This is a genomic window from Vibrio superstes (genome assembly GCF_003569005.1).
In the GTDB taxonomy this organism is placed as follows: domain Bacteria; phylum Pseudomonadota; class Gammaproteobacteria; order Enterobacterales; family Vibrionaceae; genus Vibrio; species Vibrio superstes.
Genome location: NZ_BCUR01000001.1, coordinates 1 through 57671 on the forward strand (window position 1 = coordinate 1; position 57671 = coordinate 57671).

Below are 57671 nucleotides of genomic sequence, written 5' to 3' on the forward strand. Positions count from 1 at the left end.
ACTTCTCTTTTAGGCCGTCTAGGCGCAGGATGTGATCACCAAGCAATTCTGTCGTACCTTAATTACCAAGCGACTTTGTCATTACATTAACTACCAAGGGATTTGGACGGAACTCATTTAGCATACCTTTTAAAGCAATCAATCGAGCTTTAGAAGGGGAAAAGGGTGAAATTGGATCTACTTTTTCTCATGCCAGCAGAGTGCTTATAAAGATCGACTTCCAACTGCGCTTTAACAACTATTTTTAATAGTTGGTGCTAGTCATATATCTAGGTTTACACGCAAAAGTCCCCAATTTTATTTTGATCCAGAATGGGTTGCCTTTCATTTCAGCAAAAGTGACTACAAATGAACCATGTGTTTGTTTTTAGTAGCAAAATACTAAATCTTGCCTTTGTGTAAACCGCCCACAAAAAGCGGTAATTTTACGGTATTAATTAGATAATGTTTAACCTATTGTTCCTCAAGTTAGTGTTAAATTTGTTACGTCCGGTTGTTAGGGTCTGTTGACCTTTTGCGATTAAATAACCTCAAAAGGTCAACAGACCCTAGTAATAGTCCTTTTTAATAACTAAGCGTTCATGCTCGAAGACAACACAAATTTGATGAATTCGTGTGTTCAAGTATTGTCTCGACCAATATGCAGTTCATCAGTCTTTACGCGTGAATTCCTATCATTACAACAGCACATAAACCAGTTAATAAAATTTCAATCCGTATATTCACTCAAAAAAATATAGTTGCGACGCGCAATTAAACAAAAGCTTAAGGTGTGTTTAAATTGACCTCCAAATCAACCGTTCGCAAAGACCTATTCAAAAGCAGTATGCTACTGACATTCTTGCTCATTGCGGTGATCGGTACTTTTGTGTCAAACGCGCTCTACGAGGTAGGTGTAAATAAAGCACACGAGGTTTTAAAACAACGAAATCTGGCTTTAAATTATCTTTTAGATGGACATTTTCGAGAAATAAGTAACTTTGTACTCGTGGTAGGACAAACCGAAGTTGTTGCTTCTGCTAGCGAATCTGGCTCCGAAAAGAATGCAGAACTACTTAGGTTTTACGCCGATGTTTCAAACGCCAATGAACGCATAAGTTACATTTACTCTGGGTATGAGAATGCCACAATGCTCATCAATGATTATGATCCCCCCGAAAACTATGATCCAACAAAACGGCCTTGGTATACCGCGGCAGTTGCATCTTATCCGCATATTTCAACAGGTCTGCCTTATCAAGAAGCAACTGACAACGAATGGTTAATAGCAACCAGTGTTGCATTCAAGGATGACAACGAAAATGTTATTGGGGTACTTTCAGTTGATAGTTCCGTTGCCAAAATACTCAACATACTGAAACAGCAAACAACCTCGTATCAATCGGATTATAGTTTCGTTGTAAATGGTGATGGAGATATCATCATTCATCCAGACTCAGACATGTTAACAAAGAATATTACTGACCTCGTAGGTCAAAAAATTAACCCCGATCAAGGGTATTTTGACTACGAACTGGGTAAGGCGACAACGATTGGTTATACAAGTACGCTGAATAAAACAGGCTGGAAATTGATCACGGTAGTGAACAAATTCGAAATAGTAAATCCGATTATCAACGACGTCGTTCAAAACAGTGCTATAGCCGCATTGTTTGCTATTGTTCTCGGTTTATTACAAAGCAATGCATTAAGTAAACGCTTTTCTCTACCTCTAACAGAACTACAAAAGCGGTTAACCTACATAGTAGAAGGGTGCCCTGAGTCTATAAGTGCTTATCGCTACCCAAACAATGAAGTTGGGACTATTGCTCAAGAAGTTGAGCAACTTACAACTCAAGAGTTTTATACTAAATCTGTTGAACTTAAACGCCTTAATGACAAAACCAATCAAGCCTACTTACTACTCGCACAAAAAAATGACGAGTTAAAAAGACTGTCATATACAGACCAACTCACAGCTTTGTCGAATCGTCACAAAATGGAGATTGAGTTGCAACGAGAGTACGAACGCTACCAGCGTTATTGTGACCCATTTTCACTCATTATGATCGACATTGATGCATTCAAGTCAGTTAATGATAGCTATGGCCATGACACTGGCGACGCCGTACTTCGTTCTATCGCTGAACGACTAAAAAACCATGTACGAGGCTTAGATATTGTCAGTCGGTGGGGCGGAGAAGAGTTTCTTATCCTTTGTCCTCAAACCAAATTGAACAACGCGCATCACTTAGCCAATAAACTTCGGCAGCAGGTTGAAGAGGTGCGATTTGACCATGTCGGTCGCATGACCCTAAGTGCTGGTGTCAGTCAAATACAACCAAGCGATAACCTAACTCACTTGTTAAAGCGAGCCGATAAAAATCTGTATCAAGCAAAGGATCAGGGGAAAAATAGGGTGGTCAGCAGCTAGACAAAAATCAGTGTCTGAAAGTAAATAGGCAAGCTATTTCTGTAGTGCGTTATGAAACAACTAGGCTTTAATAGAGGTAGAAGTGAGCGTACTGAACCCGTCAGCAGTAGGTTTTTATCAGCATATGGATTTTGGAACAGCATCATCAAGACATTGCACCAAGTTATGCAACTTTTCCATACCTGTAGTTATCTGCGAATCACTAATTTAGGAGAGTCACTGACAAATTTCTGTCCCTAGACTTCCTGCAGCTATTTTCGCTAGCAATGACAAGGCTTCACATTTTCCAGCTTAAAGAACGCAAAAGCGCTCTTTATCTTGTTAAGTGTCAGGCAGGTTGCTTGTCTCGGTAATAGAGAAATGCACTGACAACAAGAGATGCCACAGAAATGGCGAACACAGCATATATGCTTAAGATCCATGCGAGCGTGGCTGATAGAAAGGAAATGAATGAAAACATTCTGCTGAATGACATTACATGGCCTAGTTTTCTTCTTCTCATAACGCCTCCCAAAACTGAGTAGGTCGAGACAACATTGGTCTCGGATGACACACTCATCGTCTCAACTTCGTCACGTTTTTACCTAAATATGCAGCTAAATTTCTATCAAAAAAGATAGGAGTTTGAACCCGTAGACAGAATTTACCCTTAGCCGAACTAGGTATGAGATATAGGTAACTTAATTGTGTAGGGATAACTTCACAACTAAGCTAAGAGTATTTCGACAGCTCAAATCAAAGGCGACTAATGACCATAACAGCAAAACGCTGGATCACTCTTTCGTCAGCAATACTAACTTTTTCTGCATGCGCTAGTGATACAAATAACTACTCTGGTTCTGGCAGCATTTCCCAAGGCGCAGCTAAGACCATTGAAGCGAATATTTTCGAGTGTGAGAATAGCCGCAGTCGGGTTGCAGGTATTGGTGAGATCACTGATTCTGAGGGTAAGGTTTGGACGGTTCCAGCAGAAAACAATTTTGCTTCTGCCCCTAAGGCTGTCGATTTATATGAAGAGTGTGCAGGTATTACACCGAAAAGCATCGCCGAAGTCGATCAGGGTTCGGTGCCCGTGGTTGTTGTAGACCCAGATGGACAAGAAATCACGGGTTATATCTTTGCGGACAACTACTTTGAGCTGTATATCAACGGAGCACTTATCGCCGTTGATAGCGTTCCTTTTACGCCGTTTAACTCTAGCATTGTGAAGTTCAAGGTAAGTAAACCTTACACGATTGCGGTAAAGGTGATTGATTGGGAAGAAAACCTTGGATTAGGGTCTGAGGACAATAGAGGTAAGGCTTTTCATCCAGGGGATGGGGGTTTTATTGCCAGCTTTAGTGATGGCACAGTGACCAATGCAGACTGGCAAGCTCAAACCTTTTATACGTCACCAATTTATGAACCCTCATGTTTAAAGGAAGTGAACGATCAACGCTTGTCAGATGGGTGTACCACAGAGGGCACCAACAATGGACAAGATGCTTACGCTGTTCACTGGCAGATACCCAGTGATTGGATGGCTCAAGGGTTTGATTCGACCTCTTGGCCGAAGGCTAGTCTCTACACAGAAGATGAGATTGGTGTAAACAATAAGAAAGCCTATATGAACTTTATCGACAAGTTCAGCGGGGCAGGCGCTAGCTTTATCTGGTCAACCAATGTTGTTTTGGATAATGAAGTATTGTTGATATACGAAGTTAAATAGAACGAATTTAGTGACACCTTCATAGAAATAAGGCCTGAGAACAATAATGCTCTCAGGCCTTTTTGATTGCATCTAAACAGATTACAACTCTGAAACGGTTGCCCAAACAGCGGCTAGCATGTCGTGGCCAAAAGCAACACTGCGATCTGGAGACCAGCCGTACAGTTCATCGGCATGGCTGATATGATCTTTAAACGGCATCTCGACAGTGTAAGACAAGCATTTAAACTGCTCTGCTACCCAGTTTGAACCCACAGTAAGGTTAGCTTTACCTGGCTCATCTTTGTCGTAGCCTATTTCATCTTGGAATTCAGGAGTAATGGTGAGCAGTGCCTGTTTGAAGTGCTGCTCTAAACGCGCGATGCGTTCATTGTAAGAAGGGATGCCCTCACTACCTGCAACAAAGTTATAGGGAATCGCTTCGTCACCGTGAATATCCAAAAACATGTCCACGCCTGTTTCTAGCATGCGCTCTCTAACTAGGAATACCTCAGGGCTACGCTCCATTGAAGGCGTTTGCCATTCGCGGTTAAGGTTAACACCTATACCATTGGTACGAAGGTGACCGCGAATACTACCGTCTGGGTTCATGTTAGGAACAACACGAATCACAACACTATCGAGTAGAGAACGACCCACTGTATCGGTTTCATCAAGCAAGCGTTGTAAGAAGCCTTCGATAAACCACTCAGCCATAGTTTCACCTGGGTGCTGACGACCAATGACCCAAACGTTTTTCTTCTCAGGGCTTGGCTCACCAATAGTCAGTAGGCTGATGTCATTGTTGTCTAGCGTATGCCCAAGTGTCTCTAGCTTACACGCAGTGTGCGTTTGTGCGCTGTGCAAAAGGTCTTGATGGCGATCGTATGAGTAAGGCGCAAAATACGCAAAGTACATAGAGTCGTGCTCTGGAATGATATCAAACGTTAATTCGTTGCCATCAAACTGAGCAGGTATACGGAACCACTCCTCACGATCATAAGAGGCAACCACATCGTAGTCACTCCAGCCTTCAGGATATGCGGAAGTCGCTAATTCACTGATGGTAAAATGGTGTGCTAGTTGCGCTTCGCTTTCTAAGCGAAAGTGAAACCATTGTGAAATTTCGGTCTGGTTATCAGCAGGTATAGTGAGTTGAATGTCTTGTGGAGAATCTGCTGATACAACATTGATGTTGCCGCTTTCGAAGTTACTGAAAATTTTCATGATGACGAACTTTTCGTGATTGAGTTGCAATTAGACTATCACATTTTGTGTGGTAACGATTACTGACTCTGCTTTTCATCTGTACTGGCAAAAATGAATGATGCTGTGATGTATCATCGATACGCTTATGTTTCATTGACCAATACATTGCCGTTGGTGCTTATAATCCTTGTTTCAACGTTACTGAGCATTTCGACATTAATTTAACGAGAGTAGCTTGTTGTACTTATTTTTGGGATCAAGCTGTATGTTCGTTCATGTTCTAAATTCCGAGTACTCTATTCACCATGATTTTTGAGGAAATAGCTGAGTGATCGACATTTATTACTGAGTAATGAACGAAAACACGGCACCTATTTTAATAGGTGCCAAAGAACGTAAATTCTCTGTCTGAGATGCATCACGTACTTTCATTTTAACGTTGGACCATTTGTGAGCGTACAGAAGCGGCACCTAATCGCGTAATTCGATATGGGGTGCTTTGTTTTGAACTAATGAGTTTTTTCGTTTTTAGACGTTTAAATAACTCGATAGTGCAATCTGATAAAATATGACCCTCACGCGTGTAACACATAATTTCTTTTATCTTTTTGTTGTCGTACCTTAAATATTGTATTTCGCCGCCTAGTGCCAGGATATGTAAGACTCTTTGTTCATGTTTAGATATATTCATTTAACTCTCTTCCTATTTATTTTGCGTTTACTTGATTAAGGTTTGGAATGAAATCAAGCATGTTGAAAGGAAGGGCTACTGGTAACGTAACCCTAAACTTTATCAACTAAACTTGCTCACTCGGGTGTCCCCACATATTAGGTTCAGCATAGGGGCCTTTGACTGTTGACCTTGATGATCCAACATTCGCTAATGCGCCAGGCGTTAATTCGCGTGCAAACCAACATTCGAGTGGCGCTTTTGTTGCTACTGGCGGGCGAACCTGATGCGGTGTGTTGTAACGATTACCATAATGATGTGGTTCACCCATTACAAAAATCACGTCTGCCTCGAGTTGCTTTTCTGCCTCTTCCATTAATTGCGTTGCGTAACCTTGCCTCTGATATTCAGGCAGTACGGCTAATGGAGCTAAAACATAACACTTCAAATGTCTGGCTTCTTCTATGACAAGCGGTGTATAGCAAGCGTGCGCAACTCCCTTGTGTACGATAGAGAAACTGCCGTCTTCAATTAAGTCATTGGCAAATTGTGCATACAATTTGGCGTGTCTTTCATCGTAGAGGCCGCCAGCCTTTGCGAAGGATTCATACTGGATTTGATAAGGTGTTTTCATGGTATTCTCTCTGTTTCTATATCCACTGACTGAACGTGCAGTCAGTGGATCTGTTTAAAAAAAACATGCACTTTATAGTGCATGAGTTTTTGTCTTACTTATTGATATATTTTTTTGCAAATTCCCGCTTAACTTCTTCTATCGGGAATCCGTCGTTTAAAAGATAATTCATTGCAATGCCGTCGATTTCTGCGATAAACATTTTTGTTACGACTTCTGGATTTTCATAACCCAAAGCTCGAAATACTTCTTCTGTCGATGATTGCAAACCTAGATAACGCTCTTGAATTAAGTCTAAGAGCAATGCTCTAGTTTTGGGGTGAACCATTACACTAAAGTTAAACTGATATATTTTTCGATGCTCTGGTACTGTCATCCCATCAAAAATAGAATCAATCATGGCTTCTAGTTTGTTCTCTGTTTTTGTCACATGCTGATCATTTTTGTCTGCTTCTTCAATGATATGGGTGATGTAAACAAATACTTCTCTTAACAGTTCATTTTTATTTTTAAAGTGATATATTACGAGCCCTTTTGAAATTTCTGCTTGACCACAGATTGCTGAAATTGGAGTGCTTTCAAAACCATTTTCGGTAAACAGTTGTGTAGCCACTCTAATTATTTCATTTCGTTTATCCATTTTATCACTCTTTCACTTCCTGACCGGCCGTTCAGTTGGTGTATAGTAAATAGTCTGTTATCTGAAGTCAACAGTCTAAATTTGATATCGAACTTAAAAACCGATGTTGATTCTTTATCTAATCTCTCTGGATTGTTCGAGTATGTAAGTAAAGACAATACAATGTCCGTGTCTTACAAGAAAACACGCACATTTATGAATTAGCTCGAAATAGCGACCTTAGATGGTATTGCATCGCGGCGATTAATGACATGTCGAAGTCTTAATAGCATTAGTACGGCTGCCACAGTTAACCCCAAAAGTATCCCAACCCAAAACCCTTTTTCTCCCATAGACGGAACTATGTAGTCAGTTAATCCAAGAATAACGCCTAAAGGGAGAGCAAGACCCCAATAGGAAGCAATCGCTAATATCATCGGTACTTTTGTATCTTTGTATCCACGCAGTGCGCCATTGGCCGATGTTTGCAGGGCGTCACTAAACTGATAAATAGCGGTTAAGGTGAGCAGCGTAGCGGCAGTTGCACTAATTGCAGGGTCTGAGGTGTATAGCCTAATTAGAAATTCAGGAAACAAAAGCAGTGTTGTAACGGAGAGTAAGGATACCAATCCAGCGACCATAATACCTATTTTGCTACGACCAATGGCACTTGATTCGTCTTTTTGACCCAACGCATGGCCAACACGAATGGTGATGCCAAAAGAGATACTCATAGGGATAACGTAGGTCAAACTTGAAATGTTTAACGCAATTTGTGCTGCTGCGACATTCTCCGCACCAATACGTCCAATAAGAAGTGCAATGACCGCAAAAATGCTGCCACAAACCGCTATATTCATGCCAATAGGCAGGCCAAGTTTTAACAGGTGAATCATTTCGTTTAACTTGGGTTTTACGTCTGAAAAACGAATGATTTTTTTGTAGTGTTGATGACCTCTTATGTAGCAATACAATAGACCTGACATCAACCAATACACCAAACTCGTTGCCCAACCACAGCCGACAGCTCCAAGTTCAGGAAACCCAAGCTTGCCGTAAATCAAAACATAGTTAACAGGGATGTTAATTAGTAAACCTATTACGGAGACGATCATCGATACCTTGGTATTGTTCATTCCTTCGCAAAATCCATTAAGCGTATAAAACAGAGCGATACCAGGAACACCAAAAGCAAGAGCAAAGGCATAATCGCTAGCGATAGGAATGATTTCAGACGCTACGTCTATCCACTCTAATATTGGCTTGGCATTAGTTAGGTAAGTAATAAGAAATAGACTAGCGAGTGAAACTAGCCATATCATCTGAAAGAACTCTACCGATATTTTTCCAAAGTCCTTAGCACCTCGGTGGTAGGCAACAACGGGGGTCAAAGCCATGATGATTCCCCTAAGTAACAATAGTACAGGCACCCAGAGACTGGTACCCAGGGCAATAGCCGCGAGATCCGCGGGACTTACTTGTCCAGCCATTGTCGTATCAACAAATCCCATAGCTTGGGTTGCGATTTGAGTCAGAATGATAGGAATGGATAGGTGCATTAATGCACCCGATTCACGGGTAAAGAGACGAAAATTAGTTAGCATGGAAAGTCTAAACACCAATATAAATGCACCAGTGATGGCAGGATAGCGATGTGCATTTTAGGATGTGCCTGTTGGGTGGCGTCAATATAAACACCTTGTTTATTTGGGTCAAGTATTGCTGAGGTGGCTAAGTTCCATTTCCTTTCTAGGCTGTGACAAACTAGCATAAGGTGAAGTATTCTAGAGAGAACAACTCTTTGCTAAAATAGGCGCTTTTATATTGGAAAACTTAATGTCGAAAGAAGTACACCAGCAAATTGGAAGTATCGCATTAGTCGTTGAAAACTATGATGATGCGATTGAATTTTATACCCAAAAGCTTCAATTCAAGTTAATAGAAGACACCGACTTGGGCGATGGCAAACGCTGGGTTCAGGTTTCTCCACCAAACTCGAATGGTACTAATCTTCTTTTAGCTCAAGCCAGTAAAAAGGAACAACTCCAAGCGGTAGGTAACCAAACCGGTGGTCGAGTATTTCTGTTTTTACATACCAATGACTTCTGGCGAGATTATCAACTCATGAAGGACAGGGGAGTTACCTTCAATGAACAACCTCGCGAAGAGGTGTACGGAACAGTAGTGGTATTCCAGGATCTTTATGGAAATAAATGGGATCTACTGGAATTGAATAACGTTTAATTTTCATCGTAAATACAGCGGGTTAAGAACAAATCACTCTTATAATATTCCGAGTATTTATGCGTTTTTCATCGCAGCAGGTATGAATGTCGATGACAGTGGGGTATGTGAGTTCATCGCAGTTTAGTCGTGAATTTAAGCGTATGTACGGTAAATCCCCTAAGCAATGGAGACAACCTAAGGCGCTATTGGAAAGTATTGCCTAAAGGTAATTGACTGATTCATAAATTATTTCGCGAATTTGATCAAAATAAAGGCTATTAACACAAACTATGAGTTAAATACTGTGATTTAGTACAGTTATATTCATTTAGGATGTATACTGTTTATTTATCCAGTTTTAAAAGGCAATGATAGCGATTAGACAAGACGTTATTAATAGGGAGAGCCCTTAGGTCTTGATGATATAGCTGTCTTTGTAAATGTGATTACAGTGGCTAATTTCAATACACATCTTGGAACAGCCGCGCTGACGAGTAGTTTAGCGGCGACAGCCCTGCTATCGGCAGGGCACATTGTACCCATTACCGCACTTTGGTTGATATTACTAGGTACGATAGGTGGGTTGTTACCTGATATCGATTCCGATAACTCAACCTCAATGAGTACGCTCTTTCGCTTGTTTGGAGCGCTCACCACGTTCAGCTTCGTGGGTCATATTTACCTTACGGTATCCATGCTAGAACTGATTATTTATAGTTTATTTTGCTATTTATCCATTCGATACAACCTAAAAGCAATGCTTGAGAAACTCACTGTTCATCGGGGTTCTTGCCATTCATTGGCGTTCATTGCTATGTCAGGGTTGCTCATTGTCTGGTTGGTGTTTTTACTCGGCTATAGCGATGTAACTGCATGGCTTTCTGGTGCCTTCATATGTTTTGGTGGCGTAGTTCATCTTGTCCTAGATGAGTTGTATAGCGTAGATTTGGCCAATAGACGGATAAAGATGTCTTTTGGTACAGCCCTAAAAGTATTCTCGCCTAAAAACCCTTTCATTAGCGCTTGCCAGTGCCTGCTGATCGCGGTGTTATATGTGCATGGCCCTGCACTAGATAATACTTGGCATAAGGTGAGTAATTGGAGCGAGTTTCGTTTTAAACCGGATTGGTTAAACAAAGGGGAAGTGGTTCACTTCTTTGATGAAGTGATTACCTCTACGCGTAAAGCGATGAGCCAAAACACCATCTGACACGATACAGGTTTTCAGCCTTAATGACGTCTAATGGTAAGTATTATTGTCTGTGAATGATTAGTATTGTCGCCTATCAGCAAAGTGCTTTGGATGGAATCTAATAGTCTTAACTTGAAAAAGTGGATGCCTTTGCTCTCTAATGAAGAGGCAATACCATGTACGAACTTACACTCATCCTTAGCCTAATGATGGGCGGTGCACAAAGCACGGCAGAGCTTGATGTTAATACTCAATTTACGTCTTTTGAAGAATGCAATAAAGCCGGCGCTGCTATTGCGAGTAAGCTCAATAAAGAAGAAACCGAAGTGCTATATGTGCATTGTGAACTAGACTAATAAACAATAACAACGTCAATGGCTTATACCAATCGTAGTAAATAACTGCTCACCCTAGCTTGTTAAAACGCTATTTCTGACCACTTACTTACTGTGATTGGTATTAAACTAAAAGGACAAACCTCGGTTTGTTCTTTTTTATGTGCATTAGTTTACGTGTAATTATCCGTGTTGCGGCGCAATAGCAATGACAGGAATGGAGGTCATAGACTCTACATCAGCTTTGCTTCGTAGGGTGGTGTCGAACAACTCCAAAAGAACGGCAAGACCCACTCCTAACCCTAATCCACCAATTAATCCCAATATTACATAAAATATGGTCGGCCAGTTTGAGGGAGAGCTTGGTGTAAATGGCAAATCAATGATCTTTACTCGTTTGTTCTCTTCAAAGACACCCAAAGCGCCGGTTAGCTGTGCCATTTCATAACGCTGCACTAGTTCTTCGTACAACTGGCGCTTCATTTCTACATCTCGTTGTAGGCTAAAGATCTCTTTCACGTTATCACCGTAGCCTTGGGTTTTCTGTTCTAGCTCCGCAATCATAATGGTTAATCGGGCCGTCTCCTCGGTAAGTGCCTCAAAGCGACTTTGCACTTGTTGTAGACTTTGCAATTGACTCATCAACAATGGCTGAATACTAGTAAGGCTGTTGAGATTTTGACTACTTGCCATATTACGAAGTTGGTCGGTATTTAGTGTTGGTTGGTTTGAATTTAGCAGTACCTCACGCTCGTGCTCTAAACGTTTTAGCTCTCTTTTCTTTGCTTGTACCGAGCTGTGATTCTCCGTGTATCTTGCTTGTAGAAGCGTTAATTCGCTACGGATCTCAATAATCTTGTCCTCAATACGGCCCACAACAGGATTGGTGCTAGATAGCTGTTGATCTAGAGAGCCAAGGCTTCGTTCTACGCCAAACAGCTCTGCCTCTTTTTCAGCAAGACTTTGTTTTAACACCGCTATGCGTGCGTAGCTTTGTGAGCGGATCTCTGGGGTTAATGAGGAGTGGACATTGGTGTAGTCAGCAAGCTTTTGCTCAGCCATTTGCAAGTCTGAAAAGCGCTTTTCAATATGTTCGTTTAAAAAGGTACTTGAGTCGCGAATTGACGATCGCTCGGGAGCTAACAACTGTTCAATAAAATGACGACTCACAGACTCGAGTAGCTCTTTCATCCCATCAGGAGAAGGGGCTGAGTACTCGATCTTTAGAAGATCTTTTCCTTGCTGAACTACGTTAAGATTTGCTGCTATTTTTGCCATTACTTGGTCTTTTTCATAGTTAGAACTGTTTTCGTTAATAAGCCCAAGCTCAAGAGCAACGGTCGAAAGGACATGACGACTTTTAAGTAATGTTTTTACCGCATTCAAGCGGTCGTTAAGCATGGTAGATACGGCAAGATCTTGAAGAAATGGATTCATTTTAGCCGTTTCTTGGATGAGCATACTGGTATGCGCTTTGTAGTTTGTAGGGGCGAGTTTGGATACCCCAATAGCCAGTAAAGGGAGGATCAAAGCAGGCAGTAATATGACCCAACGACGGCGCCAGGTACTCACTATTAATCCAGCTATGCGCAGTTTAAGCTCAATCATAATAACTCCAATAACCAGTCTACAAACTGAGAGCGTTGCTGCCAACTTTCGTTCTCAACGCTACGACTCTGGCAAGGGGTGAGACTCTGATAGCAACTCAAGCAATCAATGAGTTGCCTGCTGTCATTGACCACATTAACTTGGTCTTCAAACGGCTTTAGGGCAGGGAAGCGTGTGGTGATAACAGGTGTTCCACATGCCACATATTCCATGAGCTTTAACGGACTGCAGGCTTTGATTTGCTCATTAAGAATAAAAGGCAAAAGGCTGACGTCCCAATGCTGGCAATAACTTGGAAGTTGGTGGTGAGGACGCGGACCAAGCAGGTGAATATTGTCGAGTTCCACAAATGGGTTATAGCCTAATTCGTTCTGGCCAATAAACACGAAATTCCAATCAGGCATCGCTTTGGCCGTTTGGTTAATTAGGTCGTAGTCTAGCCAGTTGGAAAGGCTGCCATAAAATCCTGCGATGGGTTTTCCTGTTGGAAGGTCATCGGCACGAGGAACTGGAGTAGAAAAGCGTTCGTAATCAACACCGTGTCGTAGTAACTGTGTCTTACATGCAGGGAAGCGTTGTTGCATCGCTTCGCTGGCCGTTAGAATAAGGTTGGCCTTATCGGTAAGCTTGTTCTCATGTTGGATCACCGTTTTATGGTCAACACCTGCCAGTGCGCCAAAGTCATCACCGCAATAATACACGACAGAAGACTCATTGATATGACCACATAAGTCAGCGGCTGTTGGCAATGAGGTCCACAAAATCGGATTGTTAAACTCGAGGCGTTCAAGCGTTGGCGCTAATTGAGACGCCATCCAGCTTTTTGCTAGCTTTCGCTCCCATGCAAACTTTGGTGCAGGTAAGGTTTTTAGGCTTATTACTTCCATATTGCTTGGGATACTATCTACTTTGGTTGCCATTGACCCTTTGTTCGTGTTTTTTGAAAACAGCTTGCTGTATGCGCGCTTCATATCGCTTGCGGATAAACGAGGTCTGCGCAAACCAATGGAATTAACCCAAAGAATCCGACGCTGCGGATTCAAGCGAGTAATTATGTGTTGGGTACTAGAAGGAAGACCGCCAAAGTCTTCACCAAATACGATGAGATCACGCATGCCCACTTCCTTGTTCACAATGTGTTTCTTGGGATATGTACTTAATCACCTTTGCCGGAACGCCCGCTGCGACAACAAATTGGGGAATGTCTTCTGTGACGACACTGCCTGAAGCAATAACCGCGCCTTGGCCAATAGTGACGCCTGATTTCACAATACAGCTAGTGCCTAACCAACAGTCTCGCTTTAATACAATGTCGCCGATCTGGCTAATGTCATCAGGTTCGCCTTTTGCTCTTCTTCTCGCATCCATTGGATGGCCAGAGTAGCCAAACAGGTTTGCCTTGCCGGCGATACGAACGTTGTCTTCAATGATCACTTTTGTACCAACAGCGATGGTGGTTTGCCATCCTATTCCGACGTTGGAGCCAATACTGAGAGAAGGGTTGACCGTGTGAGCGCTGGCGCTAAAGGTTGTTTGCCCAGAGATTCGGCAATGGTCACCAAGGGTGATAGCCAGTGGACCAGACACAAAAGGCACTCCGCCGTACAGGTAAAGTGCTTTACCTGAGCGTTGACAGCGACCTCGGAAAGCGGGTGTTTCAACAAGTACACGAAGGATGAAGTTAAAGCCGTTTCTAAAACCTACATACGATGTGTAGACAAGCCTATTTAGCACCATTGGATATCGGATATCGCAAACACGTACTGCTTTAACCAGTGAAAAGAGCTTCTTCCCTAGTGGGCTTTGGCTGGTTTTTAGTTTTTGTTTTAGCTGATTGGCATCTAATACGTTCATAGCAACGTTCCTTTGTGCATTTAGCGGAAAGGTTTTGCAAATGTGCATTACCGATATCGCTTTCCTATAGTGGTAATACACAGAACGTGCCAAAAATATAAGTCAATAAAAGCAATGGCTTAGGTAATGACTATTGCGGTTTCTCAATTTGAGAATCGTTTTGAACAATACTCGAGACACAGATAATCAGCGCAGCCAGTATGTAGATTGGCCATACGAAGGCCTGAGTAAGAAAGGTGCCCGATACGATAGTACCAATTAGTCCAGCGTAGACAGCGTTTGCCGAGCTTTCGAGATAGGGTGATGAGGTTACTAATGCTTTGATGCAATTAAGAGACTGCATAGCTGTGCGAAGCAAAGAGACAATCAAAGTGATAAATACAATGAGACCTAAGAACCCTGTTTCAGCCAAAACGCCAAACCATGTACTGTGTACAGCATGATTTAGCCCGTCCCAGTGAGAACTGTAAAAGTAGTAGTTGGAGTAAAAGTTATTGATTCCGACGCCAGTGAAAGGATTCTCAACAGCCATCTTCGCTGCTGCCTCCCATGCATATAAGCGTCCCATAGAGGAAGAATCTATCCCCGCTTCAGCCGCGCCACCAGAGGCACGTTCTGAAATCCCGGCAGCTAAGTAAAGTATGGTTAATCCGACAGTCCCAAGGCTCACAAGCAATATCTTAGAGCGAACTGCTTGGTTTATATACACAGCGTATACCGCTACCATGCCTAGCAGGCCACCACGACTTTGCGTCGCAATAATGGCCATCGAGAGTAGAGCGAGAACGGTGAACCCGATTAAGCGACTGATCCTTGATTGACGACTATTAAAGAAAAAACTCGCAGAAAATGCCAATGGAAACAACAGTACGAGTGCTAAGTCATTAGGATCGCCCAGCATAGAGCCAATTTGGCGTCCTATCGTTACTCGAGAGCCTTCAACTAATCCAATACCGTTCACTGAGTTAAATAAAGCGACACAGGCCACTAGGCCACCTGCGGCGACTATGGTCCAACAGATCTTTGATAGTTGTTCTTTGGTGTTGATGATCCAAATGATGGCCAAGGTCATCAACATGATTTTCCAGTAGATCCCTTTGAAGGTTGATAAGGCTTCACCGCGGTTAGTCGCGAACGCTAAACCAATGGCAACTAAAGCCCAAAACATCACTAACCATTTCATGGAAGGGTGCCAATAGACTTTAAGCTGCCTGCTTATCAATGAGTGCCAACATAAAGAGGCTAAGGCGCCAAGGGACAATAACAGTGGGATCTTAAATGGCATTAGCACTGGAATGACTTCGTGGATTCTGAAAAAAGAGAACACAACAAATAGGGTTACAAACCAAAACAAGTGTTTCACAACCACTAGCACTGCAATGGGCAGTAGACATAGGGCTAGGCCAACTGCTGGATGAGGAACCTTCCACCAAATCAAGGCGATGGTCAAGGTAATGGCGACTGTTGCAATAACACTAGGCGCAGTCATTGAGTTGGCTGAATGGTTAATTGAAGGTGTCATTACGCACCTATCTTTTTTGCTAGGGTATGCTGTGGTAGCACTATTGTGTAGGTCGCGATTAGCAGTAGGACTGAACAAACGAGCGAGGCAATACCTTGGATACTTGAGCCCAACTGGATAACAGATAATCCAGCAAGCGTAATCAACGGGTATAAGCCTAATCTCAAGCTACGAAATGGCAGAGCATGTTGGCGCTGTGAAAGCTTGTAAAGGATTAGCGCTCTCATTAATTGCGCGGCCCCGATACTCAACATGATTGACCAGATACCCCAATGATAGGTAAAGCCGCACCATATTAAGGTCAATACAGTGGTGCAAAGGTTAACCTTTAAGATGGTCTTGGTTTGTTTGTTTTGAAGTAGACCAAGGTTAACAAGTTCAGCGAGTTCTTTGCCCAATACCATGAGTAAAGCGCCAACCAATAGCTGCCCCGCAATTGCGTAGTCTTCAGTCAAGGCAAATGCCAACAACCAATGACCAAACAGCGCAATGAACAGCGCCAGCAGACACACATACATGATGCCAAGCTCAGTCGTTCTAGCCGCTTTTAAAGGATTGCTGTTTGCAACAACAAAGCGCTTTGGCATCCACCACATACCAAAAGGCTGGACAAGAACGCACATCGCTAGAGCAAACTTTGCAGCCACCGCATATTGGCCCACCATGGTGAGAGACTCACCCTCTAGCATCAACCAGCGCTCTGCGCCATTGAGCCCAAACGCAACTAAGCCCGACAGCATTAGAGGCAATGAGTAGCGCAGGGTAGTGTTGATAAACTGAGTGCTAGGAGGAGTAACGGTGAGTTTGCTTGCAAGGATAAGCAGTGAGAACTGTACTAAATGGGCAATGAAACCAGCGACAAGCACTCCAACGACGCCATAGCCTAATTGCAACGATGTTAAGACAAGCGCTACTTGAAGCAGGCTGGTGGTGATACAGATGCGGCAAAACGCTTTTACTTTATCGAGCATTCTTAGCCAAGCTAACGATATTGCAATTGCGCCTTCAATGGTCAGTGACACCCAGAGAACTAATACGGCATGCCTCGAAAGAACCCATGTTTCTCGCCACTCTAGTGACAGGGTCACTAACAATCCTATGCAAGCGAATGAAATTGAGATTAATAAGGTTAGGGTAAACAGATTACTTGCCGTTGTATGTTTCTGTTTTTTAGTTGTTTGTTCGGCGCAGTATCGGTACAAGGCTTCGTGCAGGCTAGCGGATAACAAAATACCAATGAAGGATGCAGTAACCGCGAGCAACTCCAACTCACCTATTTGAGCAGGCGTTAGAAAGCGAGTTGTGATTGGCAACATAATAAGGGACAACCCCTTCATGAAAAACAGAGCGAACGCATAGCCGAGCATTTGTTTCTGCACGTCCGATACAGTAGGGAGTCTCATTAATGCTCTCCCGATTTGATTTCAGATCCACTCACTAAAGTCTGATGATGAGAGCATTTTGTCTCTATTGCCCGCGCAATATCGCGGTAGGTGTTACTTGCTAGGTATTGTGTTGCGACCTTTTGTCCCTGTTTCGCAATGCTTTGGTATTGGTCCAGGTTTTTAGCAATGTGCGACATAGTTTGGCTTAGGCTTTGGGCGTCATTTGTGGTGTATTTGATGCAGTTTACGTTATGCTGTAACTTCTGATCCCAGAATGCATTATCTCTCGGAATGACCACGATAAGTCCCGCCGCTAGGGCTTCTAGGGTAGATAAACCAAAGGGTTCATTGGTACTGGTGGAAATATAAACGTCCGATTTTTTTCTGATTTCATCAAGGTTCTTAGGTTCTTTAAACCAACAAGAGTTAGGAATGCTGGTATCAACAAAGGACTGCTCCGCATTTGAGTTGTGAGGCTTGATATAACAGATATTGATTGTGATCTGTGATCTGGATTTTGCCAGTTCAATGGCGTGTTTAAGGATGTCCAACCCCTTCCATTTTAGAAGCGACGCTGCCCAGTAGAAGGTTGTAGTGCCATCGCTGACAAACGAATGAGTTGAAGGGTAATCATTTTCATCCAAACCATTGGTGAACGTATAGAAGCTAGTAGGAAGCGTGTCGCTATCCATACATAAAAGCAAACTTGGCTCAGCTGATTGCAAATAGAAAGTCGGATGCCCTTGGTTGAGACACCACTTTGCGGCGCTGCTTTTTCCCACAGGTCCGTGAATAAGCTGTAGTAGGGGAATTTGCATTAGCTTAGAGACAGCGTAACCCGCAAAATCCACGCCTGGGCCCGATGCCATAAGTAGCGTGTTTGGTCTTTTGATATGGGTAAGCACAAGCCATGCAGTAAACATGGTTAGATAAAAAGCTAGGTAAGCCTGCTTTGCCCAGTACCCTAAGCCTTGAGTTTGAATAGCAAGGCATTGAGGCAGAACTAAGGTAGTGACGCTGAGCTTATTGCTTTGGTCTTGATTCCAACTCATAGGTGAGGCGCTAAGCACGTGAAACACTGTCCCGTCATTAACTTGCTTAATGGCGAGCTGAGTAGCGATTTTCGACCCTCCATGATATGGAATAGGGTCAAATATGATGCAATGATTAGGCTTCATGTGCGCTCCTTACTGATTTACATTCGGCTAAGCATCGCGTTCTAAAGAAAGTAGTCAATGGGCGCAGTAGGGAGCTAAACCATGCCCACCAAGATTGTTTTACACCTTCTTCTAGTAGTTGGTTATAAATAGACTCCATCTGAGTGGTGTTTCCTTCCAGTGAAAAGCGGTCTTTAGCGACTTGTTTTCCTCTGTTTGTCAAAACTTCGCGAGTCTCTGGGCTTTGTATAAGCTGTTTTACTGCACCAACTATCGAATCTATTTCGTTGTCACCGTTTTCATATAACAGTCCGGTGGAGTTGTGTTCAATGACCTCACTTATGCCACCAACGTTTGGGGCAACAACAGCAAGTCCCGCTAGAGATGCCTCTACTAACACCAAGCCAAAGGCTTCGCTTCTAGCGCCGCTGACAAATAGGTCGCAACCACCTGCAAGCCAAGCACTGACGTTAGATTGCTCTCCAACGAGGTGAACTCTAGTGTTTAGATTCAGTGTATGGATCTGATTAATTAGATTCAGACGCTCGCTCCCTTCTCCAATAATGATGAGGTGATGCTGATCCTGGCTACTGTTTAAGCGAGCAAGGGCCTGAATGAGTTTATCGAAGCCTTTGCGTGTAATAAGAGAGCCGACACTGACAAGTACTCTTGCACTTGACGGAATATTTAGGCGGTCTCTTACATCTAGCGGTTGGCTTAGATCGATATTTGGGATGCCGTTATGAACAACGGTAAGGTGTTGTTTTGGGTAGCCTTCATCAAGCATTGGCTTAGCAACAGCATGGCTAACTGCCACTAAACGCTGGGCTGAATGAAGAGTAAGTGTGAAGCGGTCATGCAGGTTATAAGGACTGTGGAGTTGGCAGAGCATTGGAATGCGCTTTGCTTTTGCTGCCAAGGTCATCCACTGACAAGGTGCGCCGCTATTAACATGGATAAGGTTAATGTTGTGCTCGGAAATGATGGCTAACGCCGTTTTATACAGTGCTAGTGACGCTTTCACATTGAAGGCTGATTGCTGAAGGCTAATCAACTCAAAGCTTGCAGAATGTACAGTAACGCCCTTCGCTGTTAGTTCACGAACCAGTACTTTATTGTTAGTCCAAACCACAGGTTTGAAGTTAGTCGACAGTGAATCTAGAAGGTTCAAAAGACACGCTTCACTGCCTCTGATCCAATCATCTCCATAGTGAACAATAAGTAGGTTGGTGGTTGGGTGCATTCCTTTCTCCCTAACAGCATTAAAATGGTAACTGTTAGAGGTACTGCAATTAGGATGCCAATTTTAAGTAATTGTTTTTATTTGGATTTCATTAGCCAAGATGATCATTCCCAAATTGAGAATCAGAATGAATAGTTTTGAAATCGTTGCAAGTGGTGGTATTTAGCCTCTTTAAAACCATTTCAGTTTTTGTGTTGTGTTGTGTTGTTTCGTTCGTTTGATTTCTTGTGAGTGGATTTTGATAGTTCAAAAACTTTAATCATTGTTGCTAGGGTCTGTTGAGCTTTTGAGCGACATGTGTATGGGAGGCGTTGCACTAGTAAAAGTGATAACATGCAAAGTGAAAGTATCAAATTCTGCAACAAGGGAAATTAAGTTAGGTAGTTATATGAACGACAAAGTGTTTGAAATTTGGCAAAAAAAGCGAGAGCAGGGCTTCTTAAGTTGGCTGTTCAAAAGCACTCTTGGGGCTGTAGCTTTCTATCTGGTTTTTAGTATTGTCTTCCAATATTCTTCCATTAGTGAGCAAGGTGTTCCTGCATTTATCCAGAGTCAAGCTTCTAACTATGCGTTATTTACAATACTAATGCTTATAGGCAATGGTGTTCTTTGGCTTTATCGTGAAGCTAGCTATAAAAAAGAAGCTCGTCGTAGAAATATCCTTTAAAAATAAGTTAAGTAGACTGACAACGCTGGGCATTTTCATGTTGGTTTTACTTCAGTGAACGGGGTGTAATGATAGCGTTGTTAGCATTTAAGCAATGGTATGTCATGGCTTGTTGAATCTAGGTTATGTTCCTTAATCATTAGTCCGTACTCTGGTCATTCTCAAACTTAATCGTCGACCGACCGCAAAGCAAACGAAGAAAGAACTAGATGTTTAGAGTAAAGAGGAAGGATCTGAGGTACAACGGCTTCGGTGGAAAACTGTGACTCTATGGTCTCCTTGGCGTTTTCTGCCAATGTTTCTTTCTCGCTTTCGGTGCTGTTAAGCCATTCGTCTAGAAAAAGCGCCAGCTCTTCTGTGTTATCGGATAGCCATCCATTGTGGCCATGGTCTATTAATCTATCTAACGCGCCGATATTGAGCGTCAGCACAGGAATCCCCCTTGCCATCGCTTCTAACGCGGTCATAGGCAGTCCTTCATAGCGAGAAGATATCACCAATAAACCAATGTTTGCCCAACATTGGCTCATGTTAGCTTGAAAGCCTAAAAACTCTACGTTAGTTACTTTGCGATCCTGCAGCTCTTCTTTCAAAGGGCCGTCCCCATACAAATAGAAAGACTCATCAGGATGCTGCTCGGCGAGATCTAAGAAGCGGTCGGGTCCTTTCTCAACGCTTAAACGTCCCACAAAGGCAATCTGTTTACCCTCACTTTGTATAGAGCCCTCTGTCGAAACAAAATTGTTTAGAAATACACTTTTGACGGGGAGGCGGGCTTGTATTTCAGGGCTCACACAAAGGCTTTGATCGGATAGCAAAGCGCTGTAGCGATCTAGCCAGTCGTATAGGCGAATCTTTCCTTTGGGTACTTCACCTGCGTGGTAGGTGCTGATCTGCTTGGTTTGTTCTGTCGTGGTTTTTACTGCGAGTTTGCTGACAATACTGGCTTTATAGCCATGAGCGTGCACCGCAATGGGCTTAAATTGAGCAATGGCTTTTCGTAATTGAAGGGTTTGCTTAACTAACGAATGATGGTTTTCATCATCGAGCAACGTGTGCAGATAGCGGTAGGGTATATTGTGTTTCTCAAGCTTGGCGATGATAGTCGATGGGTCTTTAAAGCGAGTAAGTAGAACGACTCGTACGGGCACTTTGTAAAACGCGATACCTCGCGCCAGCTCCAATACATGGGTTTCAATGCCCCCAAAGGTAAGGCTGTCTAATAACAGCCATACCTCTTGTGGATTGATGGGATCACTCGCTGACTTGCAAGTCATCTTCGGCTTCCCACTGTTGTTTCTTTCTATAAACAGTCGATGGGCTGACCTCAAGCATGACAGCGGCGTTTAATACATTGCCGTCACACACCTTAATGGCGTTTTGGATTGTTTCTTTTTCCACTTGCCACATGGGTTTGACTGAAAATGTAGCCGATGACTCGTTGCTCACTGTTGTTGGGGCTGGTTGCGGTTCAGTAGGAGAGGCTATCTCTGTAACTACCGGTTGTACATTTGCTGGTGGTGGCGCTTGCTCAGCAACAGGTGTAGGCGTTGGAGTTGCTACCACTACCGGCTTAGCTGGGTTGACAGCGTTAAGCGGCGGTGGGAGTTGGTTTGCTTCAACCTTTGTGCCATCGTTGAGTACAACCACGTTTCGCATAATATTTTGCAGCTGCCTAACATTGCCAGGCCAAGGGTAAGCCTTGAGGATAGACTCCACCTCTGTGGACAAGCCTGTAAAGCCCTTGCCGTCTTGCTTTGAATACAGTTTTACAAAGTGCTTAGCGAGAGTGACGATATCTTTGTCTCGCTCGCGCAAAGCGGGCAGTTCAATAGGGATAACATGCACTCGATAATAGAGATCTTCACGGAAGCGTCCCGCCTCTATTTCTTTCAAAGGATCTTTATTGGTTGCGCAGATGATTCTCACGTCCGCTTTTAACTCTTTGCTGCCACCTAATGGTGTGACACTGCCGGTTTGTAAAAAGCGCAGTAGTTTTTTTTGCATCTCCAGTTCCATCTCACACAGTTCGTCGAGGAACAAGGTGCCGCCGTGGGCCTGCATAGCGGCACCTTTGCGGTCTGTCGTAGCGCCAGTAAATGCGCCTTTAACGTGACCGAAGATCTCACTTTCCATCAGATCTCTTGGAATAGCGCCACAGTTAAGGGCGACAAAGGGTTTGCCTGCGCGTTTACTCTGCTTGTGTAAGGCTTCAGCACATACTTCTTTACCGGTTCCACTCTCACCGTTGATAAATACGCTAGCGGTAGTAGGGGCGGCAGATTCAATGATCTTATAGACCGCCTGCATAGGTAAGCTAGACCCAATGAAACCGTGGAAATTCGGACGATCAAATTTAGTCTCTAGCTTGCTGACCAAATTTTCCAGTTTGGTTCGCTTAAGGTGCAAGGCTACCGATGTTTTTAACCTGTCTGCGGTAATCGGTTTTTCGAGGAAATCATCCGCGCCTTTTTGAATCAGGTTCACGGCAGTATTTACCGAACCGTGGGCAGTGGCGATGATCACAGAGGTAGGGATTTCATTTTCCTTGATCCAATCAAGGATTTCCTCTCCGGTAGTGTCGGGGAGTTTGAGATCAAGAATGACCAATTGGGGAGCGTGGTGCTCTATAAATAGTTTGGCATCCTTGCCTGTCTCTACATGAAAGAGATCATAGGGTTCGTCTTTTATATACTGCTTATAGAGTATGGCTAGTGAGTTGGAGTCCTCAACTAGTAGAACTTTGGGTTCCATGAAACGTCCTTTTAAACCAACGACTTACTAATTTATAGGCTTTCTTTTAAGCTTTGCAATGCTTGTTGTGATTGAATAGCTAAATCTTTGAGTAAGGCACCGTTTTTTAATGCCTCAGCATGATCTTGTTGCAAACAAGAATGTTCCACAGATTTAGCCATCTTTCCTAGTGCTGTAACGCCAATGGCAAGTGAAGTCCCTGCTAGGGTATGAGTTTCAAATTCTAACGTTTGGTAGTTTTCTTCACTTATTGCTTTGTTGATGATCTCTAAGCGTCCTTTCGATTCTTCCAAATAGCTGTCGATGAGTAATGGAAGAATGTCGATACTGGTGTCGCTAATGATCTGTTCAATAACTGCGTTGTCTATGAGTTGTTCTGATGGCACGACAATGACTTCCTTTTCTTGCTGTATCTGCTCTTTACTTTGCAAAGGACTCACGCTGTAAAGAGAATGTAAAAAGCGTCTTAACATTGAGTATTCCTTTTATCGCCCATTATTTCTAGTTTTTGTTTCACACTATCTGCGTGATTACACTGTGTGATTCAGTATTGGGGTGCTTTTAATGGCGTTTTGAAGTGTTCGTTTAATGAATCGCGGTATGAATTTACGCCGATTAAGGATGCTCAATAGCTGTTGGGATAGCGTCTGTTGGGAGTATTGATTGATAATGATGCCGCAGACGTTGGCATTGGCGTCACTCAGGTAGCTAAGGGCGTTTGAGAGTTCTTCTTTGCTAGTAGCCCCGCCAGTAATCGTCAAAATCGTGGCCTCGCAGGCATTAGCGATGACAGCACTAGGTAGCTCGGTTTGATGACTGTTAAGGGAGCCTGCATCGATTATGATTCGGTCGTACTCGGATAACCAATACTCCATCTTTTGATTTAGGGCCCTCGGATCACGAAAGGCGATTTGTTCCGACTGAGTCGTTGGAACCGAGCACCCCGTAAAGAGCTGCATAGTAGCTTTGTTAGAAACCCATTCTCCTTGGGTTTCACAAGACAATAACGCAGGTTCGAAAGCAGGGTTATCCAGATTAAGGTCCACCAGTAATGTTCTGTAACCGGCAAGCATGTAGTGCTCAGCTAGCGTTGAAGCAAATCGAGTGACACCACAACCAGGTTTGTCTCCAGTGATACAGATGCTGCTCGTTTTAGCCAACTCAAGCTTAAGGAACGTCTGCTCTAACTCTGGGTGTACACGATTAATGCTCATTACAACGCTCCTATCAATACTATGGTAGTGGCAATCTTCAGCACATCATCAAGCCCATTTCGCGCTTTCTCCATTAAGCTCTCTCTTTGATGAGGGATGTAAACAGTGTCACCCGCGCGAATTACAGGAAGCTTTCTGAAGTTGGCCGTTTTGCTGAAATCAACAAGGTCGAAGACTCTAGCTTGGCTCTGGCAGCAAGACATGTTTACTACACTGATTTTCTCAAGATACGCTTGCTCACTTGGACCGCCAGCTTCTGCAAGTAAATCTAGGATGGTCATGTTGTCGTCAAATACGTAGCGACCTGGGTTGTTTACCGCACCTAACACGCGAACAGTTGATTCTTTAGAGCGGTCTAGCCAGTTTTTGTCTTTCTCTGGGATATAGATGGTATCGCCAGTTCTTACTACAGGGAGCAAAGATTCATCGCCTGTTTCAAAGTAAAGAGATAGGTTGAGTTTGCTTACGCGAGAGTAGCTTTTGTCGCGATGAGTGATGCGAATGTTGTGAATGTCTGCATCTCCATTTGGGCCATCTGCGGCTGATAGAATGTCTAGGAAATGCATCTCTTTGGTAAAACGGTAGCGACCCGGTGCATTCACTTGACCAAACACGTAGATAGAGGCCTCAGATTTTTGACGAACCCACTGTGATTTGTTGTCTGATGGGTCTTGCGGTAAGTCATGAACTCGAACAATGGAACCCGCTGAGATATTTGGAAGCTGCGATCTTTTAGCACCATTGCGGATATAGGCATCTAAATCAAAGACTTGTACCTTGCGCTCACTGTCTACCACTTCAATGGTAGTGGTATCAGCGCGCAGCGTAGGGCCGCCTACATGAGCAAGCAGGTCCATCAAGTCCATTTCATCAGACCATTCGATGCGTCCAGGGCGAACTACCTCACCAATGATGTTTACCGCGCGATCTGGCGATACTTTCAGCCAAGACTTTTCATTCATGTCCGTTTTCTCTGGAACAAAGATAGCGTCGCCGTTTTCAATTGCAGGTGGGCGGACGCCGCCAATGCCTTCAGTAAATGCGGTTAGGTCAAATCTGATCACTCGACCATTGGCCTTGATTAGACGAATCTGACGAGACTCAGCAAAGCGAGTTGGTCCACCAGCATTGGCAAGGATATCCATAAAGGTAGCACCGGGCTTACCTTCAAATGCGCCTGGTGCTGCGACTTCGCCCATCACATAAACCATGTTGGCACCTGACTTGATCTCTTCTTCCATCTTAGGAACAAACACTATTGAACCAGGGTTTAGCTGAGGCAGCATAGAGTCGTCACCGCTGTCTAGGTAGTGTTTTAGGTTGAACGTAGTAGGGTTGTTGCCTGAGATTACGCGAATTTGTTCTACACTGGCGTAGCGAGTGACACCACCAGAGCGCATGATGATGTCGACAAGGTCTGTATCTGCCTTAAAGCTGAAAGAACCCGGTGCATTCACCTCACCAAAAACCTTAATCGCTTTACGTGAGCCTCCGCTGTCGCCAGCATTAGCGAGCTTAGCGGCGTCAAACTCCTGCTCAATGTTGCCTACCATAGGAGAGGCTGGCACAAAGATAGTGTCTAGAGATTTAAGCTTTGGCAAAGTGGAATCATCACCAGAATCTAGGAATTTTTTGTAGTTGAATTCTTTAGTTTCGCTACCACGCTTGATGTGAAGCTTGTTAAGTTGAGCGCCAGGACGGATGCCGCCTGCCGCGTACAGCGCCATTTGAACTGTTGATGACTCAGGAAGGGTGTATTCGCCTGGTGAGCGAACATAGCCTTGAATGGAAAGTAGGATTTGACGTTCTGCTACATAAATACTGGCGTTGGAAAGGTCGCGAAATACCTTGCTTAGGGCATCTTTGACCACTTTTTGCAGTTGGTCTTCCTTATAACCCGCGACATAGGTAGGTCCCACTTCTGGAAGTGAGATACGCCCCGATTTGTCCACTTGAAAGCCTTTATTGAGAGAGGCTTCGCCTGGCAGGTTGACCTGAACAAGGTCACCAATCTGAACGGGTTTCGCAAATACAGAGAAGCTTATGCTAACCAATAGGATAAGTAGAGCCTTAAAGATGTTCATAGCCGCCTCCTTGGGCATTAGTTGACACAATGTCTATGCTAACGCGACGGTTTGTTAGGCGAATTGCGGGTGTATCGCCATCGGTAAGGGGTAGGGTTTCACCTACAGAAAGGGTTTGGATTCGAGCCGTTTCTAAACCAAATATCACTAGGTAGCGCTCAACCTGTTTAGCGCGTCCCATTGCGAGCTTTTCGTTGTACTCTACTGTCCCTGCCAAATCAGCATGGCCAGTAACGCTAAGTTTTAGATGGTTGTGCTCCTTTAAAATATTGGCGGCTTCTGCAAGATGGCCCATGTATTTTGGGTTTATCTCGGTAGAGCCCACCGCAAATTGATTGTCTATGTTGAGTAGGTCAACGAGCTGCGTAATAACGGCTTTATCACTTTGAAATGAAGCGTTTTGTGAGGGTGGCACACACTCTGTTTCACTGGTGACGTAATCAAGTTGTAACTCCAGTTTGTTGAGATTCTTTCTCAAAATGACGATGTCATTGGCTGCATCAAGAAGAAGACCACCTTCTAGTTCTCGAGCAATGCGTTTTTCTTTGGTTTCTGCCTGCACGACCGATGCAGGGAAACACCATTCAGCCCCTTGGTTGATAAGGCTATCAAGCTGCAAGCGAGCTAAATGAAAATCAAAGCGTAGGCCGTGCTCTGGGCCTAATGGCTCTTCAGGAAATACGGGAGAGAAATCAGACATAGCGGTGTATTCACCCATTCCGCCGCGGCCTTCGTCTGGGTAGCTTGAACAACCAGCCATTACCAATACTGCGAGTAATGTAGTGCCTGCTTTAAGTTGGTTAGTCCATTTCATCTTTTCTCTCCTGATTCCCTTTTAATTGCTGTTCACTTCCATGTGAGTCGCGATTAGAGCTCAAGTTCTGCTGTTTGAGTGGTCAATGGAATCGCCTGTCCTATGCGCAGCAGTTCCATCATTTTTTGAGGTTGCCCATGAACGTTCTTGATGCTCATGTTGCGGTCGCTTTCTATAAGGCGTTTATAGAAATAGACAATGGCGCCAATGCCTGACGTATCCATAAAGTCCACATGCTCTAAATCGATTTCGATCTGAGGGTGGTTATCGTCAGTCAGTACATCATCAATACAAAGCTGAGCTTCTTTGCTTGCTTGTGCATTGAAGTCGCCAAATACCGCTAGAGTAAGTAGGTGTTCACTTGATTCAATTTTGCGTAGTTCCATGATGTTCTCTCCGTTTAAGAATCGCCTCAGTGAGCGTACTTAGTAGGTAGCAGGAACCGTGCCAAAAATTAACACCAATAAAAACAATGGTTTAAATGGGTTTGTCAATATGAGAAATGGGGGTTCTTAATTTGAGAAAGGGGATTTCTTAGAAAAGTAGGGATTAATAATACCAATCACTACCATTGGTATAAGAAAAAGGCTCACGTACTGTGAGCCTATAAGAACGTTATGAGGTGTTAGTTATGACACCATTTGACCAGCATGTTTTGAATGTCTGCTGAGCGATAAGGTTTGGTTAGAACGTCATCCATGCCTGATTCAAAGCACTGTTCTCTTTCCGTTAATGTGGTGCTCGCGGTCAACGCGATGATAGGCATTTTCATCCCTAATTCGCGAATCTTTGCGGTGGCTTCAAAACCGTCCATTTCTGGCATTCGACAATCCATTAAGACCATGTCGTATGCTTTATTCTGTGCTGCTGTAACAGCCTCGACACCATTATTAGCAATATCGGGCTTGATATTGAGCTTAGTGAGCATTTCATTGATGATGATTTGATTCATGCGAATATCATCAACCACTAACACTGAAAGGTGCTTAGGTAGCAACTTGTTCAGTTGTTTAGCTGGGTCTTTGGCTGCGCTGGCGAGCTGTGCGACCTTAATTAGAGGAATACTCCCAGTAAAGGTGGTACCGACGTCGATAGCACTCTCAAGTTTAATAGAGCCGCCCATCAACTGAATAAGCTGGTTACAGATAGCCAGTCCTAAACCTGTGCCTTCAAAATTTCGTTTACTGGAGCGGTCTACTTGAGTAAAAGGCTGGAATAGCTTTTTTTGGGCGTTGGGGCTGATGCCAATACCAGTATCAATCACCTCAAACTGCAGGCTATTATTGTCCCAGTCTAGGTTCAAGGTCACTGACCCCTCATCGGTAAACTTAACGGCGTTGCCAATAAGGTTAACGAAGATCTGTGTTATCCGCTCCATATCGCCCTCAACCGCCTTTGGCACCTTGTCAGAGACATTGACGATAAAGTTGAGCGACTTTTCGCAGGCTTTAGAGTTAAAAATACTAGAGAGTGTCTTAAGTAAGGACTTAATTTCAAACTTACGAGGAAGTAGGGTGAACATATCTGCATTGATCTTACTGTAATCAAGGAGATCATTGATAATCACCCTCAAAAACTCGCCAGATTGAGACAGGTTCTCGACCAACTCTTTTTGATGTTCATCCAGTTTAGTATCTTGCAGAAGCTCCGAGGTGCCTAATAGCCCGTTAAGCGGAGTGCGAAGTTCATGGTTTATCATTGCAAGAAAATCACGAGTGGCTCGCTCTGATTGTTCTGCTTTTTTGCGCGATTCTATATTGCGATAGATGATTTGCTGCCTGTTAACCGCTCTGCAAAGCAAGTCGGCAATGAGCCTCAATGGCTGCTCAATAAATTGATTGTCTTGCTCGGTATCTTGGATCTTTAGACTCAGTAAACCAATCTTTTCTCTATTGATGATAAGAGGTATATCCAGCTGTGACCCTCGCCATTGCAGTTTAAGGCTATTCGGGTCGACCTCTATCTCCGAACCATAAAACGGTTTCTTTAATCCAAGGTTGAGATTGGGTTTAAGTTCAAGGTAACACGCCCTTACTAGCGTGGTATCACACACCTTACCGACAAGATTAGACAGCAGTATGTCATCTAAGTGGTGATCGAGAAAGGCGCGACCAAAATAGATAAGTAGTGAGTCAATCTGCTGTTGGAACTCAAGCTTTAGAATGTCTTGCGCTGAAGATTTTTCCAATTGCGCTACGGCAAGTTCAAGCTTTTGGTTGGCCTCAAACAGCTCAAGACTTTTTTGTTCAAGCAAGTTTTCAGCTTGCTTACGCGAAGCCATCTCTCTCACAAGCTTTCGTTCAATCAGCCTGATATCAACGCCTTGATCTGTCATCGTCAATTACTCATCAAACTGGGTTAGTTAACAAGGGTGATATTGAAGCGAACTTCACTTCCCGTTTCATTGAGTGGTTTCATTTGGATATCAAGCTTTTGCTCAAAGTGGTTGGCGCATCCCTTAATCAGCCCAAGACAGACATGAGACATACATCGAGCACTCTTATAATTTAAAACAAGCTCTGTTTCGGTCTCTGAAATAAACTCAAAAGACGGAGGGACAGCATCGGGATAGAGTTTCTTAACCTCAACGTGGATGTAATCTTCTACGTGTCTAATGAACTCGAAGCTATTGGTGCTTTGTGCTACTGCTGCCGCTGGTGGCATGGTTGCCAGCAGTTTCTTAAACACAGATTCCCCAAACACTTCTTGCAATTGATTAGCGGGTACATCTGATGTTTTGCTGAGGTTTACGATCAATTTAACTAGGTCTTTATGATCGTAACTTCCTACAGAGGTATAGATGCCTTGGTCTTCAGACATCTCTAATATTTGGTCCAACACCTCAAGTCCAAAGTGATTCTCTACCAAGTCTAAAAATTCAGTAAAAATGATTCCTTTCATTTGATCTCTCTTAACAATTGAGTATTCATGTTAACGATTCTTGTACAAACTCATTTAAAAAACAATTACTTCTGTTGTTTTTATGGATCTTGTATCTAGAAAAGAGACAGGTTTTGCATAGGTTCGATGGGCTCAGCGATAGCCAAAAAAGGGATTTGGGTGTTTCTAGTGAGAAGTCTTTTCGCCTGTTGAGGATCGCTAACCCATTGCAGAGCGTCTTTCTCGTCAAACAGAAGGGGCATTCGATGGTGATAACGGGCGTACTCATTATTAGGCTCAGTGGTGAGGGTAACAAAGTGGCCATTTCCCATTGCTAAGCCTGCCATTAAAAAACCTTGAGAGTTATCGACGGGGTTAAATAGGAATTTTTGTTTTCCTGATTCTGTGGTAATCCATTCATACCAACCACTGCACGGCACGATGATTCTATTGTGATTAAACGCCTCTCTAAAGGTAGGTTTAGACTCTATGGTTTCGGAGCGGGCGTTAATGATGAGTTGCTTCGACCATTCTGGTTGCACACCCCACAGCATTTGTTGCTGATTAAAACGAGACTGAGTTGACGAAATGACCGATACCGATTGTTTAGGTCGCACATCGTTATTTGTCGATGTATGAAACTCAAGACCCAGAGAGTCTGATATCCACTGCGCTAAAGGGTCATCCGTGATGTTTAATCGTCCACACATCTATGTTCTGTCTTTCTTAATTGCCATTCTAATAAGTTAGCACAGTTAACAGCGTGAAAGAGAAGTGCAATTGCTCAGGTCTGTACTAAATAAGCCTTTTAGTAGGAGTACACGGATGCGTTTTACACTATTACTCGCCATGATGGTGCCTAGCTTATTACAAGCTCAGGTTTGGACTCACGAAGGCAAACCAGCCTATGTAATAGAGCTTTTTACATCGGAAGGATGCTCTAGTTGCCCTCCTGCGGATCAATATCTTTCTCAATATGCCGAAACCGACAAGTTGTGGGACGACTATATTCCTCTAGCCTACCACGTTGATTATTGGGATTACATTGGCTGGAAAGACCGCTTTGCGCACCCGTCGTACAGTCAAAAGCAGAGGCTATATAGAAGCTACGGTGTCGTGGACAGCGTTTATACTCCGGGCTTTGTCGTAAATGGTGCGGAGTGGAAAGGGTTCTTTAGTTATCGAACCAGAACGCTTCCAGATATTGAAGCGCCGAGTGTCACACAGCTACAGCTAAAACGAGATAAATATAATTACACTGTCACCTTTTTCGGTGATGAACAATACACGGCCCACATTGCTTGGTTAGCAATGAACGAAACCACCCCCGTTAAGCGAGGTGAGAATAGAGGTAAAACACTCAAGCATGACTTTGTTGTTATCGAGAAGCAGCAGAAGAATGCCACCGGCAAATGGAGCTTCTCATTGAACAATCGACAACCCGTTGCACAGATAGATGCCGTCGCTGTGTGGTTAACTAAGCCTAAAGATTTTGTTCCAGTGCAAACCGTTGCGGGTTGGATAGACAAACCGTAATCGGCAAAAATTGAGGCAAAAGTATATTGGTCAACGAAATGGCATTGTTTTGTCATTTTAGTCTGCTATGGTGTGAATATAGTTACCGTTAACAGATTAAGAGAGACCAAGGATGCAGCCAAAACTTGAACAATATCAGGGTATTATATTTGATATGGATGGCACCCTGATTGATACCATGCCGGCGCACGTCGCCGCGTGGGAGAAGACGGCTAAAGAGTTTGGATTTGATTTCGACCCAAAATGGCTTCATAGCCTAGGGGGTATGCCAAGCCCTAAGATTGTGTTGGAAGTAAATCGACGCTTTGGCTTAGAGTTGGATCCAGCGCAGGTTTCTAGCTTTAAAATGTCTCAGTTTGCTAGCAATGACACTAAGGGTGAATTGATCGGTATTACCCATCAGGTGCTGTTAGATCAGATGCAAATCAAGAAAGTGGCGATAGGCACAGGATCGCAACGTGACAATGCTCATGATCTATTGAAGTCTCGTGGCGTATTTGATTATTTTGATACGGTTGTGACCGCCACAGAGGTGAATAATCATAAACCATTCCCAGATACCTTTTTGCAGGCGGCTGAAAACATGCAATGCCAACCTAGCGAATGTGTGGTGTTTGAGGATACGCTATTAGGTTTGCAGGCAGCACATGCTGCAGGTATGGATTGCTATCTAGTGACAGATTCTGGCTTTGTATTTAAACCAGTGAATGAGGCGGCGTTTACAGAGTAGGCGGTTTAGTTCTCGAAAGATAAAACTATTAGAAAGTAAAAGGGCTGTCATCGACAGCCCTTTTTAATGTCTTACTTTACTTCAATCAGTTCGACATCGAAGATTAATGTTGATGATGCAGGGATTGGACCCGTACCGTTTTTACCATACGCAAGCGTGCTTGGTATGTATAAGCGGAACTTGTCACCCGCAACCATCAACTGCAGGCCTTCTTGCCAACCTTGAATGACACGGTTAAGAGGGAATTCAATTGGTTCACCGCGATCAACAGAGCTATCAAACACAGTACCGTCGGTAAGTGTGCCGTGATAGTGCACCTTAACTGTGTCAGTTGAAGCAGGGTGAGTCTCGCCGTCACCCTTAACAAGGACTTCATACTGAAGACCGCTCTCAGTGGTGATGACTTCGTCACGTTGACCATTTTCTTGTAAGAAGGCTTGGCCAAGGGCGAAGTTTTCTTGGCCGGCTTTATTTTTTGACCAAATGCTGTAGATCATGAATGCAGCTAAAACCGCTATGATGGCAGGGAATAAAAACTTAGACATTAGTGTCGTTATCCTTTCGCAATTAAGTATTTGATTGTGTTAACAATAGATGGCAGATCGTTGTGCGCTGAAGTGATGACCATATACTTGCCATTTACGACAAAGGTAGGAACTGAATTGATCATACCCTTACCAGTAATATCGACAGCGTGAGTCACTTCTTCAAACAGTTTTTGTTTCTGTTCTTCGTTTAGATCATATGGAGAAACCAAACCGCGCTCTTTATAAGCATTGATCAGTAGTTGGGTTCTTTCTTCAGCTGGTAATTCGGCATTAGCGTGGTAGGCATTAAACAACGCCGTCATCATGCCTTGATCTGGTTTACCGGTTTCAGATTGCATTGCTGCAGCGTAGTAAAACATAGCGGCCGCTTGAGCACTCTCATTGAAGGTAACGTGTACCTTACCAATTGACTGACCAATCCCTTCTTCGATTTCAGGGATGAACTTCTCCATCTGCAGGCAGTGCCCGCAAGTAAGAGAGAACACCTCAACGACAGGCTGCTGTACAAGATCGCTAATATCGTTTGGCAATTGAGAGTAGTGAGTGTTCAGTTGAGGTTCAGGGTTTTCGCTACATGCAGTCAATGCCAGTAAGGATGCGAAAACTAGGCTAATTATTTGAGTTATTTTTTTCATAGTCCATTAAGTCTTGTTAGTAGGCAGAGGTAGGGCGATATCAACAATATCACCCATTTGACACTTTATTATCTATCCCAGTAGGCTTCTTCAAGGCTATCTTCACGCTCAGGAAGAGAACGAGACAGGCGAGGAGAGTGCTGAGTTAGCAATTCGTAACTTACTCGGTTTGCATATTTGCATATTTGCGAAAGCGACGAATAAGTGAGGAACGAAGCGCTGTGCTTTTCAGACGCAGGCACATTCTTTTTGTGATAACCATTGGCGGCAATGTCGTGAAGCAGTGCTGACAATGCACCGTCACCTGCACCATTGGTGTTCTTGATCTCAAGAGGTCCGCCTAGGTAAGGCGAGATATGAGAGTAGACGCGGATAGGGTCTTTACAGTCAGTAAAGCGCATCGCGCGGCTGTATTCATATTTGTTGAACTCTGGAATATTGCCGGGTAGCAAGGAAAACTCGGTTTCACGCTTTTTGTCGTTCTCTGTATAACCGGCCATGTATAAGCCGACAGGACCCGCGGTGCATAGCACTAGGTCAACCCATTCAAGTGCTTTATCAGCAGCAAGCAGTGGGTCTTTTTCACCCGTCAGCGCTTCACCTTCTTCTTCATTCATCGCCACGATGGTTACGTTGGCCTTGATGAAGTTTTGCCACCAGTCTTCATTACCTTCGATAACGTATTTGGTGCCTAAGGTGAGCACTACAGGTACGTTGTTTTCTTTTGCTAGTTCAACTGCGCGCTGCACAGCCTTTGGCATTGGGTCTTCTGGTTTACCGCGCATTAGGTAAGAAGAAACCACGAGCGCACTGGCTTTCTCGAACACGGTTTCAGGCACGCTTTCAGGAAGCAGCTGATTCATGTGTCCTTCGTTGATAGCAAACGTACGCTCGCCATCATTAGTGATCAATGTGTAGCAACGACCAATAGGGCCATCAACACGCTGAAGATGATTAAGGTTAACGCGAGATGAGGTACGGCAAAGGTAACGATACGCGTAGCTCCCCACATCGATGTTCTTAGACATGACGCCCAATAGCACAGACTTACTGTCTGCTAGTACAGAGTAGTTATGCAGGGTGTTACCAATGGTATCGCCAGGGTGTTCGTGGGTGATGAGGCCCTTCTCAACAAGCTCTTTATAGAGTGCGTCTGCTACTTCCTGTTCTACAACTAATGAGTGTCCCTTACTCAAAGAATATTTTGTCAAAAATTCATCATCGACTCGAGCTTCGATATCAACAATGGTTTGTCCCACGCCAACAACAGTAGGCCTTGATAGCTTAGGTGTCTGACGGATCTGATTGACCAATGGGTCGCGAGAATGGGTTGGGAAGTAGTGTTTAGACTTTCTTTGACCAGGAAACTTCATAATGGGGAAATGTAAAAGGAAGATGAACGGAGTATACCACAAGGTTTACTCCGCACATGAGTGAGGGCGCTTAATTTCTAGCCACTTGAGCGCCAACTGATGATTTAAAAAACAACCTCGCTGTTTTTAGAAGCAGCGTCGCCTACAGTCTGAGGCTTAGTTACGTCATCTGACGTTGTTGTATCGGATTCTGGCAAGGTGGTTGGAACGCCGTCAGTAGATTGATAGGCTAATGTATCCCATAACGGCACTGTAGACAGGCTATGCTTGAAACTGCCGTCTGTCTCTTTAGTCGTATAAGACAAGTAGAGGAGGGTCTGGTTTTCAGCATCATAGATGCGTCTGACTTTCATTGTTTTAAAGAAAACACTTTTCGATTGTTTGAACACCACTTCACCAGACTTACTTTTGTCGATTGAAGCGATCATTTCAGGTGTAATATCGCCAGTTTGACGACAAGAGATAGAGCTGTCACTAGGGTCAGATAAGCTTAAATTCGCTTCAACAGAGGCGATATGGCAGGTTACGCCAGGAATTTTCTCGTCATCCAAATTCGATATTTTTATGTCTTTAAGGGTAAAAAAGCCCAGCGATACGTCACCGACTTCATTTTTGCCACACCCTGAAAGAGTCAGGGCAAGGAGTGGAGCCAATAGAGCGATTTTCTTCATTGCGATTTCCGAGAAATTAACCAAGGTATTGAATAGAGTAGAGTCTAACACATACAGGCAATCTTGTTTAAATAAGCGATTGTTTGATAAAGAATTGTTCACACCTAGATCCGAGTGTATCCTTATACAAAATCAAAAAATGAGCATGACTATGAGTAACTCAGCTCCTACACCTAATGTAGAGCATTTACAGCAACAAAAGACCCAATGGCTTTTGTCTCAGATAGATGTGGCCTACCCAACTAGAGAAAGTGTCTTAGGAAAAGCCTGTTACCTGGACCTTGTCGAGAAGTTCAATGAGATTACTTCGCTAGCATCTTCAGCTGACGACTTAAACCAAGCAATGAGTACTACTGAGTGGTTGAGGGCTGACTTTCACAAGCTTACGGTACTTTTTGCGCGCTTTATGGCATCGCACAGTGACATACCTGAAGCATCAAGAGAGTTCTTACAGGAGTTTTTAGCTCAGATTATTCTTGATGATCAAGGTGCTTATTCATTGTGTCTAGGGTTTGAAGGCTCAGAGGTCGTAGGCGCATGCATCGTCTCAAATGGTTCAGATACCATATTGGTTTCAGACCTTTTATTAAAAAGTGACCTAGCCCAAGACGTTGAGGTTGCTGCCATCTTGAACCTTTTTGATTCGGAAATAAATCAAGGAGAGCAAAGCTGCTCAGTATTTTTACAAATATTTGCTTACATTTAGTGATCTAGGTCGGTTTATCGAAAACAAACAGGGGCACAGTTAACAGTAAGCAGTACTGCTTTTCCATTTGTTAGCACTTCTTGGTTATAAACGTAAACAGAATCAATTAGATGCTATGGAAAGCGAACCGATGAAGTGTGTGATTTTTGACTGTGAAGGTACGCTGGTTGATAGCGAAAAATTATGCTGCCAAGCCTTGGTTAGTGTATTTAGCAGCTATGGCGTGCAGCTTAGTATGGATGAAGCTCTCAGTCACTTTAACGGTGGCAAGCTCGCAGATATCCTTGTGGAAACTAGCCAACGTCTAGGTGTCAAAGTCGATATAGACGAACTCGAGCTTCTATATAGAGAAAAAACAAGGGTTTTGTTTCAAGACCAACTTAGACCGTGCAAGAATGCAGTCAAGGTTTTAGATACCCTCAAGCAACATGGTATTGAAATCTGCGTTGTGTCGAACGGACCTCGCAGCAAGCTAGAGTACACTCTCGAAATTAGTGGTTTATCCGATTATTTCACAGGCACGATGTTCAGTGCTTTTGACGCAAATAGTTGGAAGCCCGACCCCGATCTTATTCAATATGCTGCGATGCGAATGGGATTTCGCGCTAAAGAGTGCCTGTTTGTCGATGATACATTGCAAGGCATTCGAGCGGGAGTGGCGGCTAATATTACCACTCTTCATTATCGTCCAAACCCGTTATCGCCTAAATGGAGTGCAGAAGGGGCAATGAGTATCAGCGATCTTAGTGAAGTACTTGAGTACTGCGCAGACGTTCCGCCTCTTGAGTATCATATTTAGCCTTAGATAATGAGCCTAAGTCACGTATACTCTCAGACTTAATCTATTGAGATATCAATCAAATATGAATCAAGCTCTGTCAAAAAGGCGCGTCGCTATCTTCGCGGATGTGCAAAACATCTATTACACCACCCGAGATGCGTATCGTCGTAACTTTGATTACAACGCCTTTTGGGCTTTGGCGATGGAGTATGGTGAAATCACTTCAGCGCAAGCCTATGCCATAGCAAGTCACGATCCAAAGCAGCGTCAGTTTCACCATATCCTTCGTGGTATAGGCTTTGAAGTTAAGTTGAAACCTTATATTCAGCGCTCGGATGGCAGCGCCAAAGGCGATTGGGACGTGGGTATCACCATTGATATCATGGAAAGAGCCTCTGAGGTGGACACAATAATTCTGCTTTCTGGTGATGGTGATTTTGAGTTGTTGGTTAAGCATGTAGCTGAGCGCTATAACTGTCACGTTGTGGTCTTGGGCGTGCCTCAATTAACCGCTAACGCCTTGAAAGAAGTAGCTTCAGAGTTCATTGCCATCCAAGGTTCTCTACTTAGATAATCTTAAAACCTAATTATCGACTCATTAAATGCATTGCTAAGAGGTTGTCTATCAGTGCATTCAAGATGTCATCGTTTTTACCTATCAAAACTATAGCCCTTAAGTATTAGTATATTTAGGCTTTTAAACCTACCTTTATACCAACGCGCAATAGACTTAGTGCTGATATTACAAGGGTAGCGAGAGCTAAACTGTCAACCTGACTTCTATTGCCCTTATCAAAGGTATAATCAAGGAGTTAGGTATGACAGGTAAACAAGGTAAATGTCCAGTAATGCATGGCGCGGTGACTTCTCACCAGAGATCAGAGAAGCAGTGGTGGCCCAAGGCTCTCAACCTCGACATTCTTCATCAACACGACTCTAAAACTAGCCCCCTCGGCGAAGACTTCGATTATCGCCAACAACTTAAATCCCTCGATGTCACCGCTTTAAAAAATGACTTGAAGGCTCTAATGACCACAAGCCAAGACTGGTGGCCTGCCGATTGGGGACATTATGGTGGGTTAATGATCCGTATGGCTTGGCACTCAGCGGGAACCTATCGAATAGCCGATGGGCGAGGCGGTGCAAGCACAGGCAATCAGCGCTTTGCACCTCTTAATTCTTGGCCAGATAATGCCAATCTTGATAAAGCTCGTCGGCTATTATGGCCGATTAAACAAAAGTACGGCAATAAAATCAGCTGGGCTGATCTAATGATCCTTGCAGGTAATATGGCCTATGAATCTATGGGCTTTAAAACCTACGGTTTTGCGTTCGGACGAGAAGACATCTGGCATCCTGAAAAAGACATTTACTGGGGAGCGGAAAAAGAGTGGCTGGCGCCTAGTGGCGCAGAAATCAGTCGTTATTCCGGCGAACGAGACCTAGAAAACCCTCTTGCGGCCGTTATGATGGGCCTTATTTACGTCAATCCAGAAGGGGTAGATGGTAATCCTGACCCATTAAAAACCGCTCATGATATGCGAGTCACCTTTGCACGCATGGCTATGGATGATGAAGAAACGGTAGCGTTAACCGCTGGTGGTCATACCGTTGGCAAGTGTCATGGTAATGGCGATGCTGCTTTGGTTGGCGCTGAACCAGAGGGGGCAGACGTTGCTGAACAGGGTCTTGGCTGGATGAACCATCAAACTCGCAGTGTTGGTCGTGACACCGTCACTAGTGGGATAGAAGGGGCATGGACAACTCACCCTACTCAGTGGGATAACGGATACTTCCATCTATTGTTCACTTATGAGTGGGAGCTTAAAAAGAGCCCAGCAGGTGCTTGGCAGTGGGAACCCGTAAATATCAATGAAGCGGATAAGCCTGTAGATGTTGAAGACGCAAATATTCGTTATAACCCGATAATGACCGATGCGGATATGGCGCTTAAAGTGGACCCAGAGTATCGAGAAATTTCAGAGCGTTTTCATAATGACCCTGAGTACTTCAATGAAGTATTTGCTCGCGCATGGTTTAAGCTAACCCACAGAGATATGGGACCGAAGAGTTGCTATTTGGGGCCTGATGTTCCTGCTGATGATTTGATTTGGCAAGATCCCATCCCAAGTGGGGCGACTGGCTATGATGTGGAGTCTATAAAAGCCAAGATCAAAGACAGTGGACTGAATCTCTCTGAGCTTGTCACCACAGCATGGGACAGTGCAAGAACCTTCAGGGGATCAGATAAGCGAGGCGGAGCAAACGGCGCTCGAATTCGCTTAGCGCCACAAAAAGATTGGCAGGGTAATGAGCCTAAAAAACTCGCTAAAGTATTAGCTGAGCTTGAGAAAATAGCGAGTGCGTCAGGTGCAAGTGTTGCCGATACTATCGTTATAGCCGGTAATCTGGGCGTTGAACAAGCCGCAAAATCTGCAGGATTTGATATAAGCGTGCCATTCACTCAAGGTCGAGGTGACGCCACGAGTGAAATGACTGACACCGAATCATTTGCAGTACTCGAGCCTGTTGCTGATGGATTTAGAAACTGGCAAAAGCAAGAGTACGTGGTGACGTCAGAAGAGCTATTGCTGGATAGAGCGCAGTTGATGGGTCTAACTGCCCCCGAGATGACGGTGCTAGTAGGGGGACTACGTGTTATCGGCGCCAACTACGCTAACAGTTCGCACGGCGTGTTCACCGATAACGTAGGTGCATTGAGTAACGACTTCTTCGTTAATCTCACCGACATGAATAACGTTTGGAAGCCGACACCAGATGGATTGTATGAGCTGCGTGATAGAGCGACTGGCGATATTAAGTGGACAGCAACACGAGTGGATCTCGTGTTTGGTTCTAACTCGGTACTGAGATCTTATGCTGAGGTTTATGCCCAAGACGACAGTAAAGAGAGGTTTGTATCTGACTTCGTGGCAGCATGGACGAAAGTCATGAATGCCGACAGATTCGACCTACTGTAAACGGATGATAAAGCCTCATAGTGACGTTGCTATGGGGCTTTAGTTTTTGATTAGGTCAACGGTCGATGTTGTCTTGAATAGAGCTTATAAATGACCGCAATGACAAAACACGCCGTTGCTGGCAGCAGTAGCGACATAAACTGATACTTCGCGTAGAGTATCACCCCGCCAGTTCCTCCCAATACAAAGCCCAAGATAATATAGATAAACAATTTTGCTTTTCGTTTATCCAGAGGCTCCCCTCTAAATAGCTTACCAAGCATGATCCCAAGATCGGTAAATATCCCGGTAACATGAGTCGTCCTGACGATAGCACCGCTGTAGGTCGTTGCCATGGCATTCTGTAAGCCACAAGCTGCTGAGGCAAAGTACAAACCGGAGAAGTTGTTTGAGGATAGTAGTGCAAGTGCGATAAACAGCAGCAAAGACTCAATAAAAAGCACTGAGTCATAGTGTCTTCCTAGCTTTAACGTAGAGTCATGGAGCAAGTAACCGGCGACGGATGAGCCGAGCATAAAGGAAATCAATACGCCCAAAAGGTTCAATACATGAGCAAAAGAGCTGTCGATAACGCTGATGCCGAGCAGTGTTGCCGTTCCAGATAAGTGCGAAACAGACTGGTGCTCAAAACCCAGCAAGCCGATTGAGTTAACAAAGCCTGCCACCAAAGCAAGAATGAAAGCACCCACTTCCACCCATTTTGGCAATCGAGAAATCACAATGAAATTCCTGCTTGAATATCGTTGGAAAACGACAAATCGAAGTGCTAGATAACCTCCAACACCTCGGCAGTCGTAACGAGTTTGGGAGAGGGCGTTTAGCCTGCTGGAGACTCTTGGTCTGTTGGCGCTTGCTCGACTGAAACGTCGGCTTGCTCTGCTTCAAGCTCCATTTTTGCACGCTCGGCCTTTGAAATGTACTTAGGCTTATTTGAGCTATGTAGCTTTGAGTTTTGTTTTTTCAGTCTCTTCTTAAAGATCTGATTGATTTTCTTCTTGCGGTTCATTTTTTAACCTTGCGTAGCTTAACGGGGCTAAGACTATCACATTCTATCAATTTTGGTGATGTAAAGCGGAGAATTAACATCGCTAACCGTTATTTGTCTCCTTTGAATGCAGTATACTCATTGGACCAATAACGGTTTGAAACAAAGCAGGTAGTATGGCTAAGAAGTTTGCAGAAATCTCGGGTTGGGGAAAGTGTCTTCCACCAACAGTATTGACTAACGATGATCTTAGTACGTTTCTTGATACGTCAGATGAGTGGATTAAACCAAGAACGGGTATATCCGCAAGACGCATCAGTCATGTGCAAACCTCAGATCTAGCAACAGTTGCTGCTCAGCAAGCGATTGATTGCGCAGGCATTCAAGCAAGTGATCTTGACCTTATCATCGTGGCTACTTGTTCTCCTGATACCTTGATCCCAAACATTGCATCCAAAGTGCAAAATAACCTGAAGGCGTTTCAAGCGGCAGCTTTTGACCTCAATGCCGCCTGTACAGGATTTGTATACGGTCTGGAAACGGCCACACGAATGATTCAAGCGGGTGCCTATAAGCATGTGTTGGTTATTGGGGCAGAAAGACTGAGCTTCTTTATTGATTGGACCCAGCGTGATACCGCGGTTTTATTTGGAGACGGTGCGGGCGCGGTAGTACTTTCAGAGACAGAAGAGGAAGTCGGTTTACTGCAAAGTAAGTTAGGTTGTGACTCTGAGGGAAGAGACATTCTTGCCGTACCAAGCTTTGGTACTTCTATGGAAAGGTTTGCTACAGACAACGGCTACTTTGAGTTTAACTTTGTAGGGCGTGAGATATTTAAACGCGCCGTAAAAGGGATGGGAAGCGCTGCTCAACATGTGTTGACTGAAGCACAATTGCCAACCTCTAAGATTGACCTTGTGATTCCCCATCAAGCCAATGTACGAATTATTCAAACGCTGTGCGATCTGGCGGGTATTGAGCAAGAGAAGGCCTTTATTAACATCCAAAACTACGGCAATACGTCGGCAGCGACTGTGCCAATTGCTATCTGCGAAGCCGCAGAGCAGGGCGCAATCAAGCCTGGTGCTGAGATCTTAACCGCAGCCTTTGGCGCCGGATTGACTTGGGGCGCGGGTAGAATCCGTTGGGGCCAACGTGTGACGCCAATAAGAGAGAGCGAAGCGGCTCTGCCTTCGAGTGATAAAACGGCTATTGAGCTCCTTGAACAAGCAATCGAACATTGCAAAAACAACCCAACAAAGGGTTAGTTGCTAGCCCTAGCATGACCTATATTTTTAGCTATTCCGTATGAAGAGTATTCTCACTTACTTGCGATAGAGGAAAATATGGGTCAATTCACCCTGTTCTATGATGGTACCTGCCCATTGTGCGTTAAGGAAATGACGTCCCTTAAAAAGCACGATACATCCAACCAGCTGTTGCTCGTCGACATTCACGCCCAGCACTTTACAGATTACCCCTATATAGATGCCAAACAAGCATCGGTAATGCTGCATGCATTGAATGAAGAAGGAAAGTTATTACTCGGTTTAGATGTCACCTATCAGGCATGGAGTAGAGTAGGGAAAGGTTGGCTTTATGCGCCAACGCGTTGGAAAGTATTTCGCCCTTTGTGTGACAAGATCTATCTATGGTTCGCCAGAAATCGCTATTCGATCTCCCGCTGGCTAACCGGATCCTCTCGATGTAATAGCTGCAGGCTCAAATAGCTAAGCAAAAAAAAGACCGAGATACACGGGGGAGTGCTCGGTCTTTGTGAAGCTAATAGCCGCTAGCTGCTAGCTGCTGGTTATAGTTTCGTGAAGCTTAGCGTTTCAAGAACCAGCCCACGTTTAACAAAGTTAATGTGGACTTCATAAGTGCCAGCTTCTAGCTTAACGGTCAAGCCGTCAACATCGACACTCTTACCATCTGTACCGTTCACTGGGAATGACATGCTGAACAGCCCATTTAAGTGCATGCTGCATGATGACTGAGCCAGTGAATTTCTATCGTAATGCGCTACAGCCGAGCAGTGGTATTCGCCCGCTGTTTCGATCTTGATGGTTTTAGTCACATTTGCAGCTGTATTCAACTCAATAGGCTTCTCAACAGAAATAGCGTTTTCGCTAATTTGTGCTTGCGGCGCAAATGGCTTAATTGGTTCGTACTTCTTAAGCGGGCGAGACATCACCGGCGCATCCATAATGAAGCGACAGATGTTCATTGCGCTACGTTGCAACTCACCAATGGTAAGCGTGCCGTCTTCTACCGCTTGGATTGTGTTGTCACCCATACCGTTAGATTCAGCCGTGTCATTCTCAACGACCATGTATAGGTCGTTTTGAGCGCGAACCATGAACGAAGTAAAGGTTTTAGACTCTTCTCCAGCTAGAATGCAGTCATTCATCTTCGCCCACCAGTCGGTCATCACGATGCCAGAATAACCCCACTCACCACGAAGAATGGTAGTGTTTAGGTCATAGTTTGATGCTGCCCAGTGGCCGTTGATTGGGTTGTAAGAGGTCATGATAGTGGTTGCATCACCTAGCTTAACCGCCATTTCGAACGGTTTCAGGTGGATCTCGCGAAGTGCACGCGCAGACATAGCACTGTCTGAATCTACACGCGCCGTTTCTTGGTCGTTTGCTGCAAAGTGCTTAATAGTGCCTGAAACACCTGCAACCTTAAGGCCACGAGTTTGCGCTGCTGCCATAATGCCCGTCATAAACGGATCTTCTGAGAAGTACTCGAAGTTACGACCATTTAATGGGTGACGGTGAATGTTGATACCAGGACCAAGCAGGGTATCAATAAGGTTTGCTTGCATCTCTTCACCTACAAGCTTGAATAGCTCATGGTTAAGAGGTGTGTTCCACGTACAAGCTAGCAGAGTACCGATTGGCACCTGAGAGGCTTTATGTCCGCTATCCATGCGGATACCAGAAGGACCATCTGCGGCCGCTGCTGTCGGGATACCTAGCTCAAACAAGCTATCGCTAACCCCACCAAATGCTGCAGCTGTACCTGGAGTCACCTTAGGGCTACACATACCTTCGCCGCGAACGATAGTCGCCAGTTGCTCAAGGCTAAGTTGAGCAATGAATTCTTCTAGAGTCGCTCGACCTTCCTTAACGTCAGCTAAACGAATACCTTTATCACCAGTGATTTCATAAGTGGTAGGCATGTTGGCTGTAATGCGTTCTTCTAGAGAAACAGTGCGTTGCGGTACTGCTTCATACGCTTTTTCGTACAAGCCATTTGTGGCTAATGCACCAGGCTTAAGGCGATCAAATTCTTGAATCGCTGCCATTGCTTCTTGAAGCTGTTCTACTACAACTAGGTCTTCTAGCTCAACTTTAGCGTCGATAGCGGTTGCTTGACGTACGTTGTCACCCAAGTAGAACTGATATGCGCCTGCTTCAACTACGAATGCGTGAGCATTGCCGGTAACGCCGTTGTCGTCAAATGAAGCCAGTGAGCTTAATGCTACTGATATAGTCACAGTGTCACTTTGTCCCGCTTCTAACTCAGTAGTCTTGCCGAAACCCGCCAACACGCGAGCAGGTTTACCTAGCTTACCTTGAGGTGCTTCGACATAGAGCTGAACTACTTCTTTAGATTTGTACTGTGAGCCTGTGTTAGTGACCTTAATGTCAAACGTTAAGATTTGATCACTGCCTTCGCCTTCAACTTTGAAAGAAGTGCATTCACGCTCAAAGCTAGTGTAAGAAAGGCCGTGACCAAATGGGTATTGAACTGCGTCTTTGTTGAAGGTTTCAAAGTAACGGTAGCCCACATAGATGTCTTCTTGGTATTGGTTACATACCTTACTACCGAAGTTAGCATCAGAAGGGTAGTCTGAAAGCTTGTAGGCGATAGTGTTGGTTAGGCGGCCACTTGGTGCGATATCGCCGGACAATACGTCAGCAAGAGCGTGTCCACCTTCCATACCTGCAGCCCAGCTGTAGAGTACCGCAGTGATTGACTCTTTATGATCAACAGTCTCTAGCCAAGACATGTCCATAATGTTGGTCACGTTCATCACGATGATTACGTTATCAAAGAAGGCGTTAACCTTATTCACCATAGCAAACTCAAGGTCGGTTAGCTTATAGCTTCCCGCTTCGTTAGCGTTGTCTTGATCTTCACCGGCAGTACGGCCAATAAAGACAATTGCTTTGTTGGATTTAGCACTAGCAGCCTTAACAATCTCATCTGATAAAGGCATTTCATGTTGGAACCAAGGTTCTGCTGCCCAACCGCCGCCGCCATCATCAAATGGGTTGTCTGCAATCCAATTTTCGTAAACGCTGACCAGTTCTTCATTAATAACAACGCCTTTATTTGCGCGTAGACCTTCTAAAGCATTGACTGCGTAGGGTACGTTTACAGCGCCACCAGAGCCCGTGCCGCTTCTATAGGTGTCTATCTGACAACGGCCAAAAAGAGAAACGGTATCTTCCGATGAAAGGGGAAGCGTATTTTGACGATTCTCAAGTAATACAATGCCTTCACCCGCAGCTTGACGGCTGACAGGGACTAAGTTTTTCTGTGCAATGTGTATTTGTTCTGTTTGCATAAAGTTATCCGATAAACCTATTAGTGGGCTAAATTTAAGAACATTTCGAATTGGTGCTAGCTGTAAAGAAAGCGCTTTCTTTTTGCAAGCAAAAACAATGTTCCACGTTAATATTCCCCCCCATGATGAACTATCTGGAAGGTTTTGTTTGATTTGTTGGCAGTGTAAATAACAAAACTGGGCTTGTGCGTAAGAAATATCAATAGTGTGAAATCATTCTCATTGTGCGTATTGATAAGGGGATCTTGCTCTCGTAATTGGATGACGCGAAAAGCAAAATTAAAGTGACAAGGAGTGTCTTTTGTGTTGTTTTAGGTCCCCCGATAAGAGCGCTCGGGGAAGACGGTGGGTAGAGACTCAGTAGCTCGAACATGTCATTCCCACATGCTGTTAGTGGGAATCTGATTTTGTGAGTACCTAGGTCCCCGATAAAAGCGCCCGGGGACGACGGTGGGTAGTAATGATGCAAGTCGAAACAGTCATTCCCGCATGCTTTTAGCGGGAATCTGATTTTGTTGGTACCTAGGTCCCCGATAAAAGCGCTCGGGGACGACGGTGGATAGTAACGATGCAAGTCGAAACAGTCATTCCCACATGCTTTTAGCGGGAATCTGATTTTGTGAGTACATAGGTCCCCGATAAAAGCGCTCGGGGACGACGAAGGGTAGAGACTAAGTAACTCGAACATTGTCATTCCCACAGGCTTTTAGTGGGAATCTGATCTTGTGAGTACCTAGGTCCCCGATAAAAGCGCTCGTATACGACGGTGGGTAGAGACTAAGTAACTCGAACATGTCATTCCCACAGGCTTTTAGTGGGAATCTGATTTTGTGAGTACCTAGGTCCCCGATAGAAGCGCTCGGGGACGACAGTGGGTAGGAACGATGCAAGTCGCTTAAAATCCGCCTTTTGCAGTTTTATAGGTTCTATACCCTCCAATTAGGTTTCTCGCTTTGAACCCATTATTAACCAATTGTCGATAGGCGACGTTACCACGCAGGCCAACTTGGCAGTAAATTACAATCTCTTTGTCTTTTGGCAACTCATGCATTCTATGACGAAGTTGGTCGACTGGAATATTGATATCACCTTGAATGTGGTTACCATTCTTGCGCTCACCTGGGTTACGTACATCGAGTAAGACTTGGTTATCTGACAAGTTATCAACCTGATCAAAATGAATTGGTGTTGAGTCACCCTTAACGATATTGTTGGCAACGAACGCAGCTTGGTTGATGACATCTTTCGCACTTCCGTAAGGGGGAGCGTATGTCAGTTCAAGGTGTTGAAGCTGATCAACGGTCATGCCGGCACGCTGAGCCACCGCCATTACATCGATTCTCTTATCAACGCCGTCTTTACCTGTTGCTTGGGCGCCCAAAATCTTTCCTGTAGCAGGATCGAACAACATTTTGAAAGAGACTATCTCAGCTCCAGGGTAATAGCTTGCGTGGCTAGCGGTATGTACATACACCTTTTCAAAATTGATGCCTTCACGTACAAGCTGCTTCTCATTTTTACCTGTAGACGCAATGGCTAAGTCAAACACTTTACAAATTGCGGTGCCTTGTGTTCCTTGATAGGTTTCTTGTCTGCCAAGCATATTGTCGGCTGCCATTCTGCCTTGTCTATTTGCAGGGCCTGCGAGAGGCACAAGGGTTTGATTGCCCGTAACAAAATCTCTTTCTTCTACGGCGTCACCTACTGCATAAATGTAAGGGTCGCTGGTTTGCATAGACGCATTGGTATGGATGCCACCTAGCTCACCTATCTTAAGTCCGGCTTGCGCGGCTAGTGTGGTTTCAGGTTTAACGCCAATGGCCATAATCAGGATGTCTGTGGCTAACTCTTCACCATTGTTAAGTCTTAGGTTCAACGAGCCTTGCAGATGTTGATTATGCTCTGTTTCTCCAGCTTCAGTGTTCGCAATATGTTGATTCGGCAAGTAATCGACAGATTGCAGTGCTACACCCAGTTTTAGGTCAATACCTTTGTCTAGAATTTCTGTATGAACAAAGCCTGCCATTTCACGGTCTACTGGCGTCATTACCTGATCTGCCATTTCTATTAGGGTGGTTTTGATGCCAAGCTGATGAAATGCTTCCATCATCTCTAGACCAATAAACCCACCGCCAACAACAGTCGCATGCTTTGCTTTGTTCATTTTTAGGGTATTGATGATGCGATCCATATCGGGAATGTTTCGCAGCGAGTGGGTGAGTGGATTATCCAGACCTTCGATAGGGGGCACGATCGGCCCTGCGCCAGGGCTGAGCAACAAGAAGTCATAGCGTTCTGTGTATTCGCTACCATCAAGCAAGTTCTTTACGGTTACTGTTTTCTCTTCACGTTGTATAGCAACAACCTCGTTCATCACTCGTACATCGACGTTAAATCGTGCTAGGAAACTCTCTGGAGTTTGCAACAGAAGCTTGCTTCGGTCGGTGATATCGCCACCAATGTGATAAGGCAGACCACAGTTGGCGAACGAAACAAACTCGCCTCGTTCAAACATGATGATTTGTGCATCTTCGCTCAATCGACGTGCTCTGGCAGCCGCAGATGCGCCGCCGGCGACACCGCCTACGATAAGGATCTTAGTCATTGTTGTTGCTCCAAACTTGTTTTGGTTCTGTTGGTTAATATACCACTTCAATAAGTAAATTCTAATATTAACCGTGCTAAATTTGCAAGAACTAAATTAGCATTGACTAATTTAATGTATGGTTTAGACTATCCGCAGTCATACAATTAAGTGAAAGGTATGAAGCTTGATAGAAAATAACCAAAGCTCAGCACAAACCAATGCATCTGATTTTCTTGAGATAAAAGCAAAAGCAGACAATGTTGCGTCTGTTTTGAAGGTATTGTCTCATTCAGAGCGTTTGATGGTGGTGTGCCAATTAATTGAGGGTGAGAGAGGAGTGTCGGAGCTCCAGCAAGGCTCGCTACTTAATCAATCGGCATTGTCTCAGCATCTTAAGGTGCTTAGAGACAACGAACTTGTGCAAGTGAGAAAAGAATCGCAAAAAGTGTTTTACTCGCTTAAAAATACGCAAGTAGAACAGCTTATCCAATCGCTGTATCAAATTTACTGTTAATTAAGGAGAAGGTTGTGGAGTTTACAATTCCTTGGTCCTCGCTATTCGGGGGAATGCTTCTAGGCGTTTCAGCATCTATGTTATTGCTTTTTAACGGCAAGATTGCTGGCATTAGCGGTATTGTCTCTGGTCTCATGAAAAATGAATCCGGAGATAGAGGTTGGCGCTGGTTGTTTGTTATCGGCATGGTCGCTGGTGGTGTACTGGGTGTAAATGCATTCGGTGCTTATATTCCAATGCAGTATGACACTAATCTACTGCTGTTATTGCTTGGCGGTTTGTTTGTCGGTATAGGCACTAAAATTGGCAATGGTTGCACCTCAGGTCATGGTATCTGTGGAATTGGACGCTTGTCTAAGCGCTCAATCGTCGCGACCTGTGTATTCATGCTGGTGTCTGGTATTACAGTGTTTGTTCGCTTGCATCTAGTGGGGTAAGGGCATGTTTAAATTTATCTCCATTATTGCGGGTATGTTGTTTGGCTTGGGGATGGCTATCTCAGGAATGGTCGACCCGGTGAAGGTTATTGGTTTTTTAGATATAGCGGGAAACTGGGATCCGAGCTTAGCATTTGTAATGGGTGGTGGCCTAGGGGTGTTCTTGCCTGTGTACTTTTTGGTTATTAAGAAGCAGCCAAAACCACTATCAGCAGAGACATTTTCAGTTTCGAAAAGCAACCTTATCGACCGTCGCTTGCTAGTGGGAGCAGGGTTATTTGGTATTGGTTGGGGTTTAGTGGGGATTTGCCCTGGACCTGTAGTTTCTTCATTAGGAGCCGGCAATATACAAGCATGGTTGTTCTTAGTGGCAATGCTGGCGGGTTTCTACATTGGCGGACGTGTAACGAGTGTCACAGCTAATTCTTGACAAATGGCAGAGTCGACGATTAACAAACGCCCTCACATATGAGGGCGTTGTTGTCTGTACTACTTGATCGAGAGCGACACAGGACAGTGATCACTGAGCTGATATTTAATCACATCGTTTTTTGAAAAAGTATCTTGAGCAGGCTCAGAGAAAGCTAAGTCAGAACTCACGATGACATGATCAATAAGATTGCGGAACCTATGGGTTTGTGTCGGGTTTTTGTTTGAGCGTACTTCACACTTAGCTTTAGAGTTAGCTGATGCGAGAACTGCGTTTGCTGTGCCTTGGGTAAGTTGCTCCCATAACCAGTCGCCTCGGTAGGCAAGGTTATGGTTAAAGTCACCCATGATGACAAAAGAATCTCTATTGCTCTGCCTATCCTTAATCCACTGATTGAGCATTGTTCCTTGTTGCTCCAAGAGTTTGCAAGATCGGTTGTTACGTTTTGCGCCCTGACATCCCGCTTTAAGGTGAACAGAAAGCACATGTAGATTTGGCTTAGTGTTGTTTCTGTCTATCTCTATATAGCTGGCAAAGCGAAGCTTACCATTGTGGCTGGGGTTCAAATCAATATCGGGGTGGTTATGAAAAGTAAACGACTTGCGTATCGCAAATCCCGTGTACTGGTTGATATCGTTAAACTGTCGATGGGAATTTGCAGTCAGCGCACGATCAGACAACACAATGTGGTAATCAGCACCTACGACTTTCTTGATGGCTTCAGCACTATCGACTTCTTGAAAAGCGAGTATGTCTGCATGGGTTTTATTAAAGTAACCAGACAAGCTTGAGAAGTCATCCATGCGCCTGTTACTTTCAGAATATTGTGGATAACTCTGCGCAGATAGCCAGGCTATGTTCCAAGTGGTTAGGTTTATAGAGGTTGCGTATGCACCGCTTGGTAGAGCTGAAATCAGCAATAATACCCAAGCAAATGCAAGTGATTTTTTTAATTTTTCTAGCATCTAAATCTGTTGTTCCTTTTCATTGCCCATTCCAAAAGCACTTCAAAAATTGCAAGTTTTTCTGAAAAAATTATGCGATTTTTTTTGTTATGAGGACGAGATCATTTATTCAAAAAAGATCGGTCTCAAAATCGCTCACTCAACCCTTACATTGATCTAGATCAAAAACATTGGGTGGCGGTTCTCGTTTAATACGCCCACAATATGTAGTGTGTAAAATAAATATGAATACCCTATATAGTGTATCTGTGTATATGCTGTGGGTAAGGAGAATATGTGAAACCAGTTGTTCTAAAAAGAGACGGATCTCTCGCCCCATTTACCAAGGATCGTATTGTTGCAGCGATAAAAAGTGCTGCACCTCACACAGATGAAGACTTAGCGAACTATGCCGAGGGCGTCGCTTTATCTGTTGAGCAACAACTGGTAGATAGCCAAGAAGTGGATATCCAACAAATCCAAACCCTAGTCGAGAACGAACTGATGCAAGGTCCTTATAAAGGACTGGCACGCTCGTACATCGAATACCGTCATGACCGTGATATGGCTCGTGAGAAGAAGAGTGTCCTGAACCAAGAAATTCAGGGTCTAATCGAGCAATCTAATGCTGACCTTCTTAACGAAAATGCCAACAAAGACGGTAAAGTGATCCCAACTCAGCGCGATCTCCTTGCTGGTATTGTAGCTAAACACTACGCAAAGACGCACATTTTGCCTCGTGACATTGTTCAAGCACACGAAGACGGCGATATTCATTACCACGACCTTGATTACGCACCGTTTTTCCCAATGTTTAACTGCATGCTAATCGATCTTAAGGGCATGCTAACACATGGCTTTAAAATGGGTAATGCAGAGATTGATACGCCTAAATCAATCTCGACAGCGACCGCGGTTACCGCGCAAATCATTGCTCAGGTTGCTAGCCATATCTACGGCGGTACAACCATCAACCGTATTGATGAAGTGTTAGAACCGTATGTGACTTGTAGCTACGAGAAGCACCTAGAAGTCGCTAAAGAGTGGGACATTCATAACCCTGAAGAATTTGCACGCTCTCGTACAGAGAAAGAGTGTTACGACGCTTTTCAATCTCTAGAGTACGAGGTCAACACACTGCACACAGCGAACGGTCAAACTCCTTTTGTTACCTTTGGATTTGGTTTGGGCTCAACTTGGGCATCGAAACTGATTCAAACTTCTATTTTGAAGAACCGTATTGCTGGTCTTGGAAAGAATAAGAAAACGGCTGTTTTCCCGAAACTTGTGTTTGCTATTCAAGATGGCCTGAATCATAAGCCAACGGATCCTAACTACGACATTAAGCAACTAGCGCTAGAATGTGCTTCAAAGCGTATGTATCCGGATATCTTGAACTACGACAAGGTAGTTGAAGTAACGGGTTCATTTAAGACCCCTATGGGTTGTCGTAGCTTCCTCAACGTTTATGAAGAAAACGGTGAGATGATCCATGAAGGACGTAACAACCTTGGTGTTGTTAGCCTTAACTTGCCACGTATTGCATTACAAGCTGGTGGCAGTGAAGCACGTTTCTATGAGTTACTAGACGAAAAACTAGTGACAGCGCGTCGTGCCCTAGAGACTCGTATCACTCGACTAGAAAACGTTAAAGCTCGTGTTGCTCCAATTCTGTATATGGAAGGCGCGTGTGGTGTTCGTCTAAATCCTGATGATTCAGTGGCTGAAATCTTCAAAAATGGTCGTGCGTCAATTTCTCTAGGTTACATTGGTATCCATGAAACCATTAATGCGCTGTTTGGTACTGAAGAGCACGTATTTGATGAGTCTCGTTTACGTGAGAAAGCACTGGATATCGTTGCTTACCTAAAAGAAAACGTTGAGCGCTGGACTGAAGAAACGGGCTATGGCTTTAGCTTGTACGGTACACCAAGTGAAAACCTATGCAGCCGTTTCTGCCGCGTAGACACTAAAGAATTTGGTGTGATCAAAGGCGTGACAGACAAGGGCTACTACACCAACAGCTTCCACTTAGATGTTGAAAAGAAAGTAAACCCATACGACAAGATTGACTTTGAGATGCCGTATCCGCTTATCTCAACGGGCGGCTTTATCTGCTACGGTGAATTCCCGAACATGCAGCGCAATATCGAAGCGCTAGAAAATGTCTGGGATTACTCATACAGCCGAGTTCCATATTACGGCACTAACACGCCTATCGATGAGTGTTATGAGTGCAGCTATACTGGCGAGTTTGAATGTACGAGTAAGGGCTTTACCTGTCCATCTTGTGGCAATCACGATTCCTCTAAGGTATCAGTGACACGCCGTGTGTGTGGCTACTTAGGAAGCCCAGACGCACGTCCGTTTAACTTCGGTAAGCAAGAAGAAGTTAAGCGACGCGTTAAACACCTATAATTAACGACATTGGTTGAACGAAGAGTAGGGCATTGATGAATTACCATAACTATTATCCAGTAGATGTAGTAAACGGACCGGGGACGCGTTGTACCTTGTTTGTTTCTGGGTGCATTCATCAGTGCCGTGGCTGTTACAACCAATCTACTTGGTCTACAAGTTCTGGCCATCTCTATACTAAAGAGATGGAAGACCAGATCATTGCGGATCTCAATGACACCCGAATTAAACGCCGTGGATTGTCTCTTTCTGGAGGTGATCCCTTGTTTCCTGGAAACGTAGGGTCAGTGTTTAATCTGGTTAAGCGCGTGAAAGAAGAATGCCCAGGAAAGGACATCTGGCTTTGGACGGGCTACTTGTTAGCGGAGCTTACTTCTGAGCAACAACAGGTTGTGGATTTTGTCGATGTGTTAATTGATGGCAAGTATGAGAAAGACTTTGCTGATGTGCGTCTAGAGTGGCGTGGCAGTTCTAATCAAGTGATTCATCGCTTCGACCTGAAATAATACATCCCATTTTTAGGGCGTTTAATCTACGTCTTACTCTTATCTGTTTAAAAAAACATCACGAAACAGGGTTGCCGTTTAATAACTGTTTCGATTTCTTTCGCCAAGTGATAACGTGACACTATCCAAATGAATTTCAAAGGGTTGTGACTTTCATGTTCTCCAATCTACCAGCACCTCAACAGGATCCTATCCTGTCTTTATCTTTAGCCTACAGACAAGACCAACGCGATAAAAAGATTGATCTTGGTATCGGCGTATATCGAAATAGTGACGGTGTAACGCCAGTCATGCAGTCAATACAAAAAGCTGAACAAATCGTGCTCAACAGCCAAGAAACCAAAGCATACGTTGGTATGGCGGGTGATGAAGAATTTAATGCTGCAGCGTTAAATCTTGTTCTACCTGATTCAGCTATCGCAGAGCGAGCAATATCAGTGCAAACCCCGGGTGCCAGTGGTGGACTGCGCATGTTGGCCGAACTCATTGCTTTTTCAAATCCAGGGGCTACGCTGTGGCTGAGTAATCCAAGCTATGTAAACCATCAACCAGTGATGGAAGCCGCTGGCCTCAAGGTTAAGCATTACCGCTACTTTGAACCAAGCAGCAAGCAAGTTGATGTGAATGCGATGCTTGAAGATTTGAGCAAAGCGGGCGCAAAAGACGTAGTACTCCTTCATGGCTGTTGCCATAACCCAACGGGTGCGGACCTTACCCAAGAGGCGTGGAAGCAAGTCACGTTGCTTGCCCAGAAAAATGGTTTCTTACCGTTCATTGATATTGCCTACCAAGGTTTTGGGGATGGATTAGCGCAAGATGCGTTCGGGGTGCAACACATGGCGGCCAATCTACCTGAGTTGTTAGTCACCAGTTCTTGTTCTAAAAACTTTGGTTTGTACCGAGAGCGTACGGGTAGTGCGATCGTGGTAACAGATCAGCAAAGCCATGCAATGAATGCGCGCGGTAAGCTATTACAGATGGCAAGATCAACTTATACTATGCCTCCTGCTCATGGCGCGTCTATAGTTAAAACTGTGTTGTTAGACAATGAGTTAAAGTCTTCTTGGATGACTGAGTTAGAGCAGATGCGTTTAAGACTGGTTAGCTTAAGAGAGCAGCTATGTTTAGAGCTTGTTCAGAATACAAATTCTGACGACTTTGAGTTTATTAAACAGCACAAAGGCATGTTTAGCGTACTTGGTTTCTCAGCTAAGCAGATGACCAGACTTCGTGAAGAGTTTGCTGTGTACGGTGTTAACGATGGGCGTATCAACATTGCAGGCCTAAGGGAACAAGATTTAACTTATGTAGCGTCAGCTATAGCAGCGGTTCGATAATAATAAATAACTTAAATTAACAGGGTGGATTGGATGAAACATTGGAAAATTTTAAGTATTGCTTTGTTTGCTGGCTCTTTGGTCGCATGTTCAAGCACACCACAAGAAAGTGGTGAGGAAGAAATTAAGTTTGAACAGCCGGTCATGGAACAAGAAACGGAAGAAGCGGTTGAAGAAGTAGTAGAAATAGAAGAACCAGTGGCTGTTGAAGAAGAGAAGGAAGCAGAACCAGCGCCTGCTCCGACGAAAACAGAAGATGGTAAGCTCATTCTTGGTGAACAAGAGTGGTTGTTCTTCCCTGAATTCAAAGCGACCGTGAAAGCACGCGTTGACTCAGGCGCTACAACATCTTCTCTATCAGCGATCGAAGTTAAACAGTTTGAGCGTGATGGCAAGAAGTGGGTGAAGTTCAAACCAGCCTATGCCGGGAAAGTTGGCAAAGAGATCAGCCTTCCAATCGAGCGCTTTGCAAAAGTGAAGCAGTCAAGCTCAGAAGAATCGGATAAACGTCCTGTAGTAGCGATTTGGATTCAGCTTTCTGAGTTGAAAGAGAAAACAGAGTTTACTCTAGTCGATCGCTCCCACTTAGACTTCCCTGTGTTGCTTGGACGTAGTTTCGTTCGAGATGTGGCGATTGTTGATGTCAGTCGTAAATACGTACAACCAAAAATCACTAAATAACAACGAACTAATAGGTGCCCTTTATTGGGCACCTGCTTATTAAGAACCTTATGCCGCGTATTCTAATTCCGCTCTTATTACTCTTCTCCTCATTCTCTTTCGCCACTGCAAACCAAACCGTCTATGTCTATTCTGCTTCGTCTATGACGCAGGTGGTTGAAAGGTTGATTGAACAAGCACAAGCGCAGGGAATAAAAGTAAAAGGGGTCTATGGATCATCGTCTTCTCTAGCAAGACAAATTTCCCAAGGTGCGCCTGCTGATATCTTTATATCTGCCAATACACAGTGGATGGATTATTTAGAACAACAGGTTGAAGGTGTTGAATCCTCGATTACCATTGCGGGAAACCAACTTGTTGTAGTGTCAGGAAATAAAGACGTAAGGTTAGATAGATTAGATGATCTCTCTAACTGGAACAAAATGTTAGATGGTCAGCGTTTGGCCATTGGTGAATCAAACACCGTGCCTGTGGGTATCTATGCCAAACAAGCCTTACAGAATCTAGGCGTGTGGCAGTCACTGTCAAAACAAACTGCGCCAATGAAAAATACTCGTGCTGTGCTCGCCATGGTGGAAAGGCAGCAGGTACCGATTGGGATTGTCTATGTTACCGATGCAAAGCAGTCTAAACAGGTTCACATAGTTTCGGCGATCCCAACGGATCTTTATGAGCCTATTAAGTACCCAGCGTTGCTACTATCAGATAAAAGCAGTGCAAATCAGGTATATAAAGCCCTTTATAGTAAAGAGATGAGTCAATATTTGCTAGAGTTAGGATTTACCCCATTAACCCAATAGGGAAGGTGTGATGCTCACCGAGTTAGAAATTACAGCCCTAGCGCTAAGCCTGAAAGTAGCTTTTGTTGCGAGTATTTGTATTTTACCTATCGGAATTGCACTGGCTTGGCTTTTGGCTAAAAAAGAGTTCTACGGCAAAAGTCTGCTCGATGGACTTATTCACTTGCCGTTAGTTCTGCCTCCTGTGGTCATTGGATACGTATTACTGATCTTGTTCGGAAAACAAGGCCCTCTTGGCAAGTGGCTAGAACAGTATCTCGGGCTCGACTTCTCGTTCAGTTGGAGAGGGGCCGCGTTAGCATCAGCTGTGGTTGCGTTGCCTTTGATGGTAAGGGCAATTCGCCTTAGTATTTTGTCTGTGGACAGCAAGCTTGAAGATGCCGCAATGACACTGGGGGCTAACCCATGGAGAGTGTTTCAGCGGGTAACGCTTCCATTGATTATGCCTGGTGTTATTTCTGGATTTGTATTGGCCTTTGCGCGCAGCCTAGGTGAGTTTGGTGCAACCATTACCTTTGTCTCTAATATTCCCGGTGAAACACAAACTATTCCTCTTGCAATGTTTAGCTTTCTTGAAACGCCCGGTGCAGAGTTTAAAGCGATGAGACTGTGTATTTTAGCCATTGTAATAGCACTGGTTTCGCTATTTATCAGTGAATGGATGTCGCGCCGATCTCAACAGAAATTGGGGCTTGTTTAATGACATTAACCTTCTCATTTAAACACCAATTTGATAACCAAACCTTTGATATAAAAGGAAGTGTTCCCTCTAAAGGTGTCACCGCTGTGTTTGGCCGCTCCGGTAGCGGTAAATCCACGCTTCTCAACGTATTATGTGGGTTATTGTCGCCTGACCAAGGTGAGGTGACATTTAAAGAAACCTGTCTGCTTGATACCAAGCAAAGTATCAATGTGCCCGTCTGGAAACGAAAAATAGCGGTAGTCTTCCAAGATGCTCGTTTGTTCCCGCATCTCTCTATTCTAGATAACCTTCTTTTTGGTTCACCCAACAAATTACAAAGTGGGCGATTTAAGGAGCTGACATCGCTACTTGGTATCGAGCACTTGTTGGACTCTAAACCAAACAAACTCAGTGGTGGTGAAAGACAGCGTGTCGCTATTGCTAGGGCGCTATTGAGTGAGCCTGAGTTGCTGTTGATGGACGAGCCTTTAGCTAGTCTAGATTTACCTAGAAAAAGAGAGGTAATGCATTATCTCAGTCAATTGCCAGGCAAAATCGACATTCCCATCGTCTACGTGACACATAGCCTTGAAGAGGTCATGCATCTCGCTGACAACCTGCTGGTTTTAGAGTCAGGTAT

At 44.2% G+C, this 57671-nt stretch carries 55 protein-coding genes and 1 pseudogene (1 of these 56 running past the window's edge); 25 read left to right on the forward strand and 31 right to left on the reverse strand.

The features are described from left to right. Nucleotides 1–781: 781 nt before the first annotated feature. Both D5I41_RS00005 and D5I41_RS00010 read left to right on the forward strand, forming a co-directional pair. Nucleotides 782–2413, forward strand: coding sequence for a sensor domain-containing diguanylate cyclase (locus D5I41_RS00005; protein WP_119007900.1), 1632 nt, complete (start codon nucleotides 782–784; stop codon nucleotides 2411–2413). 748 nt (nucleotides 2414–3161) lie between these two features. Further along, a complete protein-coding gene (locus D5I41_RS00010; RefSeq protein WP_119007901.1) occupies nucleotides 3162–4121 on the forward strand; it encodes a hypothetical protein in 960 nt (319 codons plus the stop codon). An 81-nt stretch (nucleotides 4122–4202) separates the two neighbouring features. Here D5I41_RS00010 and D5I41_RS00015 read toward each other — a convergent pair whose 3' ends face one another. The 5 genes from D5I41_RS00015 to D5I41_RS00035 all read right to left on the reverse strand — a co-directional run bounded on the left by D5I41_RS00015 (nucleotide 4203) and on the right by D5I41_RS00035 (nucleotide 8836). Further along, entirely contained in the window at nucleotides 4203–5327 is a 1125-nt protein-coding gene (locus D5I41_RS00015; RefSeq protein WP_119007902.1) for a M14 family metallopeptidase, read from the reverse strand. A gap of 415 nt (nucleotides 5328–5742) precedes the next feature. Next, entirely contained in the window at nucleotides 5743–6000 is a 258-nt protein-coding gene (locus tag D5I41_RS00020) for a YjhX family toxin (RefSeq protein WP_119007903.1), read from the reverse strand. Between the two features lie 106 nt (nucleotides 6001–6106). Further along, on the reverse strand, nucleotides 6107–6613 hold the full coding sequence (locus tag D5I41_RS00025) for a GNAT family N-acetyltransferase (RefSeq protein WP_119007904.1): 507 nt from the start codon (nucleotides 6611–6613) through the stop codon (nucleotides 6107–6109). 94 nt (nucleotides 6614–6707) lie between these two features. After that, a complete protein-coding gene (locus D5I41_RS00030) occupies nucleotides 6708–7253 on the reverse strand; it encodes a TetR/AcrR family transcriptional regulator (protein WP_119007905.1) in 546 nt (181 codons plus the stop codon). Between the two features lie 200 nt (nucleotides 7254–7453). Then, complete coding sequence (locus D5I41_RS00035) at nucleotides 7454–8836, reverse strand: MATE family efflux transporter (protein ID WP_119007906.1); 1383 nt, start codon at nucleotides 8834–8836, stop codon at nucleotides 7454–7456. 232 nt (nucleotides 8837–9068) lie between these two features. On the opposite strand from D5I41_RS00035, the gene D5I41_RS00040 reads away from it, so the two are divergent. The 4 genes from D5I41_RS00040 (at nucleotide 9069) to D5I41_RS00055 (ending at nucleotide 11006) form a co-directional block, all read left to right on the forward strand. Beyond that, entirely contained in the window at nucleotides 9069–9476 is a 408-nt protein-coding gene (locus D5I41_RS00040) for a VOC family protein (protein WP_119007907.1), read from the forward strand. An 86-nt stretch (nucleotides 9477–9562) separates the two neighbouring features. After that, nucleotides 9563–9682 carry a helix-turn-helix domain-containing protein gene (locus tag D5I41_RS00045; RefSeq protein WP_208639131.1) on the forward strand — a complete coding sequence of 40 codons (120 nt, stop codon included), beginning with the start codon at nucleotides 9563–9565 and terminating at the stop codon, nucleotides 9680–9682. 227 nt (nucleotides 9683–9909) lie between these two features. After that, entirely contained in the window at nucleotides 9910–10668 is a 759-nt protein-coding gene (locus tag D5I41_RS00050; RefSeq protein ID WP_119007908.1) for a metal-dependent hydrolase, read from the forward strand. A 158-nt stretch (nucleotides 10669–10826) separates the two neighbouring features. Then, nucleotides 10827–11006 carry a hypothetical protein gene (locus tag D5I41_RS00055; protein WP_119007909.1) on the forward strand — a complete coding sequence of 60 codons (180 nt, stop codon included), beginning with the start codon at nucleotides 10827–10829 and terminating at the stop codon, nucleotides 11004–11006. Nucleotides 11007–11168: 162 nt separating this feature from the next. On the opposite strand, the gene D5I41_RS00060 is transcribed toward D5I41_RS00055, so the two are convergent. The 7 genes from D5I41_RS00060 to D5I41_RS00090 form a co-directional block, all read right to left on the reverse strand. After that, complete coding sequence (locus D5I41_RS00060; RefSeq protein ID WP_119007910.1) at nucleotides 11169–12593, reverse strand: GNVR domain-containing protein; 1425 nt, start codon at nucleotides 12591–12593, stop codon at nucleotides 11169–11171. Continuing rightward, nucleotides 12590–13708, reverse strand: a complete 1119-nt coding sequence (locus D5I41_RS00065; RefSeq protein ID WP_119007911.1) for a glycosyltransferase — start codon at nucleotides 13706–13708, stop codon at nucleotides 12590–12592. The genes D5I41_RS00060 and D5I41_RS00065 overlap by 4 nt, the downstream gene beginning before the upstream one ends. Next, nucleotides 13701–14447: an acyltransferase gene (locus tag D5I41_RS00070; RefSeq protein ID WP_119007912.1), complete on the reverse strand. Its 747-nt coding sequence runs from the start codon at nucleotides 14445–14447 to the stop codon at nucleotides 13701–13703. The genes D5I41_RS00065 and D5I41_RS00070 overlap by 8 nt, the downstream gene beginning before the upstream one ends. Nucleotides 14448–14577: 130 nt before the next feature. Next, complete coding sequence (locus tag D5I41_RS00075) at nucleotides 14578–15969, reverse strand: O-antigen ligase family protein (RefSeq protein WP_119007913.1); 1392 nt, start codon at nucleotides 15967–15969, stop codon at nucleotides 14578–14580. Then, nucleotides 15969–17372, reverse strand: coding sequence for a lipopolysaccharide biosynthesis protein (locus D5I41_RS00080; protein WP_119007914.1), 1404 nt, complete (start codon nucleotides 17370–17372; stop codon nucleotides 15969–15971). The genes D5I41_RS00075 and D5I41_RS00080 overlap by 1 nt, the downstream gene beginning before the upstream one ends. Further along, nucleotides 17372–18532 (reverse strand): glycosyltransferase, encoded by a 1161-nt coding sequence (locus tag D5I41_RS00085; RefSeq protein ID WP_119007915.1) that lies wholly within the window; start codon nucleotides 18530–18532, stop codon nucleotides 17372–17374. Before D5I41_RS00085 ends, D5I41_RS00080 begins: the two co-directional genes overlap by 1 nt. Then, nucleotides 18522–19754 carry a glycosyltransferase gene (locus tag D5I41_RS00090; protein WP_119007916.1) on the reverse strand — a complete coding sequence of 411 codons (1233 nt, stop codon included), beginning with the start codon at nucleotides 19752–19754 and terminating at the stop codon, nucleotides 18522–18524. The genes D5I41_RS00085 and D5I41_RS00090 overlap by 11 nt, the downstream gene beginning before the upstream one ends. Nucleotides 19755–20142: 388 nt before the next feature. Between D5I41_RS00090 and D5I41_RS00095 the strand changes: the two genes are divergently transcribed. Continuing rightward, complete coding sequence (locus D5I41_RS00095; protein ID WP_119007917.1) at nucleotides 20143–20421, forward strand: hypothetical protein; 279 nt, start codon at nucleotides 20143–20145, stop codon at nucleotides 20419–20421. 167 nt (nucleotides 20422–20588) lie between these two features. Here D5I41_RS00095 and D5I41_RS00100 read toward each other — a convergent pair whose 3' ends face one another. The 10 genes from D5I41_RS00100 to D5I41_RS00145 form a co-directional block, all read right to left on the reverse strand. Next, nucleotides 20589–21698 (reverse strand): glycosyltransferase family 4 protein, encoded by a 1110-nt coding sequence (locus tag D5I41_RS00100; RefSeq protein ID WP_119007918.1) that lies wholly within the window; start codon nucleotides 21696–21698, stop codon nucleotides 20589–20591. After that, a complete protein-coding gene (locus D5I41_RS00105; protein ID WP_119007919.1) occupies nucleotides 21676–23175 on the reverse strand; it encodes a sigma-54-dependent transcriptional regulator in 1500 nt (499 codons plus the stop codon). The genes D5I41_RS00100 and D5I41_RS00105 overlap by 23 nt, the downstream gene beginning before the upstream one ends. A 32-nt stretch (nucleotides 23176–23207) precedes the next feature. Beyond that, nucleotides 23208–23648 (reverse strand): Hpt domain-containing protein, encoded by a 441-nt coding sequence (locus tag D5I41_RS00110; protein ID WP_119007920.1) that lies wholly within the window; start codon nucleotides 23646–23648, stop codon nucleotides 23208–23210. A 57-nt stretch (nucleotides 23649–23705) separates the two neighbouring features. Continuing rightward, entirely contained in the window at nucleotides 23706–24389 is a 684-nt protein-coding gene (locus tag D5I41_RS00115; protein ID WP_119007921.1) for a P-loop NTPase family protein, read from the reverse strand. Then, on the reverse strand, nucleotides 24389–26473 hold the full coding sequence (locus D5I41_RS00120) for an SLBB domain-containing protein (RefSeq protein ID WP_119007922.1): 2085 nt from the start codon (nucleotides 26471–26473) through the stop codon (nucleotides 24389–24391). The genes D5I41_RS00115 and D5I41_RS00120 overlap by 1 nt, the downstream gene beginning before the upstream one ends. Next, complete coding sequence (locus tag D5I41_RS00125) at nucleotides 26460–27287, reverse strand: OmpA family protein (RefSeq protein ID WP_119007923.1); 828 nt, start codon at nucleotides 27285–27287, stop codon at nucleotides 26460–26462. The genes D5I41_RS00120 and D5I41_RS00125 overlap by 14 nt, the downstream gene beginning before the upstream one ends. Nucleotides 27288–27340: 53 nt before the next feature. Further along, entirely contained in the window at nucleotides 27341–27673 is a 333-nt protein-coding gene (locus D5I41_RS00130; protein ID WP_119007924.1) for an STAS domain-containing protein, read from the reverse strand. A 239-nt stretch (nucleotides 27674–27912) separates the two neighbouring features. Next, on the reverse strand, nucleotides 27913–29622 hold the full coding sequence (locus tag D5I41_RS00135; protein WP_119007925.1) for an ATP-binding protein: 1710 nt from the start codon (nucleotides 29620–29622) through the stop codon (nucleotides 27913–27915). 23 nt (nucleotides 29623–29645) lie between these two features. Beyond that, entirely contained in the window at nucleotides 29646–30188 is a 543-nt protein-coding gene (locus tag D5I41_RS00140) for a heme NO-binding domain-containing protein (protein WP_119007926.1), read from the reverse strand. A gap of 95 nt (nucleotides 30189–30283) precedes the next feature. Further along, nucleotides 30284–30877: an SOS response-associated peptidase gene (locus D5I41_RS00145; RefSeq protein ID WP_119007927.1), complete on the reverse strand. Its 594-nt coding sequence runs from the start codon at nucleotides 30875–30877 to the stop codon at nucleotides 30284–30286. A gap of 115 nt (nucleotides 30878–30992) precedes the next feature. Between D5I41_RS00145 and D5I41_RS00150 the strand changes: the two genes are divergently transcribed. Next, nucleotides 30993–31703 carry a DUF1223 domain-containing protein gene (locus D5I41_RS00150; RefSeq protein WP_119007928.1) on the forward strand — a complete coding sequence of 237 codons (711 nt, stop codon included), beginning with the start codon at nucleotides 30993–30995 and terminating at the stop codon, nucleotides 31701–31703. 112 nt (nucleotides 31704–31815) lie between these two features. Next, nucleotides 31816–32433: a beta-phosphoglucomutase family hydrolase gene (locus D5I41_RS00155; RefSeq protein WP_119007929.1), complete on the forward strand. Its 618-nt coding sequence runs from the start codon at nucleotides 31816–31818 to the stop codon at nucleotides 32431–32433. Nucleotides 32434–32504: 71 nt separating this feature from the next. On the opposite strand, the gene bamJ is transcribed toward D5I41_RS00155, so the two are convergent. The 4 genes and pseudogenes from bamJ to D5I41_RS00175 form a co-directional block, all read right to left on the reverse strand. Next, on the reverse strand, nucleotides 32505–32978 hold the full coding sequence (gene bamJ, locus D5I41_RS00160) for a BamJ family beta-barrel-assembly machinery protein (protein ID WP_119007930.1): 474 nt from the start codon (nucleotides 32976–32978) through the stop codon (nucleotides 32505–32507). An 8-nt stretch (nucleotides 32979–32986) separates the two neighbouring features. Continuing rightward, complete coding sequence (locus D5I41_RS00165) at nucleotides 32987–33616, reverse strand: thioredoxin domain-containing protein (RefSeq protein ID WP_119007931.1); 630 nt, start codon at nucleotides 33614–33616, stop codon at nucleotides 32987–32989. A gap of 68 nt (nucleotides 33617–33684) precedes the next feature. Continuing rightward, nucleotides 33685–34989, reverse strand: a complete 1305-nt coding sequence (locus tag D5I41_RS00170; protein ID WP_119007932.1) for an inosine/guanosine kinase — start codon at nucleotides 34987–34989, stop codon at nucleotides 33685–33687. A 197-nt stretch (nucleotides 34990–35186) separates the two neighbouring features. Beyond that, a pseudogene (locus D5I41_RS00175) lies at nucleotides 35187–35660 on the reverse strand (CreA family protein); the annotation flags it as partial. A gap of 151 nt (nucleotides 35661–35811) precedes the next feature. Between D5I41_RS00175 and D5I41_RS00180 the strand changes: the two are divergent. The 4 genes from D5I41_RS00180 to katG all read left to right on the forward strand — a co-directional run bounded on the left by D5I41_RS00180 (nucleotide 35812) and on the right by katG (nucleotide 40128). After that, the gene (locus D5I41_RS00180; protein WP_119007933.1) at nucleotides 35812–36366 is read left to right on the forward strand and encodes a hypothetical protein; all 555 of its coding nucleotides are present in this window, start codon (nucleotides 35812–35814) and stop codon (nucleotides 36364–36366) included. 115 nt (nucleotides 36367–36481) lie between these two features. Then, nucleotides 36482–37165, forward strand: a complete 684-nt coding sequence (locus tag D5I41_RS00185) for an HAD-IA family hydrolase (protein WP_119007934.1) — start codon at nucleotides 36482–36484, stop codon at nucleotides 37163–37165. A 64-nt stretch (nucleotides 37166–37229) separates the two neighbouring features. Then, nucleotides 37230–37721, forward strand: a complete 492-nt coding sequence (locus D5I41_RS00190; RefSeq protein WP_119007935.1) for a LabA-like NYN domain-containing protein — start codon at nucleotides 37230–37232, stop codon at nucleotides 37719–37721. Between the two features lie 244 nt (nucleotides 37722–37965). Further along, nucleotides 37966–40128 carry a catalase/peroxidase HPI gene (katG, locus tag D5I41_RS00195; protein ID WP_119007936.1) on the forward strand — a complete coding sequence of 721 codons (2163 nt, stop codon included), beginning with the start codon at nucleotides 37966–37968 and terminating at the stop codon, nucleotides 40126–40128. 50 nt (nucleotides 40129–40178) lie between these two features. On the opposite strand, the gene D5I41_RS00200 is transcribed toward katG, so the two are convergent. Together D5I41_RS00200 and D5I41_RS00205 are read right to left on the reverse strand one after the other, a co-directional pair. Then, nucleotides 40179–40847 (reverse strand): YoaK family protein, encoded by a 669-nt coding sequence (locus D5I41_RS00200; RefSeq protein WP_119007937.1) that lies wholly within the window; start codon nucleotides 40845–40847, stop codon nucleotides 40179–40181. A 98-nt stretch (nucleotides 40848–40945) separates the two neighbouring features. Continuing rightward, nucleotides 40946–41134, reverse strand: a complete 189-nt coding sequence (locus tag D5I41_RS00205; protein ID WP_119007938.1) for a DUF2986 domain-containing protein — start codon at nucleotides 41132–41134, stop codon at nucleotides 40946–40948. Nucleotides 41135–41289: 155 nt separating this feature from the next. On the opposite strand from D5I41_RS00205, the gene D5I41_RS00210 reads away from it, so the two are divergent. Together D5I41_RS00210 and D5I41_RS00215 are read left to right on the forward strand one after the other, a co-directional pair. Beyond that, a complete protein-coding gene (locus D5I41_RS00210) occupies nucleotides 41290–42381 on the forward strand; it encodes a ketoacyl-ACP synthase III (RefSeq protein WP_119007939.1) in 1092 nt (363 codons plus the stop codon). Between the two features lie 78 nt (nucleotides 42382–42459). Beyond that, entirely contained in the window at nucleotides 42460–42843 is a 384-nt protein-coding gene (locus D5I41_RS00215; RefSeq protein WP_119007940.1) for a thiol-disulfide oxidoreductase DCC family protein, read from the forward strand. 80 nt (nucleotides 42844–42923) lie between these two features. Here D5I41_RS00215 and D5I41_RS00220 read toward each other — a convergent pair whose 3' ends face one another. Beyond that, complete coding sequence (locus D5I41_RS00220; RefSeq protein WP_119007941.1) at nucleotides 42924–45695, reverse strand: glycoside hydrolase family 3 protein; 2772 nt, start codon at nucleotides 45693–45695, stop codon at nucleotides 42924–42926. 895 nt (nucleotides 45696–46590) lie between these two features. After that, nucleotides 46591–48300, reverse strand: a complete 1710-nt coding sequence (locus D5I41_RS00225) for an FAD-dependent oxidoreductase (RefSeq protein ID WP_119007942.1) — start codon at nucleotides 48298–48300, stop codon at nucleotides 46591–46593. A gap of 166 nt (nucleotides 48301–48466) precedes the next feature. On the opposite strand from D5I41_RS00225, the gene D5I41_RS00230 reads away from it, so the two are divergent. From D5I41_RS00230 to D5I41_RS00240, 3 genes are read left to right on the forward strand one after another with little or no spacing between them, the layout of a single operon-like run. Next, nucleotides 48467–48796 (forward strand): ArsR/SmtB family transcription factor, encoded by a 330-nt coding sequence (locus D5I41_RS00230; RefSeq protein ID WP_119007943.1) that lies wholly within the window; start codon nucleotides 48467–48469, stop codon nucleotides 48794–48796. 14 nt (nucleotides 48797–48810) lie between these two features. Next, nucleotides 48811–49233: a YeeE/YedE family protein gene (locus D5I41_RS00235; protein WP_119007944.1), complete on the forward strand. Its 423-nt coding sequence runs from the start codon at nucleotides 48811–48813 to the stop codon at nucleotides 49231–49233. 4 nt (nucleotides 49234–49237) lie between these two features. Beyond that, nucleotides 49238–49663 carry a YeeE/YedE family protein gene (locus D5I41_RS00240; protein WP_119007945.1) on the forward strand — a complete coding sequence of 142 codons (426 nt, stop codon included), beginning with the start codon at nucleotides 49238–49240 and terminating at the stop codon, nucleotides 49661–49663. Nucleotides 49664–49722: 59 nt separating this feature from the next. Here the strand turns inward: D5I41_RS00240 and D5I41_RS00245 are convergent, their stop codons facing one another. Then, the gene (locus D5I41_RS00245) at nucleotides 49723–50628 is read right to left on the reverse strand and encodes an endonuclease/exonuclease/phosphatase family protein (protein WP_119007946.1); all 906 of its coding nucleotides are present in this window, start codon (nucleotides 50626–50628) and stop codon (nucleotides 49723–49725) included. A 276-nt stretch (nucleotides 50629–50904) separates the two neighbouring features. Here D5I41_RS00245 and nrdD point away from each other — a divergent pair, with 276 nt between their 5' ends. The 7 genes from nrdD to modC form a co-directional block, all read left to right on the forward strand. Next, nucleotides 50905–53025, forward strand: a complete 2121-nt coding sequence (nrdD, locus tag D5I41_RS00250; RefSeq protein WP_119007947.1) for an anaerobic ribonucleoside-triphosphate reductase — start codon at nucleotides 50905–50907, stop codon at nucleotides 53023–53025. A gap of 35 nt (nucleotides 53026–53060) precedes the next feature. Continuing rightward, on the forward strand, nucleotides 53061–53531 hold the full coding sequence (gene nrdG, locus D5I41_RS00255) for an anaerobic ribonucleoside-triphosphate reductase-activating protein (protein WP_119007948.1): 471 nt from the start codon (nucleotides 53061–53063) through the stop codon (nucleotides 53529–53531). Nucleotides 53532–53686: 155 nt separating this feature from the next. Further along, nucleotides 53687–54868 (forward strand): amino acid aminotransferase, encoded by a 1182-nt coding sequence (locus D5I41_RS00260; RefSeq protein ID WP_119007949.1) that lies wholly within the window; start codon nucleotides 53687–53689, stop codon nucleotides 54866–54868. A 33-nt stretch (nucleotides 54869–54901) separates the two neighbouring features. Continuing rightward, nucleotides 54902–55549 (forward strand): ATP-dependent zinc protease family protein, encoded by a 648-nt coding sequence (locus tag D5I41_RS00265; protein ID WP_119007950.1) that lies wholly within the window; start codon nucleotides 54902–54904, stop codon nucleotides 55547–55549. Nucleotides 55550–55599: 50 nt separating this feature from the next. Then, the gene (gene modA, locus D5I41_RS00270; protein ID WP_119007951.1) at nucleotides 55600–56349 is read left to right on the forward strand and encodes a molybdate ABC transporter substrate-binding protein; all 750 of its coding nucleotides are present in this window, start codon (nucleotides 55600–55602) and stop codon (nucleotides 56347–56349) included. Nucleotides 56350–56356: 7 nt separating this feature from the next. Beyond that, nucleotides 56357–57049, forward strand: a complete 693-nt coding sequence (gene modB, locus D5I41_RS00275; protein WP_162892763.1) for a molybdate ABC transporter permease subunit — start codon at nucleotides 56357–56359, stop codon at nucleotides 57047–57049. Further along, nucleotides 57049–57671: the 5' portion of a molybdenum ABC transporter ATP-binding protein gene (gene modC, locus D5I41_RS00280; protein ID WP_119007953.1), read on the forward strand. 472 nt of this gene lie beyond the right edge of the window; 623 of the gene's 1095 nt are visible here — the first part of the coding sequence; the start codon lies at nucleotides 57049–57051; its stop codon lies off the right edge, out of view. Before modB ends, modC begins: the two co-directional genes overlap by 1 nt.

What these genes read in the sequence shown, in the direction of transcription:
- D5I41_RS00055 (WP_119007909.1), top strand. Translation starts at nt 10,827, where the DNA reads ATGTACGAACTTACACTCATCCTTAGCCTAATGATGGGCGGTGCACAA.
- D5I41_RS00065 (WP_119007911.1), bottom strand. Translation starts at nt 13,708, where the DNA reads ATGCGTGATCTCATCGTATTTGGTGAAGACTTTGGCGGTCTTCCTTCT.
- D5I41_RS00020 (WP_119007903.1), bottom strand. Translation starts at nt 6,000, where the DNA reads ATGAATATATCTAAACATGAACAAAGAGTCTTACATATCCTGGCACTA.
- D5I41_RS00085 (WP_119007915.1), bottom strand. Translation starts at nt 18,532, where the DNA reads ATGAAGCCTAATCATTGCATCATATTTGACCCTATTCCATATCATGGA.
- D5I41_RS00105 (WP_119007919.1), bottom strand. Translation starts at nt 23,175, where the DNA reads ATGGAACCCAAAGTTCTACTAGTTGAGGACTCCAACTCACTAGCCATA.
- D5I41_RS00145 (WP_119007927.1), bottom strand. Translation starts at nt 30,877, where the DNA reads ATGTGTGGACGATTAAACATCACGGATGACCCTTTAGCGCAGTGGATA.
- D5I41_RS00045 (WP_208639131.1), top strand. Translation starts at nt 9,563, where the DNA reads ATGTCGATGACAGTGGGGTATGTGAGTTCATCGCAGTTTAGTCGTGAA.
- D5I41_RS00220 (WP_119007941.1), bottom strand. Translation starts at nt 45,695, where the DNA reads ATGCAAACAGAACAAATACACATTGCACAGAAAAACTTAGTCCCTGTC.
- D5I41_RS00260 (WP_119007949.1), top strand. Translation starts at nt 53,687, where the DNA reads ATGTTCTCCAATCTACCAGCACCTCAACAGGATCCTATCCTGTCTTTA.
- D5I41_RS00120 (WP_119007922.1), bottom strand. Translation starts at nt 26,473, where the DNA reads ATGAACATCTTTAAGGCTCTACTTATCCTATTGGTTAGCATAAGCTTC.
- D5I41_RS00060 (WP_119007910.1), bottom strand. Translation starts at nt 12,593, where the DNA reads ATGATTGAGCTTAAACTGCGCATAGCTGGATTAATAGTGAGTACCTGG.
- D5I41_RS00165 (WP_119007931.1), bottom strand. Translation starts at nt 33,616, where the DNA reads ATGAAAAAAATAACTCAAATAATTAGCCTAGTTTTCGCATCCTTACTG.
- D5I41_RS00265 (WP_119007950.1), top strand. Translation starts at nt 54,902, where the DNA reads ATGAAACATTGGAAAATTTTAAGTATTGCTTTGTTTGCTGGCTCTTTG.
- D5I41_RS00095 (WP_119007917.1), top strand. Translation starts at nt 20,143, where the DNA reads ATGAACGACAAAGTGTTTGAAATTTGGCAAAAAAAGCGAGAGCAGGGC.
- D5I41_RS00015 (WP_119007902.1), bottom strand. Translation starts at nt 5,327, where the DNA reads ATGAAAATTTTCAGTAACTTCGAAAGCGGCAACATCAATGTTGTATCA.
- D5I41_RS00205 (WP_119007938.1), bottom strand. Translation starts at nt 41,134, where the DNA reads ATGAACCGCAAGAAGAAAATCAATCAGATCTTTAAGAAGAGACTGAAA.
- D5I41_RS00125 (WP_119007923.1), bottom strand. Translation starts at nt 27,287, where the DNA reads ATGAAATGGACTAACCAACTTAAAGCAGGCACTACATTACTCGCAGTA.
- D5I41_RS00115 (WP_119007921.1), bottom strand. Translation starts at nt 24,389, where the DNA reads ATGAGCATTAATCGTGTACACCCAGAGTTAGAGCAGACGTTCCTTAAG.
- D5I41_RS00215 (WP_119007940.1), top strand. Translation starts at nt 42,460, where the DNA reads ATGGGTCAATTCACCCTGTTCTATGATGGTACCTGCCCATTGTGCGTT.
- D5I41_RS00140 (WP_119007926.1), bottom strand. Translation starts at nt 30,188, where the DNA reads ATGAAAGGAATCATTTTTACTGAATTTTTAGACTTGGTAGAGAATCAC.
- D5I41_RS00075 (WP_119007913.1), bottom strand. Translation starts at nt 15,969, where the DNA reads ATGACACCTTCAATTAACCATTCAGCCAACTCAATGACTGCGCCTAGT.
- D5I41_RS00035 (WP_119007906.1), bottom strand. Translation starts at nt 8,836, where the DNA reads ATGCTAACTAATTTTCGTCTCTTTACCCGTGAATCGGGTGCATTAATG.
- D5I41_RS00030 (WP_119007905.1), bottom strand. Translation starts at nt 7,253, where the DNA reads ATGGATAAACGAAATGAAATAATTAGAGTGGCTACACAACTGTTTACC.
- D5I41_RS00040 (WP_119007907.1), top strand. Translation starts at nt 9,069, where the DNA reads ATGTCGAAAGAAGTACACCAGCAAATTGGAAGTATCGCATTAGTCGTT.
- D5I41_RS00130 (WP_119007924.1), bottom strand. Translation starts at nt 27,673, where the DNA reads ATGGAACTACGCAAAATTGAATCAAGTGAACACCTACTTACTCTAGCG.
- D5I41_RS00080 (WP_119007914.1), bottom strand. Translation starts at nt 17,372, where the DNA reads ATGAGACTCCCTACTGTATCGGACGTGCAGAAACAAATGCTCGGCTAT.
- D5I41_RS00155 (WP_119007929.1), top strand. Translation starts at nt 31,816, where the DNA reads ATGCAGCCAAAACTTGAACAATATCAGGGTATTATATTTGATATGGAT.
- bamJ (WP_119007930.1), bottom strand. Translation starts at nt 32,978, where the DNA reads ATGTCTAAGTTTTTATTCCCTGCCATCATAGCGGTTTTAGCTGCATTC.
- D5I41_RS00100 (WP_119007918.1), bottom strand. Translation starts at nt 21,698, where the DNA reads ATGACTTGCAAGTCAGCGAGTGATCCCATCAATCCACAAGAGGTATGG.
- D5I41_RS00225 (WP_119007942.1), bottom strand. Translation starts at nt 48,300, where the DNA reads ATGACTAAGATCCTTATCGTAGGCGGTGTCGCCGGCGGCGCATCTGCG.
- D5I41_RS00010 (WP_119007901.1), top strand. Translation starts at nt 3,162, where the DNA reads ATGACCATAACAGCAAAACGCTGGATCACTCTTTCGTCAGCAATACTA.
- D5I41_RS00025 (WP_119007904.1), bottom strand. Translation starts at nt 6,613, where the DNA reads ATGAAAACACCTTATCAAATCCAGTATGAATCCTTCGCAAAGGCTGGC.
- nrdG (WP_119007948.1), top strand. Translation starts at nt 53,061, where the DNA reads ATGAATTACCATAACTATTATCCAGTAGATGTAGTAAACGGACCGGGG.
- katG (WP_119007936.1), top strand. Translation starts at nt 37,966, where the DNA reads ATGACAGGTAAACAAGGTAAATGTCCAGTAATGCATGGCGCGGTGACT.
- D5I41_RS00245 (WP_119007946.1), bottom strand. Translation starts at nt 50,628, where the DNA reads ATGCTAGAAAAATTAAAAAAATCACTTGCATTTGCTTGGGTATTATTG.
- D5I41_RS00110 (WP_119007920.1), bottom strand. Translation starts at nt 23,648, where the DNA reads ATGTTAAGACGCTTTTTACATTCTCTTTACAGCGTGAGTCCTTTGCAA.
- D5I41_RS00090 (WP_119007916.1), bottom strand. Translation starts at nt 19,754, where the DNA reads ATGCACCCAACCACCAACCTACTTATTGTTCACTATGGAGATGATTGG.
- D5I41_RS00070 (WP_119007912.1), bottom strand. Translation starts at nt 14,447, where the DNA reads ATGAACGTATTAGATGCCAATCAGCTAAAACAAAAACTAAAAACCAGC.
- modA (WP_119007951.1), top strand. Translation starts at nt 55,600, where the DNA reads ATGCCGCGTATTCTAATTCCGCTCTTATTACTCTTCTCCTCATTCTCT.
- D5I41_RS00190 (WP_119007935.1), top strand. Translation starts at nt 37,230, where the DNA reads ATGAATCAAGCTCTGTCAAAAAGGCGCGTCGCTATCTTCGCGGATGTG.
- D5I41_RS00185 (WP_119007934.1), top strand. Translation starts at nt 36,482, where the DNA reads ATGGAAAGCGAACCGATGAAGTGTGTGATTTTTGACTGTGAAGGTACG.
- D5I41_RS00135 (WP_119007925.1), bottom strand. Translation starts at nt 29,622, where the DNA reads ATGACAGATCAAGGCGTTGATATCAGGCTGATTGAACGAAAGCTTGTG.
- D5I41_RS00170 (WP_119007932.1), bottom strand. Translation starts at nt 34,989, where the DNA reads ATGAAGTTTCCTGGTCAAAGAAAGTCTAAACACTACTTCCCAACCCAT.
- D5I41_RS00240 (WP_119007945.1), top strand. Translation starts at nt 49,238, where the DNA reads ATGTTTAAATTTATCTCCATTATTGCGGGTATGTTGTTTGGCTTGGGG.
- D5I41_RS00210 (WP_119007939.1), top strand. Translation starts at nt 41,290, where the DNA reads ATGGCTAAGAAGTTTGCAGAAATCTCGGGTTGGGGAAAGTGTCTTCCA.
- D5I41_RS00180 (WP_119007933.1), top strand. Translation starts at nt 35,812, where the DNA reads ATGAGTAACTCAGCTCCTACACCTAATGTAGAGCATTTACAGCAACAA.
- D5I41_RS00150 (WP_119007928.1), top strand. Translation starts at nt 30,993, where the DNA reads ATGCGTTTTACACTATTACTCGCCATGATGGTGCCTAGCTTATTACAA.